Genomic DNA, 50,616 nt, shown 5'->3' with positions numbered 1-50,616 from the left:
TTTCCATGCCGGCGCCGGCCTTGTTCAGTGCCGGCTGAATGCTCAGGCCCGCATCTTCCAGCGCCTCAAGCGCCTTGCGCGTGTCCGCCGCCTTTGCTTCGGCATCTCGGCTGTCCAGCTCAATGACGAGGCGGGATGTTTGGGCCATTGCCTTTCTCCAGGTATAAAAAAACCCGCCGGAGCGGGTCTGTTTGAGTTGGCAATCAGCCTAGTAGCTTAGCCTTCTCGCTCTCGAACTCATGATCGCTGATGGCGCCCTTCTCTTTTAGGGTGGCCAATCGTTCCAGCTGGTCATATTTATCATCGGTCCGTTTTGACACGGTAGGTATTGAGGCGGTCTTCTGGATGGCAGATGCGGACCAAATCAGTGCGGCCAACCATCCAATAAACGTCCAGCCCAAGAAAATATTGAGAAGCCCGATGCTGTTTCCGTTTGGATGATTGCGCTTTGAAGCAATAAACGTCGGTAAGAAATATGCAACGAACGCCACAACCAGCAACACAAAGCCCGCGATTGGACTGCTACCGTCTGACATTTGGAATCTCCCTGAAGTAATGGCAGCAATCTACCACCATCCACAGGAAGCGCCAAAACCCCGCATGCGCGAGGCTCTGGTGACTTTGGATGTTATGCAGCCCCTACTTCAACCGCGTAGCGGTGCGGGTCTTCTACAACCCGGTTCAATCCGCGAACGAAGCTATCAATGCCGCGCAGCTTATTGCGATACGTAGCCAGCTCCCATTGCGCAGCGTCGACCACGTACCCAGCCTTTTGAAGCTCGAAAATGATCAGCTCACAAAGTGATTCATGGTGGTAGCCCACATCTTGCAATGACACGTCCAGCCAAGCCTGCCCTTCACCGCGCTCCATCAGCATGCCTTGACGGCGATCGGCAAGAGCCTGAATAGGAAAGTGGATATTCAGGCGGTTGGGCTTGGCTGGATTACGAGAGATGTAATCACCCTCAAGAACTACATATGCTGCTATGAAGTTGCGGGCAGAGTCGAGTTTATCCGCAGGAATATCGGCAGCGGAGCGCACCCCAAAGGCCGCATGAGTCTGCGACCATATTTTTGCAATTGCTCGTCGCTTAGCTGGAATTGGCAGGCCGGACACTTTGCCCTTCACTACAGCGCCAAGCATGTGAAAACCGTCAGTCCCGATGGTCTCGCCAATAAGAGTGCCTATCTTGGCTTCATCATCATGGTAGCGCCCGAACTTGCGGATGGTTGGCAGGACCTCTGCTGTAACCCACTTGCGAAAGGCGTGAGGCTTACTACCTTTCCTGACGGCATCACGACTGCGCAAGATCAGCGTGTAGAGACCGGATTCGTTGACGATATTGGCCTCGCCTTGGCGACCTATGTTGAACATAGACCGTTCATCATCATCCAGAGCCTGCATGGCCTGCGTGGTATTAGACACATCGATTACTCGGCACACATCAGATGCTACGAACCATGGCTCTCCATCAATTGAGACTGCGCGGACGCTATGACCCCGAAAATCGAACGGGATGACATTGGATGGGGCTGTGCTACTATTCGCCATGACGATTTCTTCCTGGTAGTTGATCTCGTTACCCGAAACCCCTCGCGCTCGAACGCTTGGGGTTTTTTTATGCCTGCTGTTTTTCATTCTCCATCTCCTGCTCCAAGGATTTCCTCAAGCGCGAAACGATTTCTTTGCTAAGACTACGATCATTTTGCTTAGCCTTATTCGCCAGGACGGTCCGCATCAGATCCTCGAGGCGCACACCTACTACCTTTTTCTCTGCTTCCAACATGATGCTTCCTCTTACCTTGTTGCGTTTTATGAGTTTCGTTGCGTTTGTTGTCACTGTCAACTCATTTGTTGTCTTTGTTGCGTTTACACGCTTTACCGTATAATTTCCTCTATTGTTTTAGCCATATATTGACAACGCTCATGACAGATTCCTTTGGCTCGCGCATAGCCACGCGCCGCGCAGAGCTTGGCTTAACTCAGCGCGAGCTAGCCGCAAAATCTGGTGTTTCATGGAGCCAGATATCCCGTTACGAGTCGGACCAGGCAAGCCCGAGGCTCAAAGTCATCATGAAGCTGGCCGAGGCACTGGGCCTCAACGTCGATGATCTTCAACACGCGCTATCGAAGAAACCAAATAAGTTAAAAATCTACGAGGGATTTTCTTCTCGCTTAGTGGCAGCCAGGACTCGCGCGCTGTTTAGCAAGAAGAAACTTTCCGAAATTACCGGAATAGCTAAAGACGATTTGGCTGACATGGAGCTTGGCGTGCTACTGCCGTCCCCAGATGACGTGCTGAAGATTGCTCATGCACTGGGTACAAGCGTCAGCTCATTGGCTGGCACCAAAGATGAAGAGGACTCTGTATTGCTTCACTTTGTGGAACCTGGAGATAACTCAGTTGGCAGCAGAGAGAACCTGGCTCCAGTGCCGCCCGATTCGTACCGCCGGTTCGCCGCCATTGCAGATGGGCTCGGGGTAACCCCAGGAGAACTAATGAGCGCAATCGTGTTTAGAGAGGCCGCGGCGATAGGCGTAAATCCAGACGAAGTCCCTCCGCTCTCCGAATTTATTGAAAAAATAAAATCCAAAACGCTTTAGATATCCAGCCCGGCCCGCCGGGCTTTTTCTTACCTGTACGAATCCCCCGTAATGAAAAAGCCCAGCGCGAGCTGGGCTTGAGATAGATTAGGATCCACGCACATTTAGTCAACATGGAGGCCTGTATGACAGAGACCACCTTCAGCTTCAAATGCCTCGACCGCACCAAACGAGAAGATGGCTTGATTGAGCGCTTTCACCTGGAAGTGACCGATAATCGCAGCGGAAAAACCGCGACGTTCTCTGTCGAGCCAAGACACCTTTCGTCGGTTCGGAGCATGAAACGTATCCTTCTAGATCGATGCATGTTCTATAGGGCAACTCAGGCGTCACATGACCAGATGCTACTCGAGATTCTTGATACTCAGTTTGAACTAACCGAAGCCTAGCCTAGTCCGCCGGGCTTTTGCGGGGCCGCCAGAAACGAGAAAGCCCAGCGTAAGCTGGGCCTTAGAAATTGAGCTTCAAACGCGGCTCAAAAATCGGCAGTGATTTCGAGTGTTGCGCATTTCAGCCCCTCGCCAGCGGCGGCTGCAGATATCTCTGGGCGGTTATCTTTATCTCGACTTACCTCAATCTGCACCGCTGAGATATCGCCAATGACAAACGGACGCACCAAATACCCCGGTACAACTACATCTGGATCTTCGCAAGTGACGTAGACAGTCAGGTTTTGGTCGAGTTTCTGAAGCTTTTCGATGAGCTCTTTGACTTTCATTGGGCATCCTTTCAGCTTGCGCGCCATTTGCGCGTTCGTCAGCAGAATACCACTCGCAAGATGCAAAAAGCCCAGCGGGTGGCCGGGCCTCATTTCATCCGTGGTCGTAGAGTGTAAAGCCCCTATCAATCCATATAACGTGGAAGACACGACCCTTTCGGTAACCAACCATCGGAGCTTTGTCGATCACCCTGAATGCGAGCAGATTGACATCATCAGTCAAAAAGCTCGGAATCTTTGGGTTAATACTATTCCTAGCGATGATCTCTGTTCCGAGACCGTGTCGATCCTGCTGACGTATTTCCCTCCAAGAAAGGCTGCTCAAACGTCGCAGCTTATCAAGCATCTTCGAACGCTCTTCCTGCTGGCAGTCCTGTATGCACCAGTCTTTCTGCAAATGCTCGAATGAAAAGACTGGTGGCTTCAGATCAGAATCGTCTGCCTCGGCATTCGTTTGACGGGCTTTTATCTGTGGACCTTTCGAATCACGCCCCTTGATCCTGTTACCAGCCATGGTTTAATTCACCAAATTTTCGCTGAAGTACCGTTCCATTTCATCTTGAGGGATTTCACGGCTGAAGGCACCCTCTTTGTAATTGTCGCACCATGGGGCTTCTTCGTGCGTCAGTTGGCGGAGCTTCCAGGCGGAATATTGACCATACACATCGAATACCTCTTCGATGAGACGAAGCTGGTCTCGCGAAAAAATAGAAGGATCAAATTTGTTTGAGGGCGGAATTGAGTTCGACCCGTATTTACTGAAACGGTGGTACAGATCTGGGACCACTGGTCCATGCATCCACGCTTCAATTCGCTCTTGGAAAAGAGGTCGCCCCATCAGCGCCAGACTGAAACCTTGTGCGTAATACACCAGCTTCTGGAGCTTCAGATTTGAGATCTCACCGTCCTCTCCCTCCAGAATGAGAAAGTATTCGGCTACATCTATACAGCTAGGCATCCCCGCCCTCCATTACCGTTCGGATCATTTTGATAGCGTGCGTACACCATCAAAAGTGGTGCCGAAGTCTGCAGGAGTCAAGGGGAAGCGTCAATTTGATATCAAATTGAGCGACAGATGACCACCAACGGTGTGCTTACCCTCCTCACCGACCAGAAACTCAACCAGGATGAATTGTCAGTACGACGTTCCCACGACTCATACTCTTACCGCGACAAAGCCGCACATGTGGTTTCAATGGTCTTCAACTGCCAAGCACACCGAATCCAGTGCGAACATTACCTCATCGACTTCGTCGCGCGGCAATGGCGAAGGGTGCGACTCCAGCCAGTCGGAGATCTCCCGGGCCGACAGTGGCAGCGGGAAAGCACCGGCCATCGTTGCGATGAACCGGCGGCCGCGGGTGATGTTGCGGAACGTGCTCAGCAGGTAAGCAGTGATCGGGTCCGTTTCCGGCTCATCTGGAATCGTCATGCCAAGCCGCTGGTAAATCAGCCGGCGCTTTTCCGTCTCGCCGCCCCACTCTTTTTCCCACTCGAAGCGGGCAACGACTTTCCCACGGTCTCAGCCAAGGCCTTTTGCGCCTCCACGGCCGATGTCGACGCCTCACGCAGGACGAACAGGAAAAATTCGAGGTTAGCATCGAGCATCTGTTCGGCAGCTCCGGCGCTGTACGCCAGCGGGTTACCGTCCGCATCCAGCACGCCGGCCCAGTCCTTGACGATGAACTGGCTCAGCAGTCGGCACTGGGTCTGGTGTTCGGTCGTCTCGCCGTCGATCACGCCCACGACGCCTACGCCGAACTGGGCGTCAGCATTGCGCAGCTTGCGGCGTTCGCGCTCAAGGGCGACCGCGTATTCCGGGTTATCAATTCGTGCCAGCAGCACCTTGGTGTCGTCGTCATACGCGACCCACTTGGTTTCCGAGGTGTTTTGGTCTTTCTTGGTCAGTCGCAAAGCCATGGTAAATCCTCACGCCACGCCGAAAAGGACGGCCCCGGCTGGCGTTGGTGCCGGGGCAGTCAAAGGGGTGAATCGGTGTTACGAAACGGTGATGGTCGACGTGCTGAGCTTCGTGCCGTCGTACTTGCTGGTCGCGGTGATGGTCGCCGAGCCGGATGCCACGCCAGTGACCAGGCCGGTCGAGCTTACGGTCGCCTTGCTCGGGGCGCTGCTGGTCCAGTTGACGCCTTGCGGAGCGCCGGCCGGTGCCACGGTCGCGGTCAGCTGCTGAGTGCCAGCCACGGCGATGGTTGCAGTGCCTGGAGCCACGGTGACGCTGGTCGGTGCCACGTATGGTGCGCGGGTGATGGTCGGCGCCTGCTTGGCGACGGTGTAGTTCAACGTCACCTCGATCAGGTCGCGTTTACCGCCGCTCGGCAGCTCGCCGTCGACTTCCACCGCCGGGAAACTGAAGGTGTATTTGTTGCCAACGCTGTCGGTGATCGGGAACTCCACCGCAACCGTTTTCCGGGTGAAGGTGTTTTTCCAGATGCCCCAGGCCGTCGCCGACCACGCCAGCGTGATGGTGCCGGTGATGGCCGCCTCGGTGGCGATCTGCGCACCCGGTCCCATCTTGTCGGTGCCGATGCAGCGCTGAGCCTGCAGGCCGTTGTCGAGGCTGATGGTCATGGCCGAGACGCAGGCCTGACCTTCCAGTGATGCGCCATCAACCAGAAGCGTGCCCACGTTGCCATTCGACAGAAACGGGGTTGTGGTCGGGGCCGCCGGCGAGACCACGATCGGCGTGTCGCTGTCGGTGTAGTCCAGGCAGGCGGTGCCGAAGGTGACGGTGATCTTGCCGTCGCTCGGGATGTCCAGGGCGAACGTCGGGATGTGCACGCCCTTGAACAGGGAGTAAACGCCCACGTCCATGTAGTTTTTGGCGATGCTGAAAGTGTGGCGCACGTCGCCCACGGTCAGCACGTTGCTGGTCCATGCGCCGTAGAAAGCGGCTTCCAGCAGCTTGTCGAAGCTGCCATAGGACAGTTCGGCCGTCAGGTCGCCGCCGATATCGGTGCTGGTCACGACCGAACCCTGGCTGATACGCGAGTCGGTGATCTCGTCGCTGGTCGCCGTGTTGACGGTCGGAGTCATGGCATTGCCTGTCAGCCGTAGCGTGTCCCAGGTGCCGGAGCCGGGAGTAACGCCGGGCGTCACCTCGGGGATGATGTAACTTGTGACTTTGGCGCCGCTCGACATAGTGAGTCTCCAGATTGCGGACATGAAAAAGCCCGCGCTTGGCGGGCTGGAGTTGGTGCGTTGCGCTGGATCAGCCGGCGCGGAAGCGGATATTCACGTTGACCTGATAGAAGCCCTCGAACTCGCCGGCCGCGATCTGGCTCGCCTCCAGACATTCGAGGTCGCCCGATTGCCAGTAGGCAAAGTGCGCTTCGAGCTGATCCGACAGGACGTTGAGCGCCTTGGTGCCGGTGCCGATCCTGGCGAAGCATTGGATGCTGACCTGCCCAGGCTTTCGGGTGTACGGCTTGTCAGCCATGCCAGCCATGAAGGCCGTTGCGTGCTGGATATTCAAGCGGCACCAGAGGCCGGTAGCCGGTGGCGTGAAGGTCTCCGTGTTCGGGTAGTCGATGCTGTCCTGCGGCAGGCCGGCAAAGGCGACCATGCGCGCCGTGATCAGCTTGCGGATGTCTTCATAGGTCATCGGTAGGCCTCTGATACGCCGATCCAGGCCAGGTCGTAGACGCCGCCCGGGGCCTGGGTCGAATGCCCGAGCTCGAGCATTTCGCCGTAGGGGCTGTTCGTCTGGATGTAGATCACGGGGTAATTCCCTGACGCCTTGATCATCATCGCGCCTTTGTTGATAGTGTCGCGGCCGGACGGGTCGATGCTTTCGACGACCGTGAAGTCAGGCGAGCCCACCGATACGATGTGACTGCCGCGGAACGTCCCGCCGACGTAGCCCTTCCCAGCGGCCTTGGCATCGACAAAGAAGTTCTCCTTCCGCTCACGCTGGGTCAGCTTCTTGAACTGCTTCTTGCCGGTGTTGGTCGCGTTGCGGGCGTCGACGTTGGCGTCGTAGGCATCGGCCAGGGCCGTGTTCTGCGCTCGCAGCTCGGTGTTCGCCTTCCACAAATCCGGGTTACCCACGGGCGATCGGTTGACGACTTCGGTCAACATGGCCATGGCGATCACGCGCACATGCTGCGTCACGTCCTCGTCGATCTGGTCGGCGAAGTCGCGCAGGCTATGGCTCCATCCGGCTTTGGCGTTCATTTACGTCTTCCTCAGCTGGATCTCGTAGGTAGCGCCGACCGGATCTTTCTGGACGTTTTTCACGTCGAACCCGTTGATCTTGTGGCCTACAGCGGGCGTTCCGGTCGTCTCGTTGGTCAGCGCGATCAGCAGCTGATCGGTCGCGAGAATGTTGATTCTGTCCACGGCCTCAGCCTTGAAGGCGTCCATCACGCCACGCCCGGTGTAGGCGATAACCACCGGGTCGGTGCTGGTTTCCTCGACCGGGTCCCAGGTGCCTGGCAGCGTAATGCCGCCACTAAACGGCACAACCGCGTCGGCCAGGTCAGTGTCGAACGCCTCGGTCAGATCGGCCTGGATCTCTTCGCGCATTCCCATGGGTCACCTGCACACGTCGAAGCCGAAGGACGACCGAAGCCAGGGGTTCAGCAGCGCCAGAGCGAACTGAATGCCCTCGGCCTGGGCCTTGGTAGAGCTGGAATCGAGGGTGCCGAACGTCTTCGAGGTAGTTACCGATCCTGCCTTGACGGTCTTGGCCTCCAACGATCCCGACGACTGCTGCTGATACAGGACGCCATCGGCGGCACACTTGGCCAGCTCGGCGCCAGCCTGCTTGACCTCAGCAGGGATTGCATCCATTTCGACGCCGGAGAGGTTCAGAGAGGTCAGATAGGCATTGGCCTGCATGACGGCACGATCTTTCTTATCTGGAGTCGTCCAGCTGGTGCCGAGGATGGTGTCCACGTCGGCCACGGTGATGTAGGTAGCCATCCGGCCTCCGGTTGAATGAGTGGGGCCGTGGCCCCGGTGTTACGGCTTGGCTTCAGGCTTGGCCTTGGCCGCTTTCTCGACGCGCTCGGCTTCGGCCTTCTTCAGTGCATCGACTTCAGCCTGCAGGGCGTTGCGCTCCTGGGCGATTTGATCGCGACTGCCGGCCAGCTCGGTAAAGCCGGTGTGGATCTTGGTCAGCGCGTCGAACAGGCGGATAGGCAGCTCGCCAGCGCCTGGGTGTTCCAGAGGGCTCACGCCTTCGAGGGATTCGATCAGGCCGCGCAGGCCGTCACGCTCTGCATTCAGGTTGTCGATAGCCTCTTTCAGGTCGATCTCTGCTTGCGACAGAGTTACCTCGATCGCCAGTGCCACCGGTGCCGGCAGCTCCTTCAGCTTCACCTTCGGCGGTTTCTCGCATTCACCGTCGCGGCTCTCGGTCACGCTGGCATCGACGATGCGCAGGCCATGCTTCTTGGCGATGGCCTTCACATCGTCTTCGTAGCGGTGAAACGGGCCTGGCAGATACCAGATGTTTTTATCGGTCATGTTTGATCCTCGGCCGCGCCAGGCTGCCCCGGCGCGGCATTCAGTGGGTTACTTGGAAGCGTCACCGATCAGAGCGACACCGGCAGTGTGCTTGATGCTGGCGGCGGTCTTGTCCCAGTTGGTACCGGTGGCCAGCTCCGCGTCGGTAGGCGATGCGCCGCCGTTGGTGGTATCCCAGGTGTAACCCTTCAGGCCCAGACCGAAGGAATAATCGGTTTGAATGGTGGTCTCGATTCGACCCTTGCCGTTGGTGGTTTCGACGTTCGACACCTGGTCGCGGCTGTCGTGAACCAGGGCTGCGCCCGGAACCAGAGACAGGATGATCTCTTTGTTCGGGGTGCCGGCCTGCATCAGCGACGGGGCGTCGGTTACGACGGTCACTTTGCCGAGAATGTCGACGACGCGGACGTTGCCGGCGACGAACAGGTTGGTCGAGTTTGCAATCGCCTGACCTACCAGTTTGTGCCAGGTGGTGCCCTGCATGACCTGAGCAACCAGGTTCTGCGAGGCATCGCCGAACTTGGCGTGAGCGTTGTTCAGGGCAGCCTGAGTGATACCGGCGGTGGCCGATACGTCGTTGGTGACACCAGCTTGGGCGGTGATTGCAGCAACCAGAGCGGCGATTGCGGTGTTCAGCTGGTCCTTCAGCAGAACCTCGGCGAAGGCGCGGGATGCGACCTCGATGCCCTGAACGGTTGGGCGCTGCAGCCAGGTCATCTGAGCCGGCTCGTAGCGCAATGGGCCGAAGCCACCGGCAACCTTGACGGACGAGTTTTTCAGCTCGGTCAGATCGGTTGGGGATACGGCGCCGTTGGCTGCGTAACGGTCAACACGACGCTGGGCAGCGCCCAAGTTCTGGAAGAACGATTCCTGCAGGAAATCGCCAGTGAAGCCTTCTGCGGAAATCACAATCGCGCCATTGCTGGCAGCGTTGAACGCCGCGGTCATCTGGTCCAGAGTTTCCAGAGTGGCCGGCATGATGAAATCGTTAAACACCTGCATTTGAGCGAGAGACATAGGTCAATCCTTACTTGAGTGGGAGGTCTGCGAAGCGACTTGCGAGCGCTTTGGTGCGCTCTTCCTTGGTGCCGCCGATGTTGCCTTGTGCGGCCCCGCCGCCTTTACCTGCACCGCCGGCCCCGCCGCCAGATGCTTTGCTGCCAGCGATCAGCGGGCCGAAGGCCGGATCGTTGGTGAATTCTGCTTTCAGCTCGTCCAGCGTTGCCGCCGAGAGCTTGCCGGAGGCGTCCAGCACGACGACGGTGGGTTTGCCGTCGCGCTGCTCGACGCTCAGTCGGCGTTCGATATGGGGGAGCAATGCCTTGGCGCTGCCTGGGATGGCCAGAGTGGTGGCGATATCGGTAGCGGTGCGACCTACGGTCAGATCCCGGATCTGGCCGCCGAGACTGCCGCGCTCTTGTTCGAGCAAGCCGTTCAGCTCAGCCTCGCGGCGGGCGTACTTCTCGGACCAGGATCGCTCCAGCTCCTCGACGTTGCCGGACTTGCGGGCCAGCTCTTCACGCTCCAAGCGTGCAGCCTCTTCTGCTTCGCGAGCCTTCTTCTCGGCGGCCTTTTTCTCGCCGAGCAGTTCGTCGACCTTGGCCTTGAGGCCGGTCACGTCTTCAGGCTGCGGCAAGCCTTCGATGTTCAGGACGTACTTGCCGCCCTTCTCGACGTACATGGCTTGAGTGGCTTCATCGACGCCTTCGAGGGTGTCCAGTTGGAATTTCAAGGTCATTGCTGTCTCCCAGAGACGAATTGCGGACCCGGCCCGCAGATATGAAAAGGCCCCGTCATTGACGAGGCCCGTGTAAATCGTTGGCATAAAAAACCCCGGCGGCTGCCAGGGATTTATTCAAAGCAAGGAGGACCGCGTGGAGGACGGGCCCTTTGGGTGTTCAATATTGTCGTGTCAGTCGTCCTGATCTATCTGATCAAGAAAATCAACGTCATCATCTTCTTCGTCAACAATTGCCTGAGCGTCTTCTTCAACCCATGACTCGTCATCATGGAATTCATGATCGAGCAGGTGGTCGTGCTCGGGCTCTGGAATATCTCGTTCTTCGCTCATGACTTACCGAAACAAAACAGTGAAAGAACGGACTGTATATGCAGATCAGTTCCCTCCGTCAACGATCACGAAACAAAGACGCGCTCACAGAACGGCTTGGCGTTGACTCCCAGAGACTTGGTGCAGACCCTGCCTGCGGATATAAAAAAGCCCCGCACTTGGCGAGGCGTGGTGATTTGTAGCTACTACACATCAATCCGCTGACCACTGATAACTTCGCCCAGGCTGAGCCCGGAGCGCTGTCGCGTGGCATTCAGGCCGCGCGACTGATCAGCGGTCACCATGGCATCTGCCACGGAATCGGCGGCGGCTCCGCTGGGGAACTCGCCGACCAACACGGAACTGGCCCCGGACGGACCAGGATCACTTACCTCATCTTCGGTGTAGCGAGTGACGATGTAGCGAGTTACCGGGCGAACGCGGTATTCGATGATCTTCATAAATCCTCCGGCCTGCGCACAGGCTGAGCTTGGGTTATAGGCCGGCACGCTCGAATGCCGCCGGCTCCAGGTCTTTCAGCTGCTGCAACGTGAGCGTCTTGCCGTTGTCGTCCACGAACTTATCCAGGGTTAACTCGCCCTTCGTGAAAAGCTCGTAACGATTCGGCCCCAGCACGTCGCGCTGAAACGATGCAGGCTGGCGGGACAGCCATTCCTGATAGGTGGTCTTGCTCGACACCAGTTCAGCCCCGTCCGGCCCGACAGCAGGGCGCGTGGAGCCTTTGATCTCGCGGGCGTATTCCGGCTTGATGCGCGGAACGAAGCTTGTCCGGCAGCTCCAGTGAAACGGCGGCTTCGGCGCGTCGAAAGGGAACCACTTCTGATCAATGCTGCGGCAGTACGGCGTCGTGTGACCGTCCAGAGTGGCTATTGCTGTCCACCCTTCGAGGATGTCGTCGTTCACCTTCAGCACTTCCATGCGCGCCGTCGACGAGACGTGGTTGGTCATGGTGCGCACCAATGCCGACGCCTGATCCTGCTGCATCTGGTGCACGCTTGAGAGTCGCCCGCTGATCTGCTGACTGGTCTCGCCCAAGGCAGAGCCGATCTGGATCTCGCCGATGATCTCGGCGGCCTTCTTGGTCCCGAACTGGTCAAGCGCGCCGCTGATGCTGATCCGTTGCAGCCCCTTGCGCGCCTCCAGCTCCAGCGGGTCGGCCAGCGCAGCCGCGGCGACCATTTCAGGCGCCGGGACATTGAACTGGACAACCGCCTTGACCGCCTTTCCGAGCATGGTCGCGTTGAATTCAGCCTCATAGGCGCCGAAGTCGGTCAGATCCATTACGACCTGGCCCTTCATGTCGCCGTAGATGGCCGCCAGATCGCCTGACAGCGCGTCAATCTGCGAGGCGTACCGCTTGGTGCCGTAGGCGCTCAATCCGGCCGCTACGCGCTCCTTGGCGGTACTGATCGCCCTGCTGATGAACTTGGCTGCCCGTTTCAGGTTGCCGCCGGCATAGCGCTGGACGTAGATCTGGTGACGGGTTGCCGCATCGACCAGGAAGCCTTGAGCACTCATACAACGCTACCGACCACCGGAGGGGCCGCCTCAATGTCGCTGTCGATGTCGTCGTCGGAGCGATCTGCCTCGATCGTGCCCGACTGGCGTAGGTTGGTGCGAAGGTCTTTCTTGGCGATGATGCCCTGCTGCCACAACTGGACCTGAGCCAGGATGTCTTGAGCGGTCATCACCTCGTCGAAGAACGCCTGATTGAGCCAGAACACGGTGTCCGTCTCATTCGGCTCGCCGATCATGAAGCGCTCAGCGTCCAGGATGGCCCGGCGCAACGCCTCGGAGACGTTGCCGGCCACGGTGCCAAGGATTGAATTGTCCGAGCTGTAACGGATGCGCGCCGCCTCTGCCGTCTCGTTGCCGCCGCCCTTCTGGACGATGCGAGCACCGATCATCACCATCTGTTCTTGCTTGTCGCGCATCAGCTCAAGCGAAAGCTGCGTTTCCTTAGCCTGTACCAGCGTGGCACTGCCGGACTTGCCGAGGTTGTAACCGCGGCGACTGCCGATGCGCATTCCGTTCGGGTTGAGCTTTACGAACTCATCCGGGGAAATGTCCGTGGTCAGGAACAGCGTCGGCTGGCTGCTGATGAACCCCGACTCTTCCACCGTGGCCGAGTTGCCATAGTGCAGGATGTTCACGTCGGCCAGGTCTTCGAGCGGAGACTTATCGATCTCGGCGTCGTTGCTCTCGGAGCCGAAGAAGCTGAACGGGATGTGATCGAATGGCTTGCCGTCCTTGTCGGTCGGCATGCTGTCGGCTGGATTTGGGTCGCCTTCCTTGTACACGCGCTGGATGTATTGCCCGTCGATCAGCAGCAGAACGCGATTCTGCTTGTATTCCTCGCGGGACAGCTGAGCGGCGTCGAACACCGAAACGCATTCCTGCAGGTTGACGTAGACCAGGTGCTTCACGCCGTCGATGACCTGCTCGTCCCAGTCGATGATCGACTCGGCGTCGTAGAAGTGGATCAGGGCTTTCTGCTTGGCCGCATCCGCCATGGATGAAACGCCGCTGGCCGCCTCGACCTTCGGGTAATCGACCAGGAAGCCGCCGCGCCCGGTGTCCAGGCACTCGCCGACAGCCTTCTTCGACAGCTGCTCAAGGCTGGTACCGTCGCCGCTGGCGTTCTCTTGCAGATATTCGACTTCGGTCGGCAGCTTCAGTTCGGCAGTCTTGCGGAACACGGCACCCAGCAGGCCGGCCCGGGTACGCCCGGTGATATTCAGGAACATCGCCCGCTTCTTGAGTTGTTCGTACCGAGCCAGGTTCTCCGGCGACTTGTCCGTAGGGTCAGGCATCGGCAGGTAGATGTTGTGCTTGCGCACCTCGCGCGCGCCCTTGACGCATCGCTTCACCAGGTGCCAGCCAGGCAAGGCGTCGGCATATTCCCGCCGGGTATCGCTGTAATTCGCCATGGATGGCCTCAGAAGGTGAATGTGACGGGGATATCGGTCATGGTCTTGCGCTTGGTCTGGGAGACCGCGAAGTAACGCCAGGCGTCAGCGCCGTGAGACGTGCCGTCGTGCAATGGCTTGTCTTTCCAGCACCCGCGTTTGTCGTCCCACTCCTTGCGATAGCCCTCAAGATGGGTGATGCCTTCGTCGCACTTTTCCTCATCGAACGCGCAACGCGGAAGGATCTCGCGGGCCGCCTCGATGCCGTCATCGACACCAATCTTTGGCACGACCGTGAATGTCAGGCTGTAACGCTGGCCGTCGATCTCGTAGCCTTCCTGGGCAATTTCCTTGCGCGTCTTGGCATCACTACCGAACTCGCGGTTTTCGATGTCGTGCGGCCCCCAGTGCTCGGAATAGGTGTAACCCTTGTCCTTGAGCACCTTCATGTAGTGCCGCAGGCCTTCGCCGCTGTTCTCGTAGTAGTCGATGACGTGGTATTCGGTGCCGACCTGACGCACGAACCAGATGGCCGTTGAGTCGCCGACACCGATGTCCCAGATCGTCATGACCGGCAGGTGCGAGTTGTTCGGCAGCTTGCCGATTCGCCCTGCCGCGTAAAGCTTGGTGAACTGCTGGGCGTAGTAGGCACCCTCTACCGATTGCTGGAAGGCTTCGACAGGGATCGACGGATACTCGCGCTTCATGTCATCGCCGAGGGTCTTCTCCTTGGCGGTGTACCAGGCGCGCTGCCCTGGGTTCGTCTGGATGCCGTGCTTGGCCTCCAGGTCGTTGAAATAGTCAGTCAGGCGCTGCGGGATAACCGCCGTCGCCGGGTCCAGCCAGTACAGCGGGTTACGCCACCAGCTGAAAAAGAAAAATTTCCAGTCCAGCAGCCCCAGCGGCGTGCCGGACAGTTGCTGCTTCTCGGCGCTCTGCGAGTAGTCGAAGAAGTAACCGGCCCGACCCTCTGCCGTCGATTCGATGGTGACAAAGCAATCTGCCGCCACCGCCTCGAAGGCACCAGTGACGATCTCCCGCGCCTTGTGCGGATACTTGGCGCAGATCTTCCCGAACTCGGAAACGTGCAGATAGCGCAGCGTGCCGCCCCGGAAGGACGTACTGACGTAGAGCGAGCCACCTTTGCTGAACACCAACTCTCCGGCAGCGTCGTTGCGTGCCGGGTTGGCCGCCCTGATCTCTTTCGGTAGGTTGTCGTAGGCGTACTTGACCTTCTCCCGGAACAGCCGCTTGGCGTCGTTCAGCGTGTGAGCAATCAGTGCGCACTTCGCCGCTTCGAACAGCGCCGCATCCAGCTGGACGATGCAGACCAGAGTCGTAAAACCAAGCTGCCTCGCCTTGAGGATAATGTTTCGGGTGTGCATGCCCTGGAAGTAGTCGATCTGCTCCTGCGTCATGCGGAAGCGGACTTTCTTACCGTTCTTGTCGGTGATCCAGTAGAGATTGTTCAGCCGCCAGAATCGATCCCGGAGCAGCGCTTTGTGCTCGGGCTTCATCGGTCACGCTTCCTTCGATAGCTCGTCCATCAGCTCGGACAGGTCGTTGACAGTCTTACTGCCTTCGTCGGTGTCGAGGTTGTAGGCCTGGCGCTCGCCCTTGATGAGCTTGAGCTGGGCATCGACGCCAGCATTCAGCGCGCGGGAGAAGTCGCCCAGGTTCTCGTCGACCACATCCATATCATCCAGTGCAGTGCAGAGCTTTTCGGCAATGGTTCGCCACTTGGCCAGCCCGGTACGGTGCGACAGCACGACAGAGGCCGCGGCATCGGATGCTTCCTCGATGATGTCGTCATCGGTACGCACTGCGTCCTGCGTACCGTCCGTGCGTACCTCGGCGCGTACCAGCTTATCCTTGGTGGCCTGCTGGACCTTTACAGTCAGGTCGCGTGCCCACCCTTCCTTCTTGGCCCGCTTGCGGATCGCGCCATCAGTCAGGGAGTGTTGGTCCGCGATTGCTCGCACCGAAAGCGACCCGGCCCGGTAGGCTCGTTCGATCGCCTCCCAGTCGGGTTGCTTTGTTGTCATATGATTTCTCTGATACTTGAAATAGTGGCGGGTTGCCGGTATTGGTAGGGTTCAACTCAGCAGCAAGGAAAGCAACATGTCCGAAAACTTTAAAAACCTGCTCAAAGATACTGGCATCAGCCAAGGCTCTGCGACGGCTCGTCGCGAAGCTGCTGTTACGGCCGCTCTGACTTTGATCCATGCGAAAGCAGCCAGCCCTGATTCGATCAACCTGGAGTACGAACTTGGCAACTTGTCGGGTTACGCCGACAAGATTCAGGCCGCACTGAAAGCTAACGACAAGTGATCCATCCGTGCCGCACTCACCTGCGGCACACCTACCCTTCCCCGCCATCCAGCAGCACATCAATCAACTTCTGCTCACCCAGGCGCATGGCACCCAAGCATTGCAGGTCGTCGCACTTAGGCCCCAAGCCGAATACCGTAACCTCGCCTTTCGGCCCGATGATGGTCAACGCGCCCACAGTGCATTCCGGATGCACACCTGCATCGAGGTCATCCGCAATCTTGCGCAGGGTCTTGGCAGCGTCGCGCCAGCCCTCACGCTTGAAATCAATCAGCTTGGCCGTCATGCCGTCACCTGCTGTAGCCACTCTTCAATGATCCGGCGCACTACTGGCTCGGTCAGAACCGATGATGGCTTCTCGCCGGCGACTACAGAGCGAACAAGCTCACAGGGCAGCACATGGACGCCGTCATCAGCCGTTACTGTCAGGTGTGGGCGCTGCTCGGCGATGTCGTGGATGTCTGCGGTCATGCCTTCACCATCAAGTGGGTTTGCGCATGGGTGTGCCCGTGCAGCTCTGCGACGATCAGGCCCTGCGGCAGGCCGGCAGCCTTGGCAGCGTCGATGGCCTTGGCGATCGCGCTATCCAGCTCGGTCAGTGCCTTGTTGATGTCGTTGCTCAACGGTAGTGCGTGATGAAGACGCGTTACGTTGCTCATCAGCTGAACGGGTCGGCAGGTTTGGCGATCGAGCGAACGAACCACATGAAGCCTTGTTGCAGATTGGTCTTGGCCAGGGCGAGCAGTCGAGGGTCGACGCCTTCAATCTGGCCGATCTGCTTGAACAGCTCGCCGGCATCAGCTTCGGGCGCCTTGATCGAATTCATGCCGTCGATTTCCGATTGAGTCAGGTCGCGGTAACCGGTGATTTTCTTGTGCTGATTGTCCATGGAGATTCCTCGTCGCTGGTCGCGACACAATTTTCTGACTCGCGAAACGTGTCGCGAATTCGTTTACTTGCTCAGCTTCTTCTGGACGATCACTCGAGCGATCATCACCAGAAGGCCCAGCGCACCATAGGCAATCGGTGGCAGCACGGCTTGCAGCGATGGCATCAGTTGCTCAGCGATACCCAGCACAGCAACTGCGCCGCCCGCCTGAACGCTGGTCATGCTCAGCGCTTGTTTCCAGTTTTCGATCAGCTGCATGGTCATCCCCTTACGGATTCTGTTGTTGGTTGGCACCGGTTACCGCTTTGCGCAGTTCGGCAAGATCACTGGCTATCTCGGTCAGGTCTTTATCGCGGCGCTTCTCGGCCCACTTGAACCAGGCGCGAACCAATACCCACGCAGGCAGGCCGCACACGAAGATGATTCCGCCCAGGGCGATCACCCCGACGTCGTCATTCGCCCAGGAGCCAAGGCCCAGCCACCGGACGACGAAGGCGCCGCCGCAGATGCTGGACACCGACGTGCTGATCATTGCGACGACGAACTCGCGCACCGTCTTGGGCAATGTCATCGCCATAACGACGACAGCAGCCAAGACAGCCACGAAGCCGAAGGCTCCCAGCTTGTACAGTGCGATCCCGCCTGCAGCGGTAAGTGGTCCTGGCTCGGACATAAGATGGGATCTCATGGCGCCTCGGCATCTCGGCGTAGTAATAGGTCCGGCACTCCCCGCCTCCTTCGTCCGCTCGGAGCAAAGACGATGGCGTGGGTGCCAGATACGAAAAAGCCCCTGCGAATGCAGAGGCCCTGAATAGGGGTGCTCGTCTTTCCGAGCTGTCGGCCAAAGACCATCACAGCGTCGATGCCCCTTCTGCATCGATCTCGCTGATCCAGTCTCGCGCCACTCCACAAGCGTGTGATGGCAGAGTGCGCGGGCTGCCGGTGTTGATTCCGTACGTCGCACTATCCGGCTATCGACGTCCAGGCCACCCCGAAGGCTGCCCTGGCTACAGGTAAATTCGAGGCAATAAAAAACCCGGCGCGGTGGCCGGGTTTCGGTATTGGTCGTGCCAGACAAGCGACACGGTTTTACGGGTTGAACATCCTCGGCGTTACCGAGGTGCTCGAATGGTCAAAGCAGGCAGGTTGTTGACGTAGAAGGCCGTTGATGCGTTTGCGAGGAAATTTACCAACGTTTTCTTAATGAGTGTCTTCATACGCCCTTCTCCTTCTTGTCCAGGTTGTTGTGATGCGTTTGGTGTATCGATGCGAGCCTGCAGGAACCAAAAAAACAATACTACTGCCAGCCCTCCAAACATCAACAACCCGCCTGCTCCGAAGCCGCAGCTTCCTGCCCGGGCCGCCACTCCTCGATACGCGCAGAAATGACAGGATGGGTGAATAATGCGACATAGCGACATGACATTGCAAGCCCTTTTGAGGGACTGTTTCATGCCGCCTCGCTTTCGAGAACTCCGACCGCTTCAAGCATGTGTTGCGCCTCGACCAGAGCCTCGTTTACAAGCGACTCCAAACCCTCCTTGATGGCCTTGTTCCAGCGCTGGTAGGTGCGCTCTGTCAGCCCTTGGGAATCCCAGTTCGTCATGTCGTAGTTCGAATTGGCCAGGACGATCATCTCCCCGGGCTTATTCTCTGCTACGGCGCGCGCATGCTTGTTGGCCCGAGCAACGTCAGCGTCCGCCGCCGCGTTGCGCCAATCCCACTGTCCCTTTTCCTTGTTCTCGCGGTGCTCCGGCGCTTTGATCTGGGTCACCGCTCGCTGAATGCCCTTCACCTGCTGCGGTACCGCCCACACCAAGACGGCCTGCTGCGTGAAGCGCTGCGGTGCCGGGGTCTTCACCACGGCGACCAGACGGCCGATCGAATCGATCTTGCGGCCACGGTGCGTGCTGTATTTCGCCACAAGGGCGTTCCAGTGCCGCGGGGCGAGCTGGGCATGCAGGAGCTTGTGCACCATGCAGTCAGCCAGCAGCGCCGCGTCCTTACCAGTGATCTCCCCCTTCAGCTTGCTGGTCTGTACGCGAGGCTCGACGCCGCACCCGCCGGCGCTGTTGATGGTTTCCGCAGCCAGAGCCCGGACGACCGCCGAAATGACGTTGTGGTAGTTCATGCTGCAGCCCTCTTCAGTTCGCGGGTCTTGGCTCTGTATTCGGCCTTGATGCTTTTGATTTCGTCGACGGTGTGCTTGCGGGGCTGATGAGGCCCTTCGAGCCAGGCCACCTTGTCGGCGCCGATGCGCAGCACCAACCGGATGCGGTACTCCACAGCGTTGCCGGAAAGGTTGCGGTTGCACTTCACGCACTGGCGATGGATGTTCAGCGGCTCGAAGCGCAGTTCAGGGCAGGCGCCAACCGAGCGGTAGTGCCCGGCATCCCAGCGGCTGCCCGTGATCAGGTCGTGATCGCTGGGCATCGAGTCGCAACTGATGCACGGCAGGTGCGCGTCACGCAGGCGGACGTACTCGTTCACCGCGGCCTGCGCCTCGCGCAGGTGATCCGCCCTGCTCTTCAGCCTCTCCTTGCGGACTTTGATCTCCTTGCGCTCGATCTGCGCAATCGCCTTGCGCGCCTTCTCCTGATTCACGTCCTTGATGGCCAGTCCGCAGGTGTAGCTACACACCGCTTGGCCAAGCCGTTGAGGGACGAATGAGGCACCACAGGATGGGTTGTCGCAGGTCTTAGGCTTGGGTGCTTTCCTCTCCTTGAGGGTTACGCGCATGGTTCGGCCTCCTTGGCTTTCTGCTGCTCTGGAGCGAAGTCGCCGCGCAGAGGCATCAGCTGCTCAGGTTTGAAAAACCCGTAGCCGTCCACCCCATCGCGCCCGACGATCCATCCGTCATGCGGTGCTACCCACAACTTTCCGTCTGGCTCTTGAGCCTTCTGCCCCTTGAGCCGAAAAATCACTAGATCGACCTGAGACATTGAGGAAATCCCGTACCGCGAAACCAACGTCAACGCTGGGTCACCCGCCTTGAAATGATGGTTCATGCAGCCACCTCACCCAGCAGATCCGCGAACACCACACCGCGCGCCGTGAAGTCAGCAACGATGCGATCGGTGTAGGCGATGCCCTGGGTACGAGAGAGCAATCGAGTTACGGGGAATCCATCCGGCCCGAACAGCGGGCAGGCCCCCATCAGGTCGAGCTTCTGTTCGTAGCTCAGGTGACGCATGGTCCGATACCAGGAGTTGCGGAAGTCATCGTCCTCGTTCAGCAGGATCTGAACGCCGAAGTGCAACTTGCAGTAGCGGCGAGCGTCCTCCACGTCGCCGATCTGCGTTATCGCAGCGATGCGCTGGTAAAGGGAAAACCACAGTGCGTTCTGGTCGAGCGTGCGGTCCTTCCCCGGGCGCAGCGACACGACGACGAACTTCTTGTCGCGGTACATGGTGGTCAGGCTGGTGATGGCCTCAGACAGCTTGGCCTGGCTGTTGACGGAGATTTTATCGGTCATTGACGCCCCCTTTTCCCAACGCCGCATGCAAATCGGCCAAGGCGTGCAGCCGAACCAGCGCCATACGCCCATGCTCGAACCGGTCAGCCACCGGCGGCCGATGATTCGCTTCGGTCCAGTCCAGCACCTCTGAGGCAGCGTTGCGCAGCGCCTCGTTCTCGGCGACCAGCCCGGCAATCGTTTCAATCGAGCAGACTTCGAACAGAGCGTCGACCGCCTTCTGGAACTCACGCGGGCCATCGCAGTTTTCTGCACGGCAGGCGCTGAGCAACCGTTTCAGTTCGGTGTAATCACCCATGTGCATGCCCTCCCCGCTTCTTGCGCAGATCCGCCAGCGCCTTGTTGCCGACCGCCGCAGTCACGCGACCGTCTACGCGCTCAGGCAGTGCGAGGGGGATGTTCCGCAGGCGCTCACCAGCCAGCATCATGCGGATGGTGATGTCGTAGTTACGGTCGAACAGCTTGCGACTGACCTCGGCCTTCATCGTGTTCAGCGCGTGGAAGCCGCACTGGCTGGCAGCGTGGTACACGGCCTGGTGCGACCACTCCCGACCACCAGCCATGCTCGGGTGAGCATTGGCGACGGATTCGGCGTAAGCGGCTTCGTGGGATGGAATACCGAGCGCTTCAGGGGTCGGCTGGCACATCTGGATGAACTTCCCTACCGATGGCGCGAAGTCACTACCCAGCTTGCGGCAGTTCTGCAGACCGAAGCGGATCTGCTCAATCCGCTTGATGCCCTCGGCCATGAACGCCTTCACCCAAGTGCGCTTGGCAGTCATCAGCGCCTCATCGGTTGGCCAGGCCTGCCGCCACGCCGGGAAGATCGCCTGTAACTCCTTGAACAGCGAGTTCACGACGTCGGCGGTACCAGTGTCGATCTTGAGCGGAGCAACCTCCACCGCAGGCAGGTTACCCAGCGTCTGCATGAGATGATTCGGGGTTTTCATCACAACACCCCCAAGTCATCGGCCCAGCTCTTGTCGTCGAAGTCTGGGCCGTTGGCCTGACGACGCGGTGTGAACTGGTGGACGTTGCTCGCAGGCGGCGCCGGCTCGCGTACTTCGTCTTCCCAGCGCTTACCGTTGAGCCAGGTCGATGGGTGCGGGATGAACTGGCCGTTGTCCTTGGTCCAAGCAGTCGACACGACTTGCTTGGCAAGGCCCTCGGCGATCAGGGCGAACAGGCCGTCAGTGATCTTGAGCTTCTTCCAAGCCTTCTGCGCAGCTGCCTTTCCGACTTTGTTTGGATAGAGCTTCCAGAACGTGGCGAACAGGTCCTCCCCTTCAGGGGGTAGGGGGTGTTCTTTTCTATTCTTATCTGTATCTATATGGTTGGCATTCCGTTGCAACGGATCTTCAACGGTCGTTGAACGGTCGTTGAGTTCCTGTTGTTTTTTGAGTGCTTTTGCCTTCGCTGAGGCCTTTCCGGCATTCGATGCGGTAACCACCTTGCTGTTAACCGCCTCCAAATCAGCCTCAACACGGAACTGAACCCAGTGGGTTTCGGTGACATGGAAGAACTCGTTCAACGTTTCGGCAACGGAAGGCCAACGCTCGTTGGGAATCCGTGCGACCGTGGCGAGTCGATCAATACGCAAAGGCTTGCCTGTCTGCCAGTAACTGAACAGCAGGAGCATGTAGGCGCCATGCTCCTCCGCAGTCAGATGTGTGGTGTCGGCCAAGTAATCGGCGACGTAGAACTGCATGTAAGGGAGCGCGGCCATCATGCGACCTCCTGGAGTTTGTACTGAGCCCACAAGCCGGCAACCCAGTTGACGCCCTTGGGGGTGAATTTGGACTGGTTGAACGAGTGGCCGCTTTCACTGGTACCGGCTCGCACTTCGAAGCGCCCTGCGTCGATGTGAGACTGATAGGCCTGCCATTCGCCGCCCATGCGGTACATGATTTTCTTGTCGAGCAGGAACTCACGGAACCGTGACTCGTTGGCCTTGAGTAGCTTGGCGGTCTGGCGGAAGCCTTTGAGGCCGGTGGAGTCGACGTAGCTATCGACGAAGGCAATCTTTGGCGCAGCTTCAATCAGGGCCTGACTGGCAGCCTGCTGCAGCTCGAACTGCTCAGCCCACGCCCGAGCGGCAGCGGCTGGATTGGAAAAGTCTGGAAGCGTGCCAATGACGCGCGGGCCTTCCAGTTCCTTCAGCCTTTGCAGCACGGATCGGCGAACGGCCTTCGACTCGCGCATACCAACAAGCATGCATTGATCAAGGGTCAGGTCGTAGCTGGCCATGTCCACGCGGCTCTGGGGGTGTGCAATTGTTTTGCACTCCCCCAGCTCATCACCGAGCTCGTCTTGCACGCGGATAATGAACTGGTCGTTCCTGACTTTGGGCTCGCCAGCCTGGCTGCGCGCCTTGTTGACCATGTCGCGAAGTTCAATGCTGGAAATGGTGCGCGACACGTTTTGCGATTGCAGGAAATGTGTCGCGTGATTGGCGGGGGTGTTGCCGGTGTTTGTGGATGTGTGCATAATCGCCTCACTTAGTTGCATCGAATCAGCCGGGGCGCAATCCCGGCTTTTTTGTGTCTGTGATTTGGCGATCCCTGAACAGGGACCATTTCTTTCGAGTCCCTAATAAGGGACAAGTCGGTCATCCCACAGGGCCAAACGGGACTACGTTATCGCTGGTTCTTGAGCGGCGCTGCGCGAGGTACTGCGTGGCCATCCGGACAATTTGCGAGGACAGGTCGTCGGTACTGATGCCAGCCTCTTCGGCCCACTTCTCGAGATCCTCGAAGTCGTTCTTTCTGAACCGGCCTATCTCCACTTCGTTTCGCTGCTCCGTTGCTATAGGCATCGATCCCCCTATGACCTGATCAGGCCCTGAGTTTTTTTTCGTTAATCAGCGAGAGCAGCCCCTGCTCTTTCTTGAGCTCCAGGGCCGCCCGAATGATTTCGCGAGCCAGGACGCTGTGCTGAAGCTTCAGCTCGTGCGCGACCTCCTTCAGCTCAAGAAAGTCTTCGTCATCCAGTCGCACCTTGACCTGGTGTTCATTGCGGTGAGCTTTGTCGTCATAGGCCATCAGGTGTTCCCCTGCGTTGGGACTGGATGAAGACTTGTCAGTTACGTTTCAGGGCCTACTCAGGCCTTGCGATAAAACGGTGCTACGGTTCCCCGCGGATTGCGGGGCTTGGTTCGGTTGGCCAGTTCTCGACGCAGCAACTCGGCGGCCAGTTCTTCAGGGGTGACTCCCCTTTTCTCTGCTTCCCGCTCAAGTTGCGCCATCCGCCCCTGGTCCAAGCCGACCTGTTCGATAGGCATGGGACCTCCTTCGGGCCTTCAGGCCACGTTGTGTTCGCTTGTATCCTCGGCAGACAAGGCGGCCAGCTGGGCCTCCAGCAGTTCACGGCACAACACGGCGCGTTGCGTGCGATGAAATTTCGCCAGTGCCTGGATCAGATCGAAGGTGTCCTCATCGACCCGGACCTTGATCTCGCGGTCATGTAGGTGCTTGGGATTGGCGTACATGCGGTCTTGCTCCTTGCGATAGGAATTGGTTAAGCGGCTGAAAGGCTATGGGTGGGAGCAGAACTGATCTGCCCCCACGGAAAAGATGGGCAGAGGTCGGCCTTTTTGATCTGGCCTTCGGTCAATACCTCGATTTGCAGGGCGCGCTTTGCTGGTACAGAGCGCTCGCCCGAACACCACTGGTTGACGGTGGGTGCTGTAACCCGAAGCAGGCGAGCCAGTTCCGCCTGACTGCCCAGCAATCGGGATGCTTCTTTGGCTGCATCTGCTGATTTCATGAGTTCTCTCCTGGAGATTAAATGTGAATATAAGGCATTACCTTATCATAGACAAGCCATTGCCTAATCAATGCCGAAATAGGCCTAATTAGGCAATGCTTACCGGATCGGAATTAGGTGCCGCCATTGAGGCCGCACGGATCGCCAAGGGCGTATCAAAAAAGAAACTCGCAGACGACTTCCTGGTGAAGCCTCCGTCGGTACAGGGCTGGGTGAAAAACGGCCGCATCGATAAATCGAAACTGATGGATGTCATTAACTATTTTTCGGACGTCGTCGGACCGGAGCACTGGGGTTTGCGCCCCGGCTTCGCCTTAGGAAATCTGCCAGATGACCAGACTGAGAATGATGCGAACGATCCTGAAAAAGTCGTAGCGCCGATTACATCGGCCGCCGACATGGTTCGCCAAATGCTTGCTAAGCAGGGCAAAGGCCTGTCAGACGAAGCGCGGGACCGGCTTCTGGCTGCGGCCGAAGAGCCGAGCAATGTCATCACCGCTGACTTTTCTCGCCCCGGCCTGGTCGGTGACGAAATCAGAATTGCGCACTACGACATCCGCGGCGCTATGGGAGATGGGCAGAAAGCAGCCGACTTTCCCGAAATGCTCAAGGACATCCGCGTAAGTCAAAGACACCTTCGTGAGCTTGGTGTTGAGTACGAGGATTACAACTACCTCAAGCTTGTCACAGGCTGGGGTCAGTCGATGGAACCGACGATCAAGCATCGCGACCCTTTGATCGTAGATATCAGTATCAGAGACTTCGTCGGTGACGGCATCTACCTGTATTCGTGGGATGACCTGCTGTACATCAAGCGCATGCAGGTCGCTGACGCTGATTACTTTGAAATCATTTCAGATAACGCACGGCACACAACCAAGCGGATAAGGCGTGACGACACGCACATTCTGGCGCGCGTGCTGCTGGTGTGGAATGCTCATCTGGTGTAGCAGGCATCTAAGCCTGCACATTTAAAGCAGCAGTGACTCTTAGCTTTTACCTCAGCCTGTTTTTGGATATGGAAATCGATGAAAAGCATAAAATCCCTGCTCGCCCTGTCTTGTGTCATTTTTGTTTCTCTGCTTAGCGGCTGTGCAGCCTCCGTAAAAAGCGGAGGTACTGAAACACTAACGATTGAAGAGTCCGCCAAGCAAAACCTGGTAGTGAATATTCAGGGGAACGGCAAGGTCCGGCAGAATGAGGACTGGATTCGCCTTAGGCAAGAATGGAATGAAGCTCTGAAAAATGAAGCCACCCGCGCTGGCTACCGCCTGACTGAATCGCATGTGGCGACCCCTGCAGAGAAAGACAGTGTCGGCATCAAGATCAACATCAACGTCACCAACTTCCGATACCTGACGCCAGGTGCTCGCTATGCCGCCGGTGTGATGGTCGGAAACGCTTGGATCAACTCAAGTGCAGATTATTCAGATTTGAAGTCTGGCCGCCTGATAGGCACCCGCACCTATGACACATCTTCATCTGCTTGGGAGGGTGTGATGTCAGCCATGACACAAGAACAGGTAGAGGCTATCGCCCAAAAGATTATCAGCGACATAAAAAGCGCAAAGACCAACTGACTTGGCCACTCGAAATATGGTGGAGAATGGCGTGGGCCTCAACAAACCAGAGCAAGACCTGAAGCGCGACCTCCAGGGAATCGCCTCCGATCTGAAGTGGTCGGCAGTAGAGCTAAAGCGTATCGCTGAGCGGCTGACTCTCGCCGGCAATGAGATCGATGCCCAGGCGATTCATCACCTGATCACTGTTTTTAAAGCTGACGAAGCAAGACTTAATGCACGGGCGGCAGAGATCTCTGCCCAAGCTTCTGAGCCAACAGCCTGAGGTCAACATGGCCCTCACCAAACCCAATCAAGAACTGCGCCGCGACTTGAAAGAATCTGCCTTCAGCCTCGAAGAAGCCGCCCTTGACTTATTCAGGATGGCAAAGCAACGCGGGGATACCGAGCTTCTTGAGGCCATGGAGACGATCGAGAGGCTGCATGAGCAAGCTGATCGGCTGACTGCTTATGCTGAAGAGGTGAAGGTGGGAAGAATTGTGCGTGGGAAGGTTGAGTAACTACAAATGGCGCGTCAGGGATTCTTAATCAGTGGAGAGAAACATGGATGTAAAACCTGATCTCCTGCGATATGAGATCAAAAATCAGAAGCCAGTCTCCGCTGAGATCTATTCCGCCGGCCTGATGGCAATGGCTGATGAATACGAGCAGTTCATGGCGCTCTATCAGTCGAAAGCCGAGCGCGGAACATGCAAGCTGGCGGTTGGCTCTGTCCGTGACGGAAGTATTATTTCTGATCTCATGCCGATCGTTGCTGGCACGATTCCTTTGCTGGATGGGATCAAGGGGGTTTCAGATTTCGCTGCCTACCTAAAAGCACTAATCGACTGGATGATCTCCAGTGGAGTGAGACCAGCTGTTGCCGACGAGCAAAAAACACTGAAGAATATCTCCAGTATCGTGAAGCCAACGGTTCATGATAATGGAGCGCAAATGAACATTGGGACCATTTCAGGCGGAACCTTCAACATCAATATATCGCTCAATGAGTCCCAAGCGCGTGGCGTTTTGGGGTTTGCCAGGAGCAGGCTTGGTGAAATAAAAGAGGTTCTTCCTGGCCAACCATTTGAAGCTGTTCTTTTCTACTGGGATAGAGCCAGCAAAAAACTGAGTGGAAATTCCGGTGACAAAGGGCGAATCGACGATCTTGCGGATTATGCTGTTAGCGTCAGATTCGCAGATGAGAGCATCAAACAGAAAATGGCGCTAGATACAGAGTTCCTGTTCAAAAAAGCTTATCTTGTCGACGTCATCGTCCAAACAATTCATGGTGGTCGCGTTGCGCTATACACCATCAGTCGCTTGATCGACGTGATCGATGCGCCCGAAGAATAGAAATGTATCCTCTCCCCGATTTTATAGCCCGGCCTAGCGCCGGGCTTTTCGTATCTGCCTCGTCACACCTTCGTCACACTTACCCAGCACAATGCAGTCAGCCAAAGGGATTTGGCCCATCTACAGACAGCCCGGCCAATGTACCGGGCTTCTCGTATCTGTCCTTCGCTGATAATCTGAACGGCTCTGCACAACTCAGGGCGAGCACACGAATGGTGCGCTCCATCTGCCCTGGTACCGCTATGAGCAGAAGCCGCCGCAAGACCCCGATATTCCCCATCACCAGTGCCACCTCTGAAGCCTTCGACAAAGCAACCTGGCATCGGGCCTTTCGCCGAGCAGAAAATCAGCGCCTGCAATCCGACTCAGGAAGCGAGCCTCGCCACTTTCACGAATTCTCCAGCCCCTGGCTGATGCAGAAGGACGGCAAGCACTGGTGGAATGATGCGTCCGGCCGACCTGATGCAATGCGCAAGTAAGAGCGGTGGTGCCCACCCGGTCTACGCGGACCTCAGTTGACGGCGCTCCGTCGCAAACAGGCCACCACTGAGCGGGTTTCCATCTCGGAGACATGTTTTTCACGAAACGCTCACAAAATGGAGCGCAGATTGAACAGACAAAAGGATTTGACCCCGTACAGAAAGCCCGCCACTGAGCGGGCTTTTTGTTGCCTGCTACGCTTTTCCTCACGTAAAGGAGGACCAAGCCATGCCAACCAACGACCTCATCCCTTCCCTGATCTACAAGCTCAACGAAAACCAGCTCGCTATTGCAGAAGCAGTTGAAGGCATCTCCTTTTGGATAGAGCAGCTGCATGGCCCGGCAGAGGATGCAGTCAGAATCCGCAATTCTCTGACCAAGCTCGATGAAAATTTGGAGTTCATCACGCGCGGAGTTGCCGAACTGATGAATGACTAAGGCTGTCCAGCGCCGGGCTTTTTTCGCTACTGCGACATGCTTTTCACGAAGCGATCACAGAATAAAGCGCAGATTGTCGCTACTCCTTACATCCCTTAGCCCGCCCGCATGCGGGCTATTTTTTTGGTCGGCGTTTGGCTCTCCATCCGCCTGATCGAAATCGAAGCCCGCCGCGTCCGGGCTTTTTCATTCGTGTCAGAAAGGCGCTGCTTCTTCCTCTAGATCAAATTCCGGCACGCCCTTCCCCGCCGTCTCCAGCTCCTGCTGCTCCCACCTCACCGTCACGCTGCCGTCGTCATTCAGCGTGAGTTCCAGTTCATCCGTGTCGGCGATCACCCCTATCACTTCTTCCCACTCCCTATCCCCATCCGTGTCCAAGCGGTGGATCGTCACCCAACGCTGAATCTGCGCAACCGGGTGATTGATCATCGATGAGACGCGAAGCCCCAGCCTCTCTATTCCGCTCATCTCCTGTCGATCTGCTGGTGTTTCATGCTTCTTCGACTTCGCCACACTCGCCCCTAATGCTGTACATCCATACAGGTTTAGCAAAGCTTATCGCAGTCGCTTGAAAATGTAACCCCTGAAACCGGAGGTTCCGCGTCGTGAAAAATCACACGAAAATAATTAGGCATTACCTATTTACAGGTATTAGGCATTGGCTTATTGTTCAGCCATCGCAACCGAGTACCCGGAAAGGGACCGCCACTGCGAAGGGCCTCAAAGGGCCTGACCGCTCTTTAACAGTCAGGAATCTTCGCGGATCGATCCCCGGCAACGGGCACAGCGCGAAACACAAATTTCGATCTCCATGCCAGCTCTGGAACTGGCCGGACTCCCTACATGGGAGAACGCCAAACCATGCAAGCCAGCCGGCGAAGAACACCGAACACGAAATGTGTGACGCCGGCCAGGTGGGGAAACCGAGGCGCCGAGCATGGGGCGGAAACGGAATTTTTCACTGATGCACCTGGTTACCCGGGTGCATTGGGAAAACAGCCGGAGATAGCAGCATGCAGATCAACCAGCAGAAAACGGTGCAGGTCGACGTGACCGAATTGCACCTGCACATCAAGGTGCGCGACGGCTTCGCGGGCGGCCTGAAGGATGCACAGGGCCAAGAGGTGGGCAGCTACGAAGGCTATGTGCCGGACTTCTTCCCGGGGGATCACTACGGCGATTACCTGATTCTCAACATCGATCTGGAAACCGGCCAGATCAAGAACTGGAAGAAGCCAACCGCCGGCGACATCGAAAAAATGCTCGCCCAGGGCGAAGACGACTGACCGCCAGCATCACCTCTGCCCATTCAATGAGTGGGCAGACGGATGCGAACGATTCTGCACCGCGCAACGCGGCCCCCTGCATTCACAAGCACACAGCACGGAGGATTGGCAGCCATGCAGCAGTAAGCGATTCACTTGCATGGCGCAGCAAGCCTGAAGGCTGCGCCCAACACCTGACAGGCAGCGGACAGCAGGGCTGAGGATGTGACCGCGCATCAACCGGGGACCGGTAGGCCCAACCGAACGACATCGCACATTGCTGATGCTGCAAACCCAGGTCGTCGCCAGTAGCGGGCCTGGGCAACTATCTCCCGACACCACCCGCATGCACTCCCCTCTGCGCCCAACGGCAACCTGCGGAATGGATGAGTGCAGCCGAGTTTTGTTGGATCAACACCCCGCCACCTTGGAGGCGACCATGAACGCACTCGCAGCAGCACAATCCCACTGGGACCGCATGATCCCTGACGATACCTCAGCGCGTGATGAGGCCGCAGACGATTGGTCCTACAACGCCGCCGAGCAGTTGGTGCTGGGCTGTGACGTTGTGATCCGCACTCGCCACCAAACGAAGGTGATCGGTTACGCCGATTTCCTCGGCAAGGTCCAGGCGCAGTTGAACCAGCGCCAGATCGACGGAGAGGACGACGAGGACAACTTTGCGCAGCTGGTCATTGCCGCAATCAATGGCGGAAACGTGAAGAGCTTCGCGGAAAAGTTACTGGGCCAGCAAGCCCCTCAGGACATCGCTATTAATCTGGTCGAACCATGGTTTGACCTGGCCATGGAACAGGTCGCGGAGAACGACGACTGATGAGCCCTCACATCCTTATCGACGAAGCGCTGGATAGCCTTGCGCATCCAGACAGCCCACCCGGCAACAGCATTCTGGTTCAGCAAGTCATCACCAATCTGATGACAGATCAGTTGATCACCCTCGAAGAATTCAGCCACTACTGCCAGCGCCTGCTGAAGCATTGCCGGCAGAGCAAGGAGTTCGCATGAGTACGCCACCGGTTAAAACGCTGATCGACGAGCAGCTCGATGAAATCGAGCGGCGCATCGCCATTCTCGGCTTCGGCCTTCCCTTCAATGAAGTGATCGGCCGCAACCGTGAAGAGCTTGTCGCTAACCTGCCGCAGCGCCTGGCAGCGACCATGAAGGGCGGTAGGATCGCGGTGAGGGTTCGGCCATGACCTCCTACCAACGCGCCAAGCGCCTCTACACATGGCGCGGCTCGGCCATCGCCCTTCTGCTTTTCACTGCCTGGATGCTGGCAAGCGCCTACTCCGGCCGGCTCACTCAATAACTCACACCTTCAAACGCTGCGTGCATCGCGGCAAGGATTTCCCGTGTCCGCAAATACCGAACTGGCCGTAGTGCCGCCGCAAGAAACCGCCCTTGCCGTTTACAGCACTGAAAAGGGCCTTGAGCCCTGGCTGCAGAAGATCCGCACCGAGATCGACGGCTTCACGCCGGATATCACCACTCGCAAGGGTCGTGATGCGATCGCCTCCATGGCCTACAAGGTGGCCCGATCCAAGACTGCTCTGGACGATGTCGGCAAGAAGCTGGTCGCCGATCTGAAGGAAGTGCCGAAGAAGATCGACGCCGAGCGCAAACGCGTTCGCGACACATTGGACTCATGGCAGGAAGAAGTCCGCCGCCCGCTGAACGAATGGCAGGCCGCCGAGGACGCCCGGGTCGACAAGCACAACGACGCAATCGAACGCATCCGGCTGCTGGCCGTGGATCTGGATGGCATCACCGCCGGAGACCTGGCCGACCGAGTAGCACAGCTCGAAGCGGTGGTCATGGGCGCCGACTGGGAAGAGTTCGAACCGGAAGCAGCTCGCGCCAAGGACAAGGCGCTGGGCGTTCTCCGCGCTGGCCTCGCCGCCCGTCAGCAGTACGAAGCTGAGCAAGAGGAACTGGCAAGGCTGCGCGCTGAAGCAGAGGCGCGAGCCAAAGCCGACCATGAAGCAGCAATCGCCCGGGAGGCGGCAGAGAAAGCCCAGCGCGAAGCCGAAGAAAAGGCCCAAGCGGAACGCGATGCAGCCGCCAAGCGCGAACAGGCGCTGATTGATCAGGCTGCACAGGCACAGCGCGACGCCGAGCGCAAAGTCCGCGAGGCCGAGGCCGCCGCTGCTAACCAGGCCCTGCAGCTGAAACTGGCCGCCGAACAGGCCGAGCGCCAGAAGCTGCAAGCCGAGGCTGATCGTGTCGAGTCCATTCGCCGCGCCGAGCAGGACCGCATTGCCGCCGAGCAGCGTCAGGCCGCAGCGGTTGAGCAAGCTCGACTGGACGAGATCGCCCGCCAGAACAAAGCCGCGGACGAGATCCTGCGCCAAGAAAAGCTGCGCGAGGCGGACAGGGTTCACAAGGGCGTCATCTACAAGGCTTCGAAAGAGGCATTCATGAAGCACGGAATGACCGAAGACTGCGCTCGACTGGCTGTAAAGCTGATCGCCAGCGGCTTCATCCCCGCCATCTCCATCAAGTACTGAGGTCGCCATGAGCAATCTTGCAGTGAAAGACCAGGTCGAGCGCTTGCCGGCCATTCAAACCGAGTCGGCGACCATCATGTCGATCATCCAGCAGGTAGCCATGAGCCCCGACGCTGACATCGACAAAATGGAACGCTTGATGGCGATGCATGAGCGCTTTCAGGCGCAGCAGGCCAAACAGCAGTACGACGACGCACTGGCCCAGATGCAGGAAGAGATGCCGGTGATCGGCGAACGTGGCGGCATCAAGGACAAAAGCGGCCGAATCCAGAGCACCTACGCGCTCTGGGAAGACATCAACGAAATGATCAAGCCAGTGATGGCCAAGTATGGCTTTGCCCTCACCTTCCGCACTCCGCGCAACGAGCGGGGAATCGAGGTTGAAGGCGTGCTGAGCCATCGCGCCGGGCACCGGGAAATCACCTCGATCGTCCTGCCTGTCGATGCATCGGGCAGCAAAAACGGCGTGCAGGCCGTTGCCTCCAGCGTCAGCTACGGCAAGCGGTACACCGCGGGCCTGCTGCTGAACATCACCACTACCGGCGAAGACGACGACGGCAACGGCCCGGCCGCCAAGATCACCCCGCGTGTCACCTCGGCCCAGGCTGCGCAGCTCGCCATGTTGCTGGAGAAGTGCAGCGACAAAGCGAAGTCCGCTTTCGCCGGCATCCACGGCACCCCGACCTCCGTTGAGAAATCCATGTTTGACCAGGTGCTGGCCATGCTCACCAAGTCAGCGACCCAAAACAGCAAAACCACCGAAGGGAAAGACGATGAAAATCATCAGTAACGTTGAGCAAGGGACTCAAGAGTGGCTGGACCTGCGCCTGGGCATCGTGACCTGCTCGGAGCTGGACGCTCTGCTAGTCAACGGCAAGGGTGAAGCAGGCTTCGGCGCCGGCGCATTCACCTACATGAACACGCTAATCGGCGAGCGCATCACCGGTGAAGCTGCCGATCCGTTTCAGGGTAACCGCCACACCGAGCGCGGCCATGAATACGAGGGCATCGCCCGCGGCCTGTACCAGTCGCAACTGGATGTCACCACCGAGCAGGTCGGCATCATCCTGAATCACGGTATCGGCTACTCGCCAGACTCGCTGATCGGCGAAGACGGCCTGTGCGAGATCAAGACCAAGCTGCCGAAATTTCAGGTGGAAGTGATCCTGTCCGGCGAGATCCCCAAGGAGCATGTCGCGCAGTGCCAGGGCGGCTTGTGGGTGTCGGATCGCGAGTGGATCGACTTCGTCAGCTACTGGCCGGGCATGAAGCTGTTTGTGAAGCGTGCCTACCGCGACGAAGTGATGATTCGCAAGATGAACGAGCGCGTCAAAACCTTCTACGAAATCCTCGACGAGCGCATGAACCGCGTGCTCGGCATCGCCGCTTAAGGAAATCCCATGCCAACACTTACCGACGTCGGCCGCATTGGCCGTGACGCTGAACTGCGCTACACCCCAGGCGGTGATGCCGTGATCAATCTGGCGCTGGCCTGCGACTACGGCCGCAAGGGCCAAGACGGCAAACGCCCGACCCAATGGGTTGACGCAACTCTCTGGGGAAAGCAGGCCGAAGCCATGGCGCCCTACCTGCTCAAGTGCCAGCAGGTCTACTTCACCATGGACGACGCCCACATCGAAACCTATGCCAAGACTGGCGGCGGTGAGGGCTTCAAGCTGACGGGCAAGATCATCCTGATCAAGTTCGTCGGGTCACCGCCTCAGGCGGCCAATCAACCGCAGCAGCAGGCCAGACCTCAACAGTCCCGGCAGCAAGCGGCGGCCCGACCAGCGCAGAACCAACAAGCGGCCCCGCCCGACAGCTTCGACGACGACATCCCCTTTGCGCCACTTCACCATTTAAACGGTGCCTGACATGGACCAAGCATTCGAAGAAGCCGCAAAGCGGCAAAGCGGACTGGAAGCGGCGAAAGCTGCCTTCTTCGCATCTGGGGGTCAGGCGCAGCTGATTCCGACTGGCATTGGCAAGGACAGCCCAGGCGTCAATCAAATCCCGAAGCCCGCGTACGGCTATCGGAACATCGAGGCGCCAAAGACCAAGCGCGGGCGACTCATCAGCGACGACGAAAAATCCGCCTTGGCCGCTCAATTGGCGGAGTGCAGAGCGGCCGGCATGACGCGGTACAAGGCCAGCAAGCACCTCGGCATAAGCGAAACGCTTTGCCGTCGGCTGATCGCCGATTACTCGCTCGACTTCCCGGCTACGACCTGATGCGCAGGATGGCGCGCTTGCAGCAACGCAAACGACAAACCTGGCTGGATTTGCCGGTCAGCGGAATAGAAGAGGTATCCCATGGCAGCCGCGCAGAAAGAACGATCGGCAAAGACTGCGGCGAGGCGAAAGACTCGCGGAGAGGAAGAAATCCGGCTGCATTGCATGGCTGGCACCCGACAGGCACTGGCTGAGCTGATGGCCTGGAGCGGCATCGAGGAACAGGGTGAGGCGATCACGCTGATGATTCATCACCTTCATGGATTAGGGCCTCAAAAGTCCGCCCCGCTACTGGCCCCACCGCGACACGTTTACGAGATACCCGAAAACGTGTCGCTGGCTTTTCACCGAAAAAGCATGCTGATGATTCAGCAGGATTCGGGGGATGAAGTGATCAGCCCATCATACCTGTAGCGAATGCGCTCGAAAGTTCGGATTTTGTTTGATCGATGTTCTGCCAGTTATAGCGAGGATGATTGGGGACAAGCATCTCGGTTGCTCTGGCCAGCAAAACCTCAGCACTACATTGACCTCTCGATGCCGCATCGAATACAGCTACAAGTGCTTGTTCTAGTGCTATCTCACGATCTGTTGCCATTTTCTCTCCTTGATCCGGCTCCATGCCGGTCACCCGTAATACCCCACCACAACCCAAATTGCCACTGTCGCATCCGGTCACGGAGGGCGGCGCATACCCGAGGTAACCGCAATGCCAATTGCAACAGATACCGTCGAGTTCCTTGAAGAGCTGAACGGCGGCGCATTCGCCAATGCTGACACTCGGCACCTTCGATCCAAAATAAAAAATAGGTAGCCCGTCCGATACAGCGGGTTACCCCTTCAACCGGATGGCTCGCCTATATTTGTTGCATCCGACCGCGGAGGACTACTTCATCTTGATTGATGGTCGATCGGCGCAACTCTGGATCGTTTTCATTGAGGCACCGAAACTGCAACTCGGCATTGGCATAGCGACCGTAACCAGAATCCCTGAATGTACCTTTTACAGGCATCAGCTGCTTGTCTTTACTCTCACAGAAAGCATTGGCCTCTTGATATAGCTCAGCCTCTACAGCTCCTCCGCCAAAGGTCGTGAAGCGCCCATCCTTCGCGATCATGTAGGTGTCTCGACCCATGGGTACGACTCCCGGACCGGAGCAGCCGGCGATGAGCAAAGCAATCGTTGAAACCAGCAAAAGCCGCATCTGTTGCGCTCCATGCATAAGGGGATGGCGATCATAGAGCCATCACTCTGCCGCATCACCAAATTTCAAACCAACTTTCGCATCCGGTGACGGAGGGCGGCGCCAGATTGCTGAATTGTGGCTGACAAGTACTGGGCGAGCGCCCCAGGCTCAAGGAATAGCAGGAGACGGTGTCCACGTTCCTGATCAACCTGGCCACCGCGCCCGCCGAAGAGTCCGATCACTTCGCAAATATGTCTCGACCGGAAATCATTGTCACGGAAAAATGGGCGCGACAGCTGGAGGGGCTGTCCAAAAAAGGCGAGAAAAGCCAATACTAACTTAATTCAGCACCGTCAAGCTTTCTTGGACGGCTTCGATGGGTACGGTGGCGGTGGCGGTGGCGGTGGCGGAGGTATCGGTAAAGGTGGTGGTGGAGGAATCCGACCGTTATTCTTCGTAAGTACTCCCCATATTTCACGCTCACCAACCCCGTACCTTTTAACTTGCAATGCAATCGAAGGGATATCATCCCCACGCTTAGCCAAATTAAGTATGATTGATTCAAGCTCAGAAGACTCTAGGGCACTCGCATCCATTTCGCTCTTTGATTCAAGATCCCTGATTCGACTAGAAAGAGATCGAGTATTAGCAAGTATTTCAGACAAAATACTTGCATCTGATCTAGGAACGACTTCTTCGACAGGTTGATTATCCTCCAACGCCTTTGCAAACTTTGCCTCAAATTGAGGCCAATAAGTCTCGAAGACCTGACGAAGAATGCGCTCATCCAATCTATTTAGCTCGAGACAATTATTCAGGGAGCACGTGAGCCCCCACATCGAAGTTCTCTCTGGCATTGTATGGTTGAATTGAGCTAGAGGATCCTCAATATCACTCGGATTCAAATCAATCAAAAAAGTACAAACTCTATTCGTACTCAGACCTTTTGCTAGCGCTCCGGTCTCGAAAAGAATCCATGGTTTGTTTTTATTTTCTTGAGTCAAGCACACAATGCCTGCTGCAGTGTCTTTGAGCTGATCCGATATTTCTGAGAACCAAATTGCTCCTTTATCTATATCACGGGTAGAAATCCAAGGATGTGAAGCTTGGAGAACACATTTTATCCAGTCGCTGATTAACTCTGCGACAGCTTTGCTGCGCTGACCAGACCAACTTACGAAAACCTTCATTGAACAGCTCCATGCGCCTTGCTCCGAGTTGGACAATGTCGCATGGCCAGCACACAAAATCCATCATCAGAACACTGTCACGCCCAGTCTTTCGATGCGACGCACCGCTTCCCCGCATTGCTAATAAGCGTCTGCTCTTAAATCTAAGCCGAACACAATTACCCTACTTCAACGAATCACGCCAACTGGCGAGGATCCCCTATGGAAATCACCTACGGCTCGGTCTGCTCCGGCATCGAGGCGGCATCTCTTGCATGGAAGCCGCTCGGCATGCGGGCCACCTGGTTCGCCGAGATCGAGGCCTTCCCCAGCGCGGTGCTGGCTCACCACTACCCGAACACACCGAACCTCGGCGACATGACCAAGCTCGGCGCCCAGGTGCTGGCCGGCAAGATCGCCGCGCCGGACATCCTCGTCGGTGGTACTCCCTGCCAGGCCTTCAGTGTCGCCGGCATGCGCGAAGGCCTCGCCGACCCGCGGGGCGCCCTCACCATCAAATACGTGGAGCTCGCAGATGCAACTGACTATGTTCGCGCCAGCCGCCGACAGCCGCCCTGTGTCATCGTCTGGGAAAACGTCCCCGGCGTCCTCAGCGACAAAGGGAACGCCTTCGGATGCTTTCTTGGCGCGCTTGCTGGGGAAGACTGCGAACTGCAGCCTTCAGGGAAAAGGTGGCCGGACGCTGGTTGTGTGTATGGACCCAAAAGAACAATCGCGTGGCGGGTCCTGGACGCCCAATATTTCGGCCTGGCCCAACGACGCCGCCGTGTGTTCGTTATCGCAAGTGCTCGAGACGGATTCGATCCCACCGAGGTACTTTTTGAGCGAGAAGGCATGCGCCGGGATACTGCGCCGCGCCGCGGCGAGGGGCAAGACGTTACCGGAACAGCTCCTTTCGGCCCTGCGCTCCAGTGCGGATGCGGACACGTGTTCGGCGAAGAGCTCGGACCGTACGGCTGCGTAAACTGCGAGGGTGATGAAGGCCCGGCGGTGAGCATGTTCGGCGGGATCCCGGCATTCGGCGGTCACAGTCTGGAAGGGTCGGTCGAGCGATCGGCCACCCTCACAGCGAAGGACAGCCGGCTAGACGTGGAAAGCGAGACGTTCTTCGTAGCTCCGACACTCGCCGGCGGCGCACGCAAGTCCGGTGGATACAGCTACGACGACGTGCCCTGTGTCACGGCAACACTGGATGCGAGTTACGGTCGACTTCAAGGCTGCTCAGGCCAGGACGCCAATCACGGCCACAGCCACCTCGTTGTGCATGGCACGCAGGATCCTGACATCAACATAGATTTAGCTCACCCACTCGGTCGCAATAGCGGGCAAGAAAACGCATTGATGGCTTTCACACAGAACAGCCGAAGCGAAGTGCGCCACATTGCTGGTGACGGCCAGATCGTCGGCGCCCTCGCTGCCGAAGCCGGAGCGCAACAACAGAACTACTTGGCCTACTCCACCAAACTGCATCACACGTCTGCATGCGGCGCCGGGAAGCTGTATGAGGAATACACTGCATCGCTCGATGCATGTAGCCCACCGCCGGCACTGCTGATTCCTTCCCAGGTTCGGCGCCTCATTCCCCGCGAGTGCGAACGCCTCCAGGGCATGCCCGACGACTACACGCTGATCCCTTGGCGTGGTAAGCCCGCCGCAGAGTGCCCCGACGGACCACGCTACAAGGCGATCGGGAACAGCAAAGCAGTCACCGTTGTGAGCTGGATCGGGCGGCGGATTTTGCGGCAGATCGGTCTGGATCAGTGAGCAGATCTTCGTCAGCCGAGCTTAGTGCTGGCTCCAAATCTTGCAGCCGATTGGGATCCTGCGGCTGGAGTCTTCTTCGAGCTCGATCAGCTTCAAGCCGCTCTCTTGTACGTTCCACGTCATACACTTTGTCACCCTGAATAGCGTCTAAAGACGACGATATACGAAAGTGTCCCCCGCACGGCGCGCAATAAAAACGGACTCCACCACCAAATGATAGGTCCTCTACCGCTTCGGTGTTCCCACAAACTGGACAACCCATCGCAGCACCTCACTTGTTTTATTTGATCACGCAACTGTAGCTGATGTTTTACCACCCTACACCGCCCGGGCATGACGCGGCAGGACATTCTTTATTTTAAACTGAATATCGCACACAGACTGATGGCACTTCATCTGCGGGAACTGCCCAAAAGATGATCAAGCTGATAGATTACTCCGCGTTAGTTCACCACTCTTAAAGTGCAAGAATCCTTTTTGAAACTCTCACATATGGCTCACCCTCATCAAAGCTCGGAATTTCTTCCAAATCGAAAATTTGAGTTCCGGATGCGCCATTTAATCTTATAAACGAAACCCTTAGCTCAACCACATCACCTTGGTACAGTATATCTACAAGAGTTAATTGATGCTTACTATCCCGATCGACCAATGGATAATGATACGCAATTAGCTCACTTCGATCATTCGCCATAACGCATACCGCCACGTGCTCACACTGCGCACCAACGTTATGCAGACTGAAGTGAGCATTCTCATAACGGTCACCCTCAATAAAGTCGTCGCTCATGCTCTCGAAATGAATGTGAAATACTGGCTCAAGAGTTAAATTCTGATTTCTCAAAGACTCGCGGGTAACATGATTCAATTCTGTTTGCTGTTTTACTGATTCTTTCAGCTCATGCGCCTGCAGGAGCAAAGCCTGAGAACTGAGTTTCAGCTCTCGCCCTTGCTGGATATAACCTAGCACAAGCCATAGAAATGCTAGCGGCCCGAACACTCCAGCAGCTAGATCACCAATTTCATTTAGCTTTAAAACAATAAGCTCTTCGAATCTAGATCCCATTATGAGAATTGCACCGCCGACATATACGACAGTGATATGCGCTGCCCACCACTCTAAACTCCTGCTGCCCCACCACTTGGCTTGGAGCCTCCAGTAATCGCAATACTGCTTCAAAATATTTTTCCCTAATGAAATTGACCAACACACAGTAACAAAACATTGAACGCTCAGCAGCACCCCCCCTCCCCTTTTCAAAGTCAGCCGCTATAGCGGCAAGGACGAAGTCATGCCTGAAGAAATTGTCGCGACCTTGCGAGAGCGGATCATCCAGTACATGCGAAAGAACGAGAAAAGTGCTCGCGACTGGTTCCCCACCTGGTGGTTCAAGTTTCATGTCTCAGGGGCCCGTGACACCCCCGAGATCCGCCGAGAGCTCGAGCGGATGAAGCGTGACGGCTTGGTCGAGTCAGACCACAGCCAGTGCAACAACACCAAATGGAAGTTGATAGAGAAGCCCGGCGAGGTGATGCCATGATCATCCCGGCCCTCGCCTACATGGCCTGGCTCATCTACTCGGGGCCACGCCGATGAAAGCATGTATCGAGAAGAAGCTGAGCAAGCGCCTTGTTCTTCTGTATCCGTCGCTATATGGGCGCGCCTGGATCGACGACGACCATTCCGAGCTGGCTTACGAGCAGAAGACACGAGTGAGCCACGTTCCGTCCGTTGGCGGTGAGTACTGCTCATATTCGGGTGATTGCAACGATGCATACAGCGTCTGGGATGACTGGAGCCGCATGTGGCCTTGGCACGGTTTTTTCAATGATTACCCGGAGGGGCATGAGCATGAGTACTTCCCCAACACGGAAGGCTTCAGGCCGACCACCCGCAACCTGCTGAAGCTGGCCGCCGACTGCGAGCCGGCATCCAAAGCAAAAGCCTAACCCCTCTTCCACCTACCAGCCTGCCGGTGAACGGTCATCGACACCATTGCGACTCACACGGTATCCCATCGTCGTCTCCGTCCATTTCCATTCCTGGGCAATTTTGCAGAAAGTTTTTGGCCTCTGCGCACGAGGTCATCTGCGAGCAATATTTGCGCCCATCACATTTGACTGGAGCCGAAACAGACTTCGGCGCAGTCACGACCGTAGAGGTTCTTTGGGGACTCGATAGCCGAGCCTCAGCCCAGGACTGCAATTCAGGGGAAAACTTCCAAGCCAACAAACCAACAACAAGCACTATCAAAATCAGTTTCATCTTGATCCATCCATGATGAGAGACCGTTTGCGTTCTCACGTTGCCTGCATTCCAGCGTAACCCACTAATCCACATACAGCCTGCCGGTGAACGGCGGGCGAGGACTGCGCGTGAATATTTACAGACATTTGTTCGCAGCCGTCTGCCCATCGGACGGCGAATTGATCATCTACCGGCTGGAAGTTAGGTCTCTGGCGATGATCCGAGTCGAACACATCAAGGCCGCAACCGCGGTCATCAAGAAAGGCTGGCACGAACAGATCGCCGACCGCCTGGCCGAGGACATCGGCGGCGATCAAACGATCATTGCCACGCATCAGGGCGTCGAGATAGAGACAGTGAGGCTCAGCGGATGATCGCTTATCACGGCACGCCAATTGGCGGCACGCGGCAAGACGGCGCCCGGTTCCTTGCTGGCCGGCATGCGCTTGTACCGTTCCCGCGCCAGGACGACATGGGCATTGTCGCCGATGTCTGCCAATCGTTCGTCTTCGACAACGGCGCGTTTTCGGTCTGGAAGAAAGGCGGCACGCTGGATGTCGATGGGTACACCCGCTGGGTCGAACAGTGGCATCGACACCCGGGCTTTGACTGGGCGCTGATCCCCGATGTTATTGACGGAGATGAAACAGCGAACGATGCACTTCTGGCAGCCTGGCCGACGGAATTGCGCGGCGTGCCGGTCTGGCATCTGCACGAATCGCTTGAGCGCCTGACGCGCCTGGCTGACGACTGGCAGACGGTGGCTATCGGCAGTTCAGGTCAGTGGGCAAGCCCGGGAACGCCAGCATGGTGGAAACGGATTAGCTCAGCAATGGACGCAATATGCGACGACCAGGGCCGCCCCGCGTGTCGCCTGCACGGCCTACGAATGCTTGACCCAGCGATCTTCCAGCACTTGCCATTCGCCTCGGCTGACTCCACGAACGCCGCGGTGAATGGCGGCAGCATCAGCCGCTTCGGCATGTATGCCCCGCCCACCGCCGGCCAGCGCGCCAACGTCATCGCCGACCGCATCGAATCACACAACAGTTCGCCGATCTGGCAGCGAGAAACTCAGGCCGAGATGGCCATCTAATCCACCACCTTCTGTCGCCATACGCGGCATGGAGCATGCACATGGTCAGATACAAGACCGTAGAGCAGTTCTCTCGGGAGTCGGGCTATACCCCCGACGCCATCAGAACCAAAATCCGCGACGGCAAATGGCCGAAACATCTTGTTTGGCGGAAAGCGCCAGACGGCAGAATTTTAATAGACGTAGAGGGATATTACTCATGGGTCGAGATGGGGGAGGCGTCCGCGCCGCATCTGCAAGTAGTATCGAAATCACTTTCCAATACCAGGGCGTCAGGTGCCGTGAGCGCATCGCGCTCAAGCCCACCGCCGCTAACCTGAAAAAGGCCGAGCAGCACAAGACTGCGATTGAGTATTCGATCGCGAACGGGACTTTCGATTATGCCGCAACGTTCCCGAAGTCGAAGCGCGCCGACGCATTCAAGCGCACCGATGCCAGACAAACCATTGGGGATTACCTGGAAGAATGGCTGGAGCGGAAAACTCCGACACTCAAATCAAGCACGGTCGCGTTCTACGAAGCGACAATCCGCGCAACCCTCAAACCGATGTTCGGCGACCTGCCTCTTAATGAGTTGTCAAAAAAGATCATCAGAGAAAAGATGTCGACCTATAAGGTGGCCAACAAGACGCTGATGAATGTTCAGAGCTGCTTTCGCTCTGCACTTAACGACGCAGTTGAGGATGAAATTTTGGAGAGCAACCCGCTTTCTGGGTGGGCTTACAAGAATCGTGAACAGCTAAAGGAGGAAGATGACGTTGATCCATTCACTCGCGAGGAGCAAGTGGCGATATTAGCTGCAGCCAGGGGCAATACGTGGCCGCAATTGCAGTTCTCTTTCTGGACAGGTCTTCGACCCAGCGAACTGATCGCCTTGGAATGGGGGGATATCGACTGGATCGCGGGGGAGGTAAGGATCGTCAGGGCCAAGACGCGGGCTGCGAAAGAGCCAGAGTCGACCAAGACGTTATCAGGAAGGCGCACCGTGAAGTTACTGGCTCCGGCGCGAGAAGCGTTGCTCAAACAGAAAGAGTTGACCTTCCTGGCTGGCGGCAGGGTGTTTCTCAACACAATCACCGGAGAGCCCTGGAAGCATGCCGGATACATTTACCGGGTCATCTGGATGCCGGCGATGAAGAAGTCAGGTGTTAGGTGGCGGCGACCCTATCAGAGTCGCCACACCTATGCCTCGATGATGCTATCTGCTGGCGAGAATCCAATGTGGGTAGCCAAGCAACTTGGCCACAAAGACTGGACCATGATCGCCAAGGTTTATGGTCGCTGGATGCCCTCCGCTGATGTCGGAGCCGGAGGGCGAGCCGAGGCACTTTTTGCCGGTAATGCCAGCGTTATGACAACATCTCCTCTAGACAGTGCGGTTTAAGTCGAAACGATCCAGGTTCATCACTTTGGTCCACGCAGCCACGAAGTCCTTGACGAATTTCTGCTGCGCATCGGCGCTGGCATAGACTTCGGCCAGCGCACGCAACTGCGCGTTCGAACCGAAGACCAGGTCAACCCGGGTCCCCGTCCACTTCACAGCACCGGTTTTGCGATCACGCCCTTCGAACGCCTGCTGGGCATCCGACACCGGTTTCCACTCCACGCCCATGTCCAGCAGGTTGGTGAAGAAGTCATTGGTCAGCGCTTCCGGACGCTGGGTGAACACACCGTGTTTGCTCTGGCCGACGTTGGTGTTCAACACCCGCAGGCCACCCAGCAGTACCGTCATTTCCGGTGCGCTGAGCGTCAGCAGTTGTGCCTTGTCGATCAGCAAGGATTCGGCGGGCACGCGGTACTGGGTTTTCAGGTAGTTACGGAAGCCGTCGGCAATCGGTTCAAGGAAACCGAAAGACTCGACATCGGTCTGTTCCTGGCTGGCGTCCGTGCGACCCGGGCTGAACGGCACCGTCACACTGTGGCCGGCGTTTTTTGCCGCCTGTTCGACACCCGCGCCACCGGCGAGCACGATCAGGTCGGCCAGGGAGATTTTCTTGCCGCCGGCTTGCGCGCTGTTGAACTCCTTCTGGATGCCTTCAAGTTTGGCCAGCACGTTGGCCAGTTGCTCCGGCTGGTTGGCCGGCCAGGATTTCTGCGGCGCCAGGCGCAGGCGCCCGCCGTTGGCACCGCCGCGTTTGTCGGAACCACGGAAGCTGGACGCTGCGGCCCACGCCGTCGATACCAGCTGCGAGACCGACAGGCCGGACGCCAGCACCTTGCTTTTCAGGCCTGCCACATCGCTGTCGTTGACCAGCGGATGATCGACGGCAGGGATCGGGTCTTGCCACAGCAGCTCTTCGCCCGGCATTTCCGGGCCGAGGTAGCGCGAGAGCGGGCCCATGTCACGGTGAATGAGTTTGTACCAGGCGCGCGCGAAGGCATCGGCCAGTTGATCGGGGTTGGCCAGGAAGCGCCGGGCAATGGGTTCGTAGATCGGGTCGAAACGCAGGGCCAGGTCCGAGGTCAGCATGGTCGGATCACGACGTTTCGACGGATCAAAGGCATCCGGAATGATCCCGGCACCGGCACCGTTCTTCGGTTTCCACTGATGGGCGCCGGCCGGGCTCTTGGTCAGTTCCCAGTCGAAACCGAACAGGTTTTCCAGGTAGTTGTTGCTCCATTTGGTGGGCGTGGTGGTCCAGGTCACTTCCAGGCCGCTGGTGATGGCATCGGCCCCTTTGCCGGTGCCGAATGTGCTCTTCCAGCCCAGGCCTTGCAGCTCAAGGCCGGCGGCTTCCGGCTCCGGCCCGACGTTGTCGGCAGGCCCGGCGCCGTGGGTCTTGCCGAAGGCGTGGCCACCGGCGATCAACGCCACGGTTTCCTCATCGTTCATCGCCATGCGGCCGAAGGTTTCGCGAATGTCCTTGGCCGAGGCGACCGGGTCCGGTTCGCCTTCCGGGCCTTCCGGGTTCACATAGATCAGGCCCATCTGCACCGCGGCGAGGGGGTTTTCCAGATTGCGACCATTGTCGGTACGGCTGTCCTCGTTTCTGCCAGGCTCAGCCACCAAGGGCACATCGCCGGGTTTTTGCGCCGGTTTGTCTTCTTTTCCGTAACGCGAGTCACCGCCCAGCCATTTGCTTTCAGAACCCCAGTAAACGTCTTCGTCCGGTTCCCAGACATCCGCGCGTCCACCGGAAAAGCCAAACGTCTTGAAGCCCATGGATTCCAGGGCGACGTTGCCGGTGAGGACGATCAGGTCGGCCCAGGAAATCTTGTTGCCGTACTTTTGCTTGATCGGCCAGAGCAGCCGGCGGGCCTTGTCGAGGCTGACGTTGTCCGGCCAGCTGTTGAGCGGTGCAAAGCGTTGCTGGCCGGAACCTGCGCCGCCCCGGCCGTCACCGGTGCGATAGGTGCCTGCGGCGTGCCAGGACATGCGGATAAAGAGAGGTCCATAGTGACCGAAGTCCGCCGGCCACCAGTCCTGGGAATCGGTCATCAGCGCAGTCAGGTCTTTTTTCAGCGCCTGGAAGTCAAGGCTCTTGAAGGCTTCGGCGTAGTTGAAATCGCCCCCCAACGGGTCAGACTTGGGCGAGTGTTGACTCAGGATCTTCAGATTCAGTTGGTTCGGCCACCAGTCGCGGTTCGTCGTGCCACCGCCAGCGGCGTGATTGAACGGGCATTTCGATTCAGTTGACATGGCATCTCCTCTTGATTTTGTTTTCAGCTAACCACCCTTGAGCGTGGATCCGGATCACCGATTGATGAAATAGCTTTTCGGTATGGGATCCATAGCCTTAAGGCTATGACAGCCCCGCGATCAGTCGCTCCAGACCATCCATTAAAGTACCGGTCCGGGAAACTGTCGCTTCATCCGGTGGAGATAGCTGATAAACAGCGCAAATCAGTCATGCGATGCAAGATCATCAACACCTGCCACAATGGATTAACACCATTTGCTACAAGGACGTTGGCAACTGGAAGGATTGTTTGCCGCGAGAGGTTTCGCCATGTACCTCAAAGCCATTGTCATCTGGGTATTGCTGGCGATCATCGTTGTCGCCGTGCTCGGTCGCCTGGTGCATAACGCCAAGGTCGCCGACCGGGCGCTCAAGATCGCCAAGCCGGATCATCAGCCTCACGGGCGAAAGAATGACAAGGCCCCATGACTGACCCGGGGCAACAGGGGCGGCGACGATTCGGATCGCCGCGCGGCCTCAATCACTCGAGACTTTGCTCCAGGCAATAAAAAACCGGCCTTTCAGCCGGTTTTTTATTGTTCACTCAACAGCACTTGGGTCCGGCTTTACTGCCGTAACGGGCTTCCTGGCGCTCGCGGAAGAACGCCTCGTAGTCCATCAGCGGTTTGTCCGGGTGCTTGGTCTGCATGTGCTCGACGTAGTTGTCGTAGTCGGGCATGCCGACCATCAGGCGCGCGGCCTGACCGAGGTATTTGCCCAGGCGACTCAGGTCATTGAACATGCTGCCCTCCTTGCCTATGCATTCGGCAACGCCTGGAATGGCGCTTCTTTATCCGTACGCTCTTTGTTGCCCCAGGCGGCGATACCGACCTTGAGCGCGAAGAACAGGATGCTGAACACCACGAACAGGAACAGTGCGGTCAGCGTGGCGTTGGTGTAGGCGTTGAAGATCACGTGCTGCATCTGCTCGATGCTCTTGGCCGGGGCCAGCACCTGACCATTGGCCAGGGCATCGCTGTATTTCTTCGCCAGGGCGAGGAAGCCGATCGCCGGGTTGGCATCGAACAGCTTGATGAAGCCGGCGGTGGTGGTGCAGATCAGCAACCACACAGCCGGCAGCAAGGTGACCCAGGCATAACGCTGGCGTTTCATCTTGATCAGCACCACGGTGCCGAGCATCAGCGCGATACCGGCCAGCATCTGGTTGGAGATACCGAACAGCGGCCACAAGGTATTGATGCCGCCCAGCGGGTCGATCACGCCCTGGTACAGCAGATAACCCCACATGGCCACGCAACCGGCGGTGGCGATCAGGTTGGCGGTCCAGGATTCGGTGCGGCGCAGGGCCGGCACGAACGAACCGAGCAGATCCTGAAGCATGAAGCGCCCGGCACGGGTACCGGCGTCGACTGCGGTCAGGATGAACAGCGCTTCGAACAGGATCGCGAAGTGGTACCAGAACGCCATGGTGTTCTCGCCCGGCAACAGCTGGTGCAGGATCTGCGCGATCCCCACCGCCAGGGTCGGCGCACCACCGGCACGGGCCAGGATGGTGGTTTCCCCGATGTCATGGGCCACCGCTTGCAGGGCTTCCGGCGTGATCGCAAAGCCCCAGCTGCTGACAGTTTGCGCAACGGCCACTGCATCGGCGCCGACCACGGCCGCCGGGCTGTTCATGGCGAAGTACACGCCCGGATCGATCACCGACGCGGCGACCATGGCCATGATGGCCACGAAGGATTCCATCAGCATGCCGCCGTAACCGATGTAACGGGCATGCCCCTCATTGGCGAGCAATTTCGGCGTGGTGCCCGAAGCGATCAGCGCGTGGAAACCCGAGACCGCACCACAGGCGATGGTGATGAACAGGAACGGGAACAGACCGCCCTTCCAGACCGGGCCGGTGCCGTCGATGAACTGGGTCAGGGCCGGCATTTTCAGCTCGGGCATGGTCACCAGGATGCCGATGGCCAGGGCGACGATGGTGCCGATTTTCAGGAAGGTCGACAGGTAGTCACGGGGTGCCAGGATCAGCCACACCGGCAACACCGCGGCAACGAAACCGTAGCCGATCAGCATCCAGGTGATCTGGATACCGGTGAAGGTAAAGGCCTTGGCCCACACCGGATCCGCGGCAATCTGCCCGCCGAGCCAGATGGAACCGAGCAGCAACAACACGCCGATCACCGAGATCTCACCGATGCGGCCCGGGCGGATGTAGCGCATGTAGATGCCCATGAACATCGCGATCGGGATAGTCGCCATCACCGTGAAAATGCCCCAAGGGCTCTCGGCCAGGGCTTTCACCACGATCAGCGCCAGCACCGCGAGGATGATGATCATGATCAGGAAGCAACCGAACAGCGCGATGGTGCCGGGGATGCGGCCCATTTCTTCACGGACCATGTCGCCCAGGGAGCGGCCGTTGCGGCGGGTGGACATGAACAGGACCATGAAGTCCTGCACGGCACCGGCCAGCACCACGCCAGCGATCAGCCACAGCGTGCCGGGCAGGTAGCCCATCTGCGCCGCCAGCACCGGGCCGACCAGCGGACCGGCACCGGCAATGGCCGCGAAGTGGTGACCGAACAGCACGTGTTTGTTGGTCGGAACGTAGTCCAGACCATCGTTATTGAGCACAGCCGGCGTGGCCCGAGTGGGATCGAGCTGCATCACTTTGTTGGCGATGAACAGGCTGTAGTAGCGGTAGGCAACGAGGTAGATGGCGACGGCTGCGACTACGATCCACAGGGCGTTGATCGCTTCGCCGCGGCGCAGGGCCACGACACTCAGCGCAATCGCTCCCAGGACAGCCACGGCAAACCAGGCGAGGTGTTTAGCCAGACGGGGCATAGCGTGTCTCCTGCCGACAGCCAGTGACTGCGGCGGTAATTTTTATAATTGTGTCCGCGGTGCGGAGCTGGCCCAATATCTGCGCATGCCGTCCACAAATAAATCCGCGTTACTACGTACGTGGCGTCTACGTAGTTCTACGTAGACGCCATAGATCCCCTGTGGGAGCGGGCTTGCTCGCGAAGGCGGTGGATCAGTCAATATTGATGTCAACTGACCCACCGCTTTCGCGAGCAAGCCCGCTCCCACACTGGTTTTGCATTTCATCCCGGCCACCGGTCATTCCGTCCAGCAACGCTACAGGCCGAGCGCCTCTTTGGCATATGATCCCCAGCCTTCGCGCGGGCAGGAGTCAACATGCAGCTCAAACACAAGATCGTCGCCCTCGGGATTCTGCCGCTGGTGCTGGCCATTGCCGTCATCTGCGCGCTGGTGATTTCCCTCAACCGCCAATTGGGCGATCAACAGGCGCAACTCATCGAAGACAGCATTCTGGCGAGCAAGCGCGCGGAGTTGAAAAACTACGTGGAAATGGCCCAGAGCCTGATCGCCCCGCTGTACGACGACGGCCATGGCGACGCCCGTGCCCAGCAGCAAGTGCTGGAAGAACTGCGCAAGCTCAGCTTCGGCATCAACGGCTACTTCTTCGTCTACGACCACGAAGGCCGCAGCCTGATGCATGCGCGCCAGTCGGACCTGGTGGGCCAGTACCTGTGGGACATGAAGGATCCCCATGGCCTGCCGGTGATTCAGGCGTTGCTCAAAAGCGCGCAATCGGGTGAAGGCTTTCAACGCTACGCCTGGAACAAGCCCTCCTCCGGCCAGGTGACCGACAAGCTCGCCTACGTGGTGATGCTCGACCGCTGGGGCTGGATGCTCGGCACCGGCATCTACCTCGAAGACGTCGAGCGCGCCACCCAGCAGGCCCGTGCCGAAGTGGCCATGGGCATCCGCAAGACCATGATGGCGATTGCCGTGGTCGCCCTGGTCGCGGTGCTGTTTGTCTTCGCCACCGGCATGACCCTCAACGTCAGCGAACATCGCCTGGCGGACAAGAAACTGCAGCGCCTGACCCAGCGCATCGTCAGCCTGCAGGAAGAAGAACGATCCCGGGTGTCCCGCGAGTTGCACGACGGCGTCAGCCAGGTGCTGGTCTCGATCAAGTTCCAGTTCGAACTGGCCAGCCACCTGCTGGAAAGCGGACAAGCCCAGGACAAGGGCCTGAACACCTTGAAAGACGCCACCGAACGCCTGGGCGATGCCATCGGTGAAGTCCGCAGCCTCTCCCATGACCTGCGCTCATCCTTGCTCGACACCCTCGGCCTGCCGGCGGCCATCGGCCAATTGGCCGCGGAATTCGAGCAGCGCAGCGGGCTGACCGTGACCTACGACGAAAATGAATTCGACTGCCAACTGGTCGACGGCGCGGCGGTGTCACTGTTCCGCATCGTCCAGGAAGGCCTGACCAATATCGAACGCCACGCCCAGGCGAAGCACGTGTCCATTACACTGCGCGGCTGCGACGAGTCCGTGCGGCTGACGCTGGTCGATGACGGCATCGGTTTCAACGTCGCCCAGGTCGAACGGCGTCAGGCCGGCATTGGCTTGCGTAACATCCGCGAACGCGTCGAACATTATGGCGGGCGCTTCGACTTGATCTCGGTGCCGGGCAGAAGCGAGCTGGACGTACGACTGCCGATGAAGCCTGGCGCAAAACACTGAGCCGGCCCCACCACTACAAGAGTGAATAGCTGCGATGAACCTGCCCTCCCCGATCCGCATCGCCCTGGTCGACGATCACTCCCTGGTGCGCGACGGCATCAAGGCGCTGCTGGCCGTGATGTCGCCCCTGGAAATGGTCGGCGAAGCGGAAAACGGCGCCGACGCCATCGACATGGTCGGACGCTGCCAGCCGGACCTGCTGCTGGTCGACATCAGCCTGCCGGACATGAACGGCCTGGAACTGACCCGCGTGCTGCGCAGCCAGTACCCGTCGCTCAAGGTGCTGGTGCTGAGCATGTACGACAGTTACGAATACGTCAGTGAATCGGTGCGCTCTGGCGCCAGCGGCTACGTGCTGAAAAACGCCCCGTCACGGGAAATCATCGCCGCCATCGAAGCCATCACCAGCGGCGGGACCTTCTACAGCGCCGACATCGCCCAACGGCTGATCGCCGACAAGAACACCGACAACGAACTGACCCCGAGGGAAAGTCAGGTGCTGTCGAAGATGGCGCAAGGGCTGAACAACAAGGAAATGGCCCGGGAACTGGACATCAGCGTGCGCACGGTGGAAACACACCGCCTGAGCATCCGGCGCAAGCTCAACATCGACAAACCGGCGGCGCTGGTCAAATACGCCATCGATCACGGCCTCATTTCCCGCTGACACCCCGCCCCACTGTGGCCACTGCAAAAACCTGTGGGAGCGGGCTTGCTCCGGGCGGCGTTCCGACGAAGGCGGTGTGTCATTCGATGTTGATGGTGACTGGTACAACGCCTTCGTCGGAACGCCGCCCGGAGCAA

Annotated in this window: 81 protein-coding genes (1 of these 81 only partly in view); 30 read left to right on the top strand and 51 right to left on the bottom strand. The window is 58.1% G+C overall.

The annotated features are described in order from the left end of the window. The 4 genes from BSF40_RS26695 to BSF40_RS32355 form a co-directional block, all read right to left on the bottom strand. Positions 1-148 carry the 5' portion of a phage tail tape measure protein gene (locus BSF40_RS26695; RefSeq protein ID WP_095967541.1) on the bottom strand. The gene continues 2,906 nt to the left of window position 1, outside the view, so 148 of the gene's 3,054 nt are visible here — the first part of the coding sequence; the start codon lies at positions 146-148; its stop codon lies beyond the left edge, outside the window. Between the two features lie 55 nt (positions 149-203). Beyond that, positions 204-536 carry a superinfection immunity protein gene (locus BSF40_RS26690; protein WP_095967540.1) on the bottom strand — a complete coding sequence of 111 codons (333 nt, stop codon included), beginning with the start codon at positions 534-536 and terminating at the stop codon, positions 204-206. A gap of 92 nt (positions 537-628) precedes the next feature. Then, entirely contained in the window at positions 629-1,639 is a 1,011-nt protein-coding gene (locus tag BSF40_RS26685) for a Bro-N domain-containing protein (RefSeq protein WP_256589605.1), read from the bottom strand. Then, positions 1,620-1,787 carry an Arc family DNA-binding protein gene (locus BSF40_RS32355; protein ID WP_141249807.1) on the bottom strand — a complete coding sequence of 56 codons (168 nt, stop codon included), beginning with the start codon at positions 1,785-1,787 and terminating at the stop codon, positions 1,620-1,622. The genes BSF40_RS26685 and BSF40_RS32355 overlap by 20 nt, the downstream gene beginning before the upstream one ends. 140 nt (positions 1,788-1,927) lie before the next feature. Here BSF40_RS32355 and BSF40_RS26680 point away from each other — a divergent pair, with 140 nt between their 5' ends. After that, positions 1,928-2,605, top strand: coding sequence for a helix-turn-helix domain-containing protein (locus tag BSF40_RS26680; protein WP_095967539.1), 678 nt, complete (start codon positions 1,928-1,930; stop codon positions 2,603-2,605). 125 nt (positions 2,606-2,730) lie between these two features. Next, positions 2,731-2,994 (top strand): hypothetical protein, encoded by a 264-nt coding sequence (locus BSF40_RS26675; protein WP_095967538.1) that lies wholly within the window; start codon positions 2,731-2,733, stop codon positions 2,992-2,994. Positions 2,995-3,080: 86 nt separating this feature from the next. On the opposite strand, the gene BSF40_RS26670 is transcribed toward BSF40_RS26675, so the two are convergent. From BSF40_RS26670 to BSF40_RS26585, 19 genes are all read right to left on the bottom strand, one after another. Beyond that, on the bottom strand, positions 3,081-3,323 hold the full coding sequence (locus BSF40_RS26670; protein ID WP_141249806.1) for a hypothetical protein: 243 nt from the start codon (positions 3,321-3,323) through the stop codon (positions 3,081-3,083). A 94-nt stretch (positions 3,324-3,417) separates the two neighbouring features. Continuing rightward, positions 3,418-3,837 (bottom strand): hypothetical protein, encoded by a 420-nt coding sequence (locus BSF40_RS26665; protein WP_095967536.1) that lies wholly within the window; start codon positions 3,835-3,837, stop codon positions 3,418-3,420. A gap of 3 nt (positions 3,838-3,840) precedes the next feature. Beyond that, positions 3,841-4,281, bottom strand: a complete 441-nt coding sequence (locus tag BSF40_RS26660) for a Panacea domain-containing protein (protein ID WP_095967535.1) — start codon at positions 4,279-4,281, stop codon at positions 3,841-3,843. Between the two features lie 234 nt (positions 4,282-4,515). Beyond that, positions 4,516-4,755, bottom strand: coding sequence for a hypothetical protein (locus tag BSF40_RS26655; protein WP_095967534.1), 240 nt, complete (start codon positions 4,753-4,755; stop codon positions 4,516-4,518). 17 nt (positions 4,756-4,772) lie between these two features. Further along, on the bottom strand, positions 4,773-5,243 hold the full coding sequence (locus BSF40_RS26650) for a hypothetical protein (RefSeq protein ID WP_095967533.1): 471 nt from the start codon (positions 5,241-5,243) through the stop codon (positions 4,773-4,775). Positions 5,244-5,321: 78 nt separating this feature from the next. Next, the gene (locus BSF40_RS26645) at positions 5,322-6,482 is read right to left on the bottom strand and encodes a phage tail tube protein (protein ID WP_095967532.1); all 1,161 of its coding nucleotides are present in this window, start codon (positions 6,480-6,482) and stop codon (positions 5,322-5,324) included. A gap of 70 nt (positions 6,483-6,552) precedes the next feature. Next, a complete protein-coding gene (locus BSF40_RS26640) occupies positions 6,553-6,945 on the bottom strand; it encodes a phage tail terminator-like protein (protein ID WP_095967531.1) in 393 nt (130 codons plus the stop codon). After that, entirely contained in the window at positions 6,942-7,517 is a 576-nt protein-coding gene (locus BSF40_RS26635) for a hypothetical protein (RefSeq protein ID WP_095967530.1), read from the bottom strand. Before BSF40_RS26635 ends, BSF40_RS26640 begins: the two co-directional genes overlap by 4 nt. Further along, positions 7,518-7,874, bottom strand: a complete 357-nt coding sequence (locus BSF40_RS26630; protein ID WP_095967529.1) for a hypothetical protein — start codon at positions 7,872-7,874, stop codon at positions 7,518-7,520. Between the two features lie 3 nt (positions 7,875-7,877). After that, the gene (locus BSF40_RS26625) at positions 7,878-8,267 is read right to left on the bottom strand and encodes a protein singed (RefSeq protein WP_095967528.1); all 390 of its coding nucleotides are present in this window, start codon (positions 8,265-8,267) and stop codon (positions 7,878-7,880) included. A gap of 39 nt (positions 8,268-8,306) precedes the next feature. Continuing rightward, positions 8,307-8,813, bottom strand: a complete 507-nt coding sequence (locus BSF40_RS26620) for a hypothetical protein (protein ID WP_095967527.1) — start codon at positions 8,811-8,813, stop codon at positions 8,307-8,309. A gap of 48 nt (positions 8,814-8,861) precedes the next feature. Then, positions 8,862-9,830 (bottom strand): major capsid protein, encoded by a 969-nt coding sequence (locus tag BSF40_RS26615; RefSeq protein ID WP_095967526.1) that lies wholly within the window; start codon positions 9,828-9,830, stop codon positions 8,862-8,864. A 10-nt stretch (positions 9,831-9,840) separates the two neighbouring features. Next, positions 9,841-10,551: a hypothetical protein gene (locus BSF40_RS26610; protein ID WP_095967525.1), complete on the bottom strand. Its 711-nt coding sequence runs from the start codon at positions 10,549-10,551 to the stop codon at positions 9,841-9,843. A gap of 174 nt (positions 10,552-10,725) precedes the next feature. Next, on the bottom strand, positions 10,726-10,884 hold the full coding sequence (locus BSF40_RS32805) for a hypothetical protein (RefSeq protein WP_172435756.1): 159 nt from the start codon (positions 10,882-10,884) through the stop codon (positions 10,726-10,728). A gap of 185 nt (positions 10,885-11,069) precedes the next feature. Then, on the bottom strand, positions 11,070-11,324 hold the full coding sequence (locus BSF40_RS26605) for a hypothetical protein (protein ID WP_095967524.1): 255 nt from the start codon (positions 11,322-11,324) through the stop codon (positions 11,070-11,072). A 34-nt stretch (positions 11,325-11,358) separates the two neighbouring features. Beyond that, positions 11,359-12,402 (bottom strand): phage minor head protein, encoded by a 1,044-nt coding sequence (locus tag BSF40_RS26600; RefSeq protein ID WP_095967523.1) that lies wholly within the window; start codon positions 12,400-12,402, stop codon positions 11,359-11,361. Then, a complete protein-coding gene (locus BSF40_RS26595) occupies positions 12,399-13,814 on the bottom strand; it encodes a DUF4055 domain-containing protein (protein ID WP_256589604.1) in 1,416 nt (471 codons plus the stop codon). Before BSF40_RS26595 ends, BSF40_RS26600 begins: the two co-directional genes overlap by 4 nt. A gap of 8 nt (positions 13,815-13,822) precedes the next feature. Further along, the gene (locus tag BSF40_RS26590; protein ID WP_095967522.1) at positions 13,823-15,310 is read right to left on the bottom strand and encodes a terminase; all 1,488 of its coding nucleotides are present in this window, start codon (positions 15,308-15,310) and stop codon (positions 13,823-13,825) included. A 3-nt stretch (positions 15,311-15,313) separates the two neighbouring features. Then, entirely contained in the window at positions 15,314-15,838 is a 525-nt protein-coding gene (locus tag BSF40_RS26585) for a hypothetical protein (RefSeq protein ID WP_095967521.1), read from the bottom strand. A 76-nt stretch (positions 15,839-15,914) separates the two neighbouring features. On the opposite strand from BSF40_RS26585, the gene BSF40_RS26580 reads away from it, so the two are divergent. After that, positions 15,915-16,124, top strand: coding sequence for a hypothetical protein (locus BSF40_RS26580; protein ID WP_095967520.1), 210 nt, complete (start codon positions 15,915-15,917; stop codon positions 16,122-16,124). Between the two features lie 31 nt (positions 16,125-16,155). Here BSF40_RS26580 and BSF40_RS26575 read toward each other — a convergent pair whose 3' ends face one another. The 19 genes from BSF40_RS26575 to BSF40_RS26485 form a co-directional block, all read right to left on the bottom strand. After that, a complete protein-coding gene (locus BSF40_RS26575; protein WP_095967519.1) occupies positions 16,156-16,410 on the bottom strand; it encodes a hypothetical protein in 255 nt (84 codons plus the stop codon). Beyond that, a complete protein-coding gene (locus tag BSF40_RS26570; RefSeq protein WP_095967518.1) occupies positions 16,407-16,595 on the bottom strand; it encodes a hypothetical protein in 189 nt (62 codons plus the stop codon). Before BSF40_RS26570 ends, BSF40_RS26575 begins: the two co-directional genes overlap by 4 nt. After that, positions 16,592-16,783: a hypothetical protein gene (locus BSF40_RS26565; RefSeq protein WP_095967517.1), complete on the bottom strand. Its 192-nt coding sequence runs from the start codon at positions 16,781-16,783 to the stop codon at positions 16,592-16,594. Before BSF40_RS26565 ends, BSF40_RS26570 begins: the two co-directional genes overlap by 4 nt. Further along, positions 16,783-17,013, bottom strand: a complete 231-nt coding sequence (locus tag BSF40_RS26560) for a hypothetical protein (protein ID WP_095967516.1) — start codon at positions 17,011-17,013, stop codon at positions 16,783-16,785. Before BSF40_RS26560 ends, BSF40_RS26565 begins: the two co-directional genes overlap by 1 nt. A gap of 63 nt (positions 17,014-17,076) precedes the next feature. Further along, the gene (locus BSF40_RS26555) at positions 17,077-17,271 is read right to left on the bottom strand and encodes a hypothetical protein (RefSeq protein ID WP_095967588.1); all 195 of its coding nucleotides are present in this window, start codon (positions 17,269-17,271) and stop codon (positions 17,077-17,079) included. Positions 17,272-17,281: 10 nt separating this feature from the next. After that, the gene (locus BSF40_RS26550; protein ID WP_095967515.1) at positions 17,282-17,686 is read right to left on the bottom strand and encodes a hypothetical protein; all 405 of its coding nucleotides are present in this window, start codon (positions 17,684-17,686) and stop codon (positions 17,282-17,284) included. 439 nt (positions 17,687-18,125) lie between these two features. Further along, complete coding sequence (locus BSF40_RS32350) at positions 18,126-18,467, bottom strand: hypothetical protein (protein WP_141249805.1); 342 nt, start codon at positions 18,465-18,467, stop codon at positions 18,126-18,128. Further along, complete coding sequence (locus tag BSF40_RS26545; protein ID WP_095967514.1) at positions 18,464-19,144, bottom strand: hypothetical protein; 681 nt, start codon at positions 19,142-19,144, stop codon at positions 18,464-18,466. The genes BSF40_RS32350 and BSF40_RS26545 overlap by 4 nt, the downstream gene beginning before the upstream one ends. Then, positions 19,141-19,752, bottom strand: coding sequence for a recombination protein NinG (locus tag BSF40_RS26540; protein WP_095967513.1), 612 nt, complete (start codon positions 19,750-19,752; stop codon positions 19,141-19,143). The genes BSF40_RS26545 and BSF40_RS26540 overlap by 4 nt, the downstream gene beginning before the upstream one ends. Next, complete coding sequence (locus BSF40_RS26535) at positions 19,743-20,021, bottom strand: hypothetical protein (RefSeq protein ID WP_095967512.1); 279 nt, start codon at positions 20,019-20,021, stop codon at positions 19,743-19,745. Before BSF40_RS26535 ends, BSF40_RS26540 begins: the two co-directional genes overlap by 10 nt. Further along, positions 20,018-20,488 carry a hypothetical protein gene (locus BSF40_RS26530; protein ID WP_095967511.1) on the bottom strand — a complete coding sequence of 157 codons (471 nt, stop codon included), beginning with the start codon at positions 20,486-20,488 and terminating at the stop codon, positions 20,018-20,020. Before BSF40_RS26530 ends, BSF40_RS26535 begins: the two co-directional genes overlap by 4 nt. Next, positions 20,478-20,786 carry a hypothetical protein gene (locus tag BSF40_RS26525; RefSeq protein WP_095967510.1) on the bottom strand — a complete coding sequence of 103 codons (309 nt, stop codon included), beginning with the start codon at positions 20,784-20,786 and terminating at the stop codon, positions 20,478-20,480. Before BSF40_RS26525 ends, BSF40_RS26530 begins: the two co-directional genes overlap by 11 nt. Further along, positions 20,779-21,438: a replication protein P gene (locus BSF40_RS26520; protein WP_095967509.1), complete on the bottom strand. Its 660-nt coding sequence runs from the start codon at positions 21,436-21,438 to the stop codon at positions 20,779-20,781. The genes BSF40_RS26525 and BSF40_RS26520 overlap by 8 nt, the downstream gene beginning before the upstream one ends. Then, positions 21,438-22,217: a DUF1376 domain-containing protein gene (locus BSF40_RS26515; RefSeq protein ID WP_095967508.1), complete on the bottom strand. Its 780-nt coding sequence runs from the start codon at positions 22,215-22,217 to the stop codon at positions 21,438-21,440. The genes BSF40_RS26520 and BSF40_RS26515 overlap by 1 nt, the downstream gene beginning before the upstream one ends. Next, positions 22,214-22,975 carry a phage antirepressor KilAC domain-containing protein gene (locus BSF40_RS26510; RefSeq protein WP_095967507.1) on the bottom strand — a complete coding sequence of 254 codons (762 nt, stop codon included), beginning with the start codon at positions 22,973-22,975 and terminating at the stop codon, positions 22,214-22,216. The genes BSF40_RS26515 and BSF40_RS26510 overlap by 4 nt, the downstream gene beginning before the upstream one ends. A gap of 347 nt (positions 22,976-23,322) precedes the next feature. Then, a complete protein-coding gene (locus BSF40_RS26500; RefSeq protein WP_095967505.1) occupies positions 23,323-23,529 on the bottom strand; it encodes a hypothetical protein in 207 nt (68 codons plus the stop codon). A 59-nt stretch (positions 23,530-23,588) separates the two neighbouring features. Then, positions 23,589-23,768 carry a hypothetical protein gene (locus BSF40_RS26495; protein ID WP_095967504.1) on the bottom strand — a complete coding sequence of 60 codons (180 nt, stop codon included), beginning with the start codon at positions 23,766-23,768 and terminating at the stop codon, positions 23,589-23,591. 18 nt (positions 23,769-23,786) lie between these two features. After that, on the bottom strand, positions 23,787-23,975 hold the full coding sequence (locus tag BSF40_RS26490; protein WP_095967503.1) for a hypothetical protein: 189 nt from the start codon (positions 23,973-23,975) through the stop codon (positions 23,787-23,789). A gap of 29 nt (positions 23,976-24,004) precedes the next feature. Beyond that, on the bottom strand, positions 24,005-24,253 hold the full coding sequence (locus BSF40_RS26485) for a Cro/CI family transcriptional regulator (RefSeq protein WP_095967502.1): 249 nt from the start codon (positions 24,251-24,253) through the stop codon (positions 24,005-24,007). A 95-nt stretch (positions 24,254-24,348) separates the two neighbouring features. Between BSF40_RS26485 and BSF40_RS26480 the strand changes: the two genes are divergently transcribed. The 7 genes from BSF40_RS26480 (at position 24,349) to BSF40_RS26450 (ending at position 28,086) form a co-directional block, all read left to right on the top strand. Next, positions 24,349-25,203, top strand: a complete 855-nt coding sequence (locus tag BSF40_RS26480) for a S24 family peptidase (protein WP_095967501.1) — start codon at positions 24,349-24,351, stop codon at positions 25,201-25,203. Positions 25,204-25,281: 78 nt separating this feature from the next. Continuing rightward, positions 25,282-25,833, top strand: a complete 552-nt coding sequence (locus BSF40_RS26475) for a DUF4410 domain-containing protein (protein ID WP_095967500.1) — start codon at positions 25,282-25,284, stop codon at positions 25,831-25,833. Between the two features lie 31 nt (positions 25,834-25,864). Continuing rightward, positions 25,865-26,098, top strand: a complete 234-nt coding sequence (locus tag BSF40_RS26470) for a hypothetical protein (protein ID WP_095967587.1) — start codon at positions 25,865-25,867, stop codon at positions 26,096-26,098. A 7-nt stretch (positions 26,099-26,105) separates the two neighbouring features. Beyond that, complete coding sequence (locus tag BSF40_RS26465; RefSeq protein ID WP_095967499.1) at positions 26,106-26,333, top strand: hypothetical protein; 228 nt, start codon at positions 26,106-26,108, stop codon at positions 26,331-26,333. Positions 26,334-26,376: 43 nt separating this feature from the next. Next, positions 26,377-27,168, top strand: a complete 792-nt coding sequence (locus BSF40_RS26460) for a hypothetical protein (RefSeq protein ID WP_095967498.1) — start codon at positions 26,377-26,379, stop codon at positions 27,166-27,168. 242 nt (positions 27,169-27,410) lie between these two features. Beyond that, a complete protein-coding gene (locus tag BSF40_RS26455) occupies positions 27,411-27,647 on the top strand; it encodes a hypothetical protein (protein ID WP_095967497.1) in 237 nt (78 codons plus the stop codon). 229 nt (positions 27,648-27,876) lie between these two features. Continuing rightward, positions 27,877-28,086 carry a hypothetical protein gene (locus BSF40_RS26450; protein WP_095967496.1) on the top strand — a complete coding sequence of 70 codons (210 nt, stop codon included), beginning with the start codon at positions 27,877-27,879 and terminating at the stop codon, positions 28,084-28,086. A gap of 195 nt (positions 28,087-28,281) precedes the next feature. Here BSF40_RS26450 and BSF40_RS26445 read toward each other — a convergent pair whose 3' ends face one another. After that, on the bottom strand, positions 28,282-28,554 hold the full coding sequence (locus BSF40_RS26445; RefSeq protein WP_172435759.1) for a DUF1654 domain-containing protein: 273 nt from the start codon (positions 28,552-28,554) through the stop codon (positions 28,282-28,284). 545 nt (positions 28,555-29,099) lie between these two features. Here BSF40_RS26445 and BSF40_RS26440 point away from each other — a divergent pair. The 10 genes from BSF40_RS26440 (at position 29,100) to BSF40_RS26395 (ending at position 34,525) form a co-directional block, all read left to right on the top strand. Beyond that, entirely contained in the window at positions 29,100-29,372 is a 273-nt protein-coding gene (locus tag BSF40_RS26440) for a hypothetical protein (protein WP_095967494.1), read from the top strand. A gap of 418 nt (positions 29,373-29,790) precedes the next feature. Further along, positions 29,791-30,186 carry a hypothetical protein gene (locus BSF40_RS26435; RefSeq protein ID WP_095967493.1) on the top strand — a complete coding sequence of 132 codons (396 nt, stop codon included), beginning with the start codon at positions 29,791-29,793 and terminating at the stop codon, positions 30,184-30,186. Next, positions 30,186-30,377 carry a hypothetical protein gene (locus BSF40_RS26430; protein WP_095967492.1) on the top strand — a complete coding sequence of 64 codons (192 nt, stop codon included), beginning with the start codon at positions 30,186-30,188 and terminating at the stop codon, positions 30,375-30,377. Before BSF40_RS26435 ends, BSF40_RS26430 begins: the two co-directional genes overlap by 1 nt. Continuing rightward, positions 30,374-30,568, top strand: coding sequence for a hypothetical protein (locus BSF40_RS26425; protein ID WP_095967491.1), 195 nt, complete (start codon positions 30,374-30,376; stop codon positions 30,566-30,568). The genes BSF40_RS26430 and BSF40_RS26425 overlap by 4 nt, the downstream gene beginning before the upstream one ends. Positions 30,569-30,724: 156 nt before the next feature. Continuing rightward, positions 30,725-31,879 carry a hypothetical protein gene (locus BSF40_RS26420; protein WP_095967490.1) on the top strand — a complete coding sequence of 385 codons (1,155 nt, stop codon included), beginning with the start codon at positions 30,725-30,727 and terminating at the stop codon, positions 31,877-31,879. Positions 31,880-31,886: 7 nt separating this feature from the next. After that, complete coding sequence (locus tag BSF40_RS26415) at positions 31,887-32,669, top strand: ERF family protein (protein ID WP_095967489.1); 783 nt, start codon at positions 31,887-31,889, stop codon at positions 32,667-32,669. After that, complete coding sequence (locus tag BSF40_RS26410; RefSeq protein WP_095967488.1) at positions 32,653-33,270, top strand: lambda exonuclease family protein; 618 nt, start codon at positions 32,653-32,655, stop codon at positions 33,268-33,270. Before BSF40_RS26415 ends, BSF40_RS26410 begins: the two co-directional genes overlap by 17 nt. A 9-nt stretch (positions 33,271-33,279) precedes the next feature. Then, the gene (gene ssb, locus BSF40_RS26405; protein WP_095967487.1) at positions 33,280-33,753 is read left to right on the top strand and encodes a single-stranded DNA-binding protein; all 474 of its coding nucleotides are present in this window, start codon (positions 33,280-33,282) and stop codon (positions 33,751-33,753) included. Between the two features lies 1 nt (position 33,754). Further along, positions 33,755-34,111: a hypothetical protein gene (locus BSF40_RS26400; protein ID WP_095967486.1), complete on the top strand. Its 357-nt coding sequence runs from the start codon at positions 33,755-33,757 to the stop codon at positions 34,109-34,111. Between the two features lie 81 nt (positions 34,112-34,192). After that, positions 34,193-34,525, top strand: coding sequence for a hypothetical protein (locus tag BSF40_RS26395; RefSeq protein WP_095967485.1), 333 nt, complete (start codon positions 34,193-34,195; stop codon positions 34,523-34,525). Here BSF40_RS26395 and BSF40_RS32345 read toward each other — a convergent pair. Both BSF40_RS32345 and BSF40_RS26390 read right to left on the bottom strand, forming a co-directional pair. Continuing rightward, positions 34,506-34,709, bottom strand: a complete 204-nt coding sequence (locus tag BSF40_RS32345) for a hypothetical protein (RefSeq protein WP_141249804.1) — start codon at positions 34,707-34,709, stop codon at positions 34,506-34,508. The two genes, BSF40_RS26395 and BSF40_RS32345, sit on opposite strands and share 20 nt — an antisense overlap. 259 nt (positions 34,710-34,968) lie before the next feature. Further along, positions 34,969-35,316, bottom strand: coding sequence for a hypothetical protein (locus BSF40_RS26390; RefSeq protein WP_095967484.1), 348 nt, complete (start codon positions 35,314-35,316; stop codon positions 34,969-34,971). A gap of 170 nt (positions 35,317-35,486) precedes the next feature. On the opposite strand from BSF40_RS26390, the gene BSF40_RS32800 reads away from it, so the two are divergent. After that, the gene (locus BSF40_RS32800; RefSeq protein WP_172435755.1) at positions 35,487-35,636 is read left to right on the top strand and encodes a hypothetical protein; all 150 of its coding nucleotides are present in this window, start codon (positions 35,487-35,489) and stop codon (positions 35,634-35,636) included. Positions 35,637-35,651: 15 nt separating this feature from the next. On the opposite strand, the gene BSF40_RS26385 is transcribed toward BSF40_RS32800, so the two are convergent. Continuing rightward, positions 35,652-36,488 (bottom strand): TIR domain-containing protein, encoded by an 837-nt coding sequence (locus BSF40_RS26385; protein WP_095967483.1) that lies wholly within the window; start codon positions 36,486-36,488, stop codon positions 35,652-35,654. A gap of 201 nt (positions 36,489-36,689) precedes the next feature. On the opposite strand from BSF40_RS26385, the gene BSF40_RS26380 reads away from it, so the two are divergent. Next, positions 36,690-38,252, top strand: coding sequence for a DNA cytosine methyltransferase (locus tag BSF40_RS26380; RefSeq protein ID WP_095967482.1), 1,563 nt, complete (start codon positions 36,690-36,692; stop codon positions 38,250-38,252). Positions 38,253-38,709: 457 nt separating this feature from the next. Here BSF40_RS26380 and BSF40_RS26370 read toward each other — a convergent pair whose 3' ends face one another. Further along, positions 38,710-39,495: a hypothetical protein gene (locus BSF40_RS26370; RefSeq protein ID WP_141249803.1), complete on the bottom strand. Its 786-nt coding sequence runs from the start codon at positions 39,493-39,495 to the stop codon at positions 38,710-38,712. Between the two features lie 49 nt (positions 39,496-39,544). Here BSF40_RS26370 and BSF40_RS26365 point away from each other — a divergent pair, with 49 nt between their 5' ends. Then, complete coding sequence (locus tag BSF40_RS26365) at positions 39,545-39,793, top strand: hypothetical protein (protein WP_095967479.1); 249 nt, start codon at positions 39,545-39,547, stop codon at positions 39,791-39,793. Between the two features lie 52 nt (positions 39,794-39,845). After that, positions 39,846-40,202, top strand: coding sequence for a hypothetical protein (locus BSF40_RS26360; RefSeq protein WP_095967478.1), 357 nt, complete (start codon positions 39,846-39,848; stop codon positions 40,200-40,202). Between the two features lie 34 nt (positions 40,203-40,236). Here the strand turns inward: BSF40_RS26360 and BSF40_RS26355 are convergent, their stop codons facing one another. Further along, positions 40,237-40,518 (bottom strand): excalibur calcium-binding domain-containing protein, encoded by a 282-nt coding sequence (locus tag BSF40_RS26355; RefSeq protein ID WP_095967477.1) that lies wholly within the window; start codon positions 40,516-40,518, stop codon positions 40,237-40,239. A 110-nt stretch (positions 40,519-40,628) separates the two neighbouring features. Here BSF40_RS26355 and BSF40_RS26350 point away from each other — a divergent pair, with 110 nt between their 5' ends. From BSF40_RS26350 to BSF40_RS26340, 3 genes are all read left to right on the top strand, one after another. Then, entirely contained in the window at positions 40,629-40,874 is a 246-nt protein-coding gene (locus BSF40_RS26350; RefSeq protein WP_095967476.1) for a hypothetical protein, read from the top strand. Next, entirely contained in the window at positions 40,871-41,596 is a 726-nt protein-coding gene (locus tag BSF40_RS26345) for a hypothetical protein (protein WP_095967475.1), read from the top strand. The genes BSF40_RS26350 and BSF40_RS26345 overlap by 4 nt, the downstream gene beginning before the upstream one ends. 127 nt (positions 41,597-41,723) lie before the next feature. Then, the gene (locus BSF40_RS26340) at positions 41,724-42,980 is read left to right on the top strand and encodes an Arm DNA-binding domain-containing protein (protein ID WP_371918128.1); all 1,257 of its coding nucleotides are present in this window, start codon (positions 41,724-41,726) and stop codon (positions 42,978-42,980) included. Here BSF40_RS26340 and katG read toward each other — a convergent pair. After that, entirely contained in the window at positions 42,963-45,236 is a 2,274-nt protein-coding gene (gene katG / locus BSF40_RS26335; protein ID WP_095967473.1) for a catalase/peroxidase HPI, read from the bottom strand. The two genes, BSF40_RS26340 and katG, sit on opposite strands and share 18 nt — an antisense overlap. A gap of 310 nt (positions 45,237-45,546) precedes the next feature. Here katG and BSF40_RS32795 point away from each other — a divergent pair, with 310 nt between their 5' ends. Beyond that, the gene (locus BSF40_RS32795) at positions 45,547-45,705 is read left to right on the top strand and encodes a hypothetical protein (protein WP_172435754.1); all 159 of its coding nucleotides are present in this window, start codon (positions 45,547-45,549) and stop codon (positions 45,703-45,705) included. Between the two features lie 115 nt (positions 45,706-45,820). Here the strand turns inward: BSF40_RS32795 and BSF40_RS26330 are convergent, their stop codons facing one another. Further along, entirely contained in the window at positions 45,821-46,018 is a 198-nt protein-coding gene (locus tag BSF40_RS26330; RefSeq protein WP_034150399.1) for a YbdD/YjiX family protein, read from the bottom strand. 14 nt (positions 46,019-46,032) lie between these two features. Beyond that, entirely contained in the window at positions 46,033-48,090 is a 2,058-nt protein-coding gene (locus tag BSF40_RS26325; protein WP_095967472.1) for a carbon starvation CstA family protein, read from the bottom strand. A gap of 357 nt (positions 48,091-48,447) precedes the next feature. Here BSF40_RS26325 and BSF40_RS26320 point away from each other — a divergent pair, with 357 nt between their 5' ends. Both BSF40_RS26320 and BSF40_RS26315 read left to right on the top strand, forming a co-directional pair. Then, positions 48,448-49,812: a cache domain-containing protein gene (locus BSF40_RS26320; protein WP_095967471.1), complete on the top strand. Its 1,365-nt coding sequence runs from the start codon at positions 48,448-48,450 to the stop codon at positions 49,810-49,812. Positions 49,813-49,846: 34 nt separating this feature from the next. Beyond that, positions 49,847-50,479: a response regulator transcription factor gene (locus BSF40_RS26315; RefSeq protein WP_095967470.1), complete on the top strand. Its 633-nt coding sequence runs from the start codon at positions 49,847-49,849 to the stop codon at positions 50,477-50,479. Positions 50,480-50,616 lie beyond the last annotated feature (137 nt).

The sequence above is a fragment of the Pseudomonas sp. ACN5 genome (assembly GCF_002303975.1).
In the GTDB taxonomy this organism is placed as follows: domain Bacteria; phylum Pseudomonadota; class Gammaproteobacteria; order Pseudomonadales; family Pseudomonadaceae; genus Aquipseudomonas; species Aquipseudomonas laurylsulfatiphila.
The sequence above is the reverse complement of the archived record's forward strand: the minus strand, read 5'-3'. Positions and strand labels throughout refer to the sequence as shown.

Bases quoted from the DNA above. Each gene is read 5' to 3' on its own strand.
- BSF40_RS26690 (WP_095967540.1), bottom strand. From the start codon at position 536: ATGTCAGACGGTAGCAGTCCAATCGCGGGCTTTGTGTTGCTGGTTGTG.
- BSF40_RS26685 (WP_256589605.1), bottom strand. From the start codon at position 1,639: ATGAAAAACAGCAGGCATAAAAAAACCCCAAGCGTTCGAGCGCGAGGG.
- BSF40_RS32355 (WP_141249807.1), bottom strand. From the start codon at position 1,787: ATGTTGGAAGCAGAGAAAAAGGTAGTAGGTGTGCGCCTCGAGGATCTG.
- BSF40_RS26680 (WP_095967539.1), top strand. From the start codon at position 1,928: ATGACAGATTCCTTTGGCTCGCGCATAGCCACGCGCCGCGCAGAGCTT.
- BSF40_RS26675 (WP_095967538.1), top strand. From the start codon at position 2,731: ATGACAGAGACCACCTTCAGCTTCAAATGCCTCGACCGCACCAAACGA.
- BSF40_RS26670 (WP_141249806.1), bottom strand. From the start codon at position 3,323: ATGAAAGTCAAAGAGCTCATCGAAAAGCTTCAGAAACTCGACCAAAAC.
- BSF40_RS26665 (WP_095967536.1), bottom strand. From the start codon at position 3,837: ATGGCTGGTAACAGGATCAAGGGGCGTGATTCGAAAGGTCCACAGATA.
- BSF40_RS26660 (WP_095967535.1), bottom strand. From the start codon at position 4,281: ATGCCTAGCTGTATAGATGTAGCCGAATACTTTCTCATTCTGGAGGGA.
- BSF40_RS26655 (WP_095967534.1), bottom strand. From the start codon at position 4,755: ATGACGATTCCAGATGAGCCGGAAACGGACCCGATCACTGCTTACCTG.
- BSF40_RS26650 (WP_095967533.1), bottom strand. From the start codon at position 5,243: ATGGCTTTGCGACTGACCAAGAAAGACCAAAACACCTCGGAAACCAAG.
- BSF40_RS26645 (WP_095967532.1), bottom strand. From the start codon at position 6,482: ATGTCGAGCGGCGCCAAAGTCACAAGTTACATCATCCCCGAGGTGACG.
- BSF40_RS26640 (WP_095967531.1), bottom strand. From the start codon at position 6,945: ATGACCTATGAAGACATCCGCAAGCTGATCACGGCGCGCATGGTCGCC.
- BSF40_RS26635 (WP_095967530.1), bottom strand. From the start codon at position 7,517: ATGAACGCCAAAGCCGGATGGAGCCATAGCCTGCGCGACTTCGCCGAC.
- BSF40_RS26630 (WP_095967529.1), bottom strand. From the start codon at position 7,874: ATGGGAATGCGCGAAGAGATCCAGGCCGATCTGACCGAGGCGTTCGAC.
- BSF40_RS26625 (WP_095967528.1), bottom strand. From the start codon at position 8,267: ATGGCTACCTACATCACCGTGGCCGACGTGGACACCATCCTCGGCACC.
- BSF40_RS26620 (WP_095967527.1), bottom strand. From the start codon at position 8,813: ATGACCGATAAAAACATCTGGTATCTGCCAGGCCCGTTTCACCGCTAC.
- BSF40_RS26615 (WP_095967526.1), bottom strand. From the start codon at position 9,830: ATGTCTCTCGCTCAAATGCAGGTGTTTAACGATTTCATCATGCCGGCC.
- BSF40_RS26610 (WP_095967525.1), bottom strand. From the start codon at position 10,551: ATGACCTTGAAATTCCAACTGGACACCCTCGAAGGCGTCGATGAAGCC.
- BSF40_RS32805 (WP_172435756.1), bottom strand. From the start codon at position 10,884: ATGAGCGAAGAACGAGATATTCCAGAGCCCGAGCACGACCACCTGCTC.
- BSF40_RS26605 (WP_095967524.1), bottom strand. From the start codon at position 11,324: ATGAAGATCATCGAATACCGCGTTCGCCCGGTAACTCGCTACATCGTC.
- BSF40_RS26600 (WP_095967523.1), bottom strand. From the start codon at position 12,402: ATGAGTGCTCAAGGCTTCCTGGTCGATGCGGCAACCCGTCACCAGATC.
- BSF40_RS26595 (WP_256589604.1), bottom strand. From the start codon at position 13,814: ATGGCGAATTACAGCGATACCCGGCGGGAATATGCCGACGCCTTGCCT.
- BSF40_RS26590 (WP_095967522.1), bottom strand. From the start codon at position 15,310: ATGAAGCCCGAGCACAAAGCGCTGCTCCGGGATCGATTCTGGCGGCTG.
- BSF40_RS26585 (WP_095967521.1), bottom strand. From the start codon at position 15,838: ATGACAACAAAGCAACCCGACTGGGAGGCGATCGAACGAGCCTACCGG.
- BSF40_RS26580 (WP_095967520.1), top strand. From the start codon at position 15,915: ATGTCCGAAAACTTTAAAAACCTGCTCAAAGATACTGGCATCAGCCAA.
- BSF40_RS26575 (WP_095967519.1), bottom strand. From the start codon at position 16,410: ATGACGGCCAAGCTGATTGATTTCAAGCGTGAGGGCTGGCGCGACGCT.
- BSF40_RS26570 (WP_095967518.1), bottom strand. From the start codon at position 16,595: ATGACCGCAGACATCCACGACATCGCCGAGCAGCGCCCACACCTGACA.
- BSF40_RS26565 (WP_095967517.1), bottom strand. From the start codon at position 16,783: ATGAGCAACGTAACGCGTCTTCATCACGCACTACCGTTGAGCAACGAC.
- BSF40_RS26560 (WP_095967516.1), bottom strand. From the start codon at position 17,013: ATGGACAATCAGCACAAGAAAATCACCGGTTACCGCGACCTGACTCAA.
- BSF40_RS26555 (WP_095967588.1), bottom strand. From the start codon at position 17,271: ATGCAGCTGATCGAAAACTGGAAACAAGCGCTGAGCATGACCAGCGTT.
- BSF40_RS26550 (WP_095967515.1), bottom strand. From the start codon at position 17,686: ATGTCCGAGCCAGGACCACTTACCGCTGCAGGCGGGATCGCACTGTAC.
- BSF40_RS32350 (WP_141249805.1), bottom strand. From the start codon at position 18,467: ATGAAACAGTCCCTCAAAAGGGCTTGCAATGTCATGTCGCTATGTCGC.
- BSF40_RS26545 (WP_095967514.1), bottom strand. From the start codon at position 19,144: ATGAACTACCACAACGTCATTTCGGCGGTCGTCCGGGCTCTGGCTGCG.
- BSF40_RS26540 (WP_095967513.1), bottom strand. From the start codon at position 19,752: ATGCGCGTAACCCTCAAGGAGAGGAAAGCACCCAAGCCTAAGACCTGC.
- BSF40_RS26535 (WP_095967512.1), bottom strand. From the start codon at position 20,021: ATGAACCATCATTTCAAGGCGGGTGACCCAGCGTTGACGTTGGTTTCG.
- BSF40_RS26530 (WP_095967511.1), bottom strand. From the start codon at position 20,488: ATGACCGATAAAATCTCCGTCAACAGCCAGGCCAAGCTGTCTGAGGCC.
- BSF40_RS26525 (WP_095967510.1), bottom strand. From the start codon at position 20,786: ATGGGTGATTACACCGAACTGAAACGGTTGCTCAGCGCCTGCCGTGCA.
- BSF40_RS26520 (WP_095967509.1), bottom strand. From the start codon at position 21,438: ATGAAAACCCCGAATCATCTCATGCAGACGCTGGGTAACCTGCCTGCG.
- BSF40_RS26515 (WP_095967508.1), bottom strand. From the start codon at position 22,217: ATGATGGCCGCGCTCCCTTACATGCAGTTCTACGTCGCCGATTACTTG.
- BSF40_RS26510 (WP_095967507.1), bottom strand. From the start codon at position 22,975: ATGCACACATCCACAAACACCGGCAACACCCCCGCCAATCACGCGACA.
- BSF40_RS26500 (WP_095967505.1), bottom strand. From the start codon at position 23,529: ATGGCCTATGACGACAAAGCTCACCGCAATGAACACCAGGTCAAGGTG.
- BSF40_RS26495 (WP_095967504.1), bottom strand. From the start codon at position 23,768: ATGCCTATCGAACAGGTCGGCTTGGACCAGGGGCGGATGGCGCAACTT.
- BSF40_RS26490 (WP_095967503.1), bottom strand. From the start codon at position 23,975: ATGTACGCCAATCCCAAGCACCTACATGACCGCGAGATCAAGGTCCGG.
- BSF40_RS26485 (WP_095967502.1), bottom strand. From the start codon at position 24,253: ATGAAATCAGCAGATGCAGCCAAAGAAGCATCCCGATTGCTGGGCAGT.
- BSF40_RS26480 (WP_095967501.1), top strand. From the start codon at position 24,349: ATGCTTACCGGATCGGAATTAGGTGCCGCCATTGAGGCCGCACGGATC.
- BSF40_RS26475 (WP_095967500.1), top strand. From the start codon at position 25,282: ATGAAAAGCATAAAATCCCTGCTCGCCCTGTCTTGTGTCATTTTTGTT.
- BSF40_RS26465 (WP_095967499.1), top strand. From the start codon at position 26,106: ATGGCCCTCACCAAACCCAATCAAGAACTGCGCCGCGACTTGAAAGAA.
- BSF40_RS26460 (WP_095967498.1), top strand. From the start codon at position 26,377: ATGGATGTAAAACCTGATCTCCTGCGATATGAGATCAAAAATCAGAAG.
- BSF40_RS26455 (WP_095967497.1), top strand. From the start codon at position 27,411: ATGAGCAGAAGCCGCCGCAAGACCCCGATATTCCCCATCACCAGTGCC.
- BSF40_RS26450 (WP_095967496.1), top strand. From the start codon at position 27,877: ATGCCAACCAACGACCTCATCCCTTCCCTGATCTACAAGCTCAACGAA.
- BSF40_RS26445 (WP_172435759.1), bottom strand. From the start codon at position 28,554: ATGAGCGGAATAGAGAGGCTGGGGCTTCGCGTCTCATCGATGATCAAT.
- BSF40_RS26440 (WP_095967494.1), top strand. From the start codon at position 29,100: ATGCAGATCAACCAGCAGAAAACGGTGCAGGTCGACGTGACCGAATTG.
- BSF40_RS26435 (WP_095967493.1), top strand. From the start codon at position 29,791: ATGAACGCACTCGCAGCAGCACAATCCCACTGGGACCGCATGATCCCT.
- BSF40_RS26430 (WP_095967492.1), top strand. From the start codon at position 30,186: ATGAGCCCTCACATCCTTATCGACGAAGCGCTGGATAGCCTTGCGCAT.
- BSF40_RS26425 (WP_095967491.1), top strand. From the start codon at position 30,374: ATGAGTACGCCACCGGTTAAAACGCTGATCGACGAGCAGCTCGATGAA.
- BSF40_RS26415 (WP_095967489.1), top strand. From the start codon at position 31,887: ATGAGCAATCTTGCAGTGAAAGACCAGGTCGAGCGCTTGCCGGCCATT.
- BSF40_RS26410 (WP_095967488.1), top strand. From the start codon at position 32,653: ATGAAAATCATCAGTAACGTTGAGCAAGGGACTCAAGAGTGGCTGGAC.
- ssb (WP_095967487.1), top strand. From the start codon at position 33,280: ATGCCAACACTTACCGACGTCGGCCGCATTGGCCGTGACGCTGAACTG.
- BSF40_RS26400 (WP_095967486.1), top strand. From the start codon at position 33,755: ATGGACCAAGCATTCGAAGAAGCCGCAAAGCGGCAAAGCGGACTGGAA.
- BSF40_RS26395 (WP_095967485.1), top strand. From the start codon at position 34,193: ATGGCAGCCGCGCAGAAAGAACGATCGGCAAAGACTGCGGCGAGGCGA.
- BSF40_RS32345 (WP_141249804.1), bottom strand. From the start codon at position 34,709: ATGGCAACAGATCGTGAGATAGCACTAGAACAAGCACTTGTAGCTGTA.
- BSF40_RS26390 (WP_095967484.1), bottom strand. From the start codon at position 35,316: ATGCGGCTTTTGCTGGTTTCAACGATTGCTTTGCTCATCGCCGGCTGC.
- BSF40_RS26385 (WP_095967483.1), bottom strand. From the start codon at position 36,488: ATGAAGGTTTTCGTAAGTTGGTCTGGTCAGCGCAGCAAAGCTGTCGCA.
- BSF40_RS26380 (WP_095967482.1), top strand. From the start codon at position 36,690: ATGGAAATCACCTACGGCTCGGTCTGCTCCGGCATCGAGGCGGCATCT.
- BSF40_RS26365 (WP_095967479.1), top strand. From the start codon at position 39,545: ATGCCTGAAGAAATTGTCGCGACCTTGCGAGAGCGGATCATCCAGTAC.
- BSF40_RS26360 (WP_095967478.1), top strand. From the start codon at position 39,846: ATGAAAGCATGTATCGAGAAGAAGCTGAGCAAGCGCCTTGTTCTTCTG.
- BSF40_RS26355 (WP_095967477.1), bottom strand. From the start codon at position 40,518: ATGAAACTGATTTTGATAGTGCTTGTTGTTGGTTTGTTGGCTTGGAAG.
- BSF40_RS26345 (WP_095967475.1), top strand. From the start codon at position 40,871: ATGATCGCTTATCACGGCACGCCAATTGGCGGCACGCGGCAAGACGGC.
- BSF40_RS26340 (WP_371918128.1), top strand. From the start codon at position 41,724: ATGGCCGAAACATCTTGTTTGGCGGAAAGCGCCAGACGGCAGAATTTT.
- katG (WP_095967473.1), bottom strand. From the start codon at position 45,236: ATGTCAACTGAATCGAAATGCCCGTTCAATCACGCCGCTGGCGGTGGC.
- BSF40_RS32795 (WP_172435754.1), top strand. From the start codon at position 45,547: ATGTACCTCAAAGCCATTGTCATCTGGGTATTGCTGGCGATCATCGTT.
- BSF40_RS26330 (WP_034150399.1), bottom strand. From the start codon at position 46,018: ATGTTCAATGACCTGAGTCGCCTGGGCAAATACCTCGGTCAGGCCGCG.
- BSF40_RS26325 (WP_095967472.1), bottom strand. From the start codon at position 48,090: ATGCCCCGTCTGGCTAAACACCTCGCCTGGTTTGCCGTGGCTGTCCTG.
- BSF40_RS26320 (WP_095967471.1), top strand. From the start codon at position 48,448: ATGCAGCTCAAACACAAGATCGTCGCCCTCGGGATTCTGCCGCTGGTG.
- BSF40_RS26315 (WP_095967470.1), top strand. From the start codon at position 49,847: ATGAACCTGCCCTCCCCGATCCGCATCGCCCTGGTCGACGATCACTCC.